The organism is Prosthecobacter sp. (assembly GCF_044226605.1).
Classification (GTDB): domain Bacteria; phylum Verrucomicrobiota; class Verrucomicrobiia; order Verrucomicrobiales; family Verrucomicrobiaceae; genus Prosthecobacter.
The window spans coordinates 57,672-106,931 of record NZ_JBGAGS010000027.1 but is presented as its reverse complement, the minus strand read 5'-3'; the positions used below and the strand labels follow the sequence as shown (position 1 = coordinate 106,931).

At 60.3% G+C, this 49,260-nt stretch carries 36 protein-coding genes, 1 tRNA gene and 1 rRNA gene (1 of these 38 cut by a window edge); 11 read left to right on the top strand and 27 right to left on the bottom strand.

Translation table 11 applies throughout. The features are described 5' to 3' along the window. Positions 1-78 (bottom strand): 16S ribosomal RNA (locus tag ACILSO_RS27975); the annotation flags it as partial. Positions 79-837: 759 nt separating this feature from the next. Here ACILSO_RS27975 and acnA point away from each other — a divergent pair. Then, positions 838-3,609: an aconitate hydratase AcnA gene (acnA, locus tag ACILSO_RS27970; protein WP_395740788.1), complete on the top strand. Its 2,772-nt coding sequence runs from the start codon at positions 838-840 to the stop codon at positions 3,607-3,609. 120 nt (positions 3,610-3,729) lie between these two features. Here acnA and ACILSO_RS27965 read toward each other — a convergent pair whose 3' ends face one another. Further along, positions 3,730-4,677, bottom strand: a complete 948-nt coding sequence (locus ACILSO_RS27965; RefSeq protein WP_395740787.1) for a LysR substrate-binding domain-containing protein — start codon at positions 4,675-4,677, stop codon at positions 3,730-3,732. 105 nt (positions 4,678-4,782) lie between these two features. Here ACILSO_RS27965 and ACILSO_RS27960 point away from each other — a divergent pair, with 105 nt between their 5' ends. Both ACILSO_RS27960 and ACILSO_RS27955 read left to right on the top strand, forming a co-directional pair. After that, positions 4,783-5,916 carry an HlyD family secretion protein gene (locus ACILSO_RS27960; protein WP_395740786.1) on the top strand — a complete coding sequence of 378 codons (1,134 nt, stop codon included), beginning with the start codon at positions 4,783-4,785 and terminating at the stop codon, positions 5,914-5,916. A gap of 25 nt (positions 5,917-5,941) precedes the next feature. After that, complete coding sequence (locus ACILSO_RS27955; RefSeq protein ID WP_395740785.1) at positions 5,942-7,540, top strand: DHA2 family efflux MFS transporter permease subunit; 1,599 nt, start codon at positions 5,942-5,944, stop codon at positions 7,538-7,540. A gap of 325 nt (positions 7,541-7,865) precedes the next feature. Here ACILSO_RS27955 and ACILSO_RS27950 read toward each other — a convergent pair whose 3' ends face one another. The 6 genes from ACILSO_RS27950 to ACILSO_RS27925 all read right to left on the bottom strand — a co-directional run bounded on the left by ACILSO_RS27950 (position 7,866) and on the right by ACILSO_RS27925 (position 16,790). Further along, a complete protein-coding gene (locus ACILSO_RS27950) occupies positions 7,866-10,394 on the bottom strand; it encodes an exopolysaccharide transport family protein (RefSeq protein ID WP_395740784.1) in 2,529 nt (842 codons plus the stop codon). Positions 10,395-10,402: 8 nt separating this feature from the next. Next, the gene (locus tag ACILSO_RS27945) at positions 10,403-11,641 is read right to left on the bottom strand and encodes a GNAT family N-acetyltransferase (RefSeq protein WP_395740783.1); all 1,239 of its coding nucleotides are present in this window, start codon (positions 11,639-11,641) and stop codon (positions 10,403-10,405) included. Continuing rightward, the gene (locus ACILSO_RS27940; RefSeq protein WP_395740782.1) at positions 11,638-13,359 is read right to left on the bottom strand and encodes a glycoside hydrolase domain-containing protein; all 1,722 of its coding nucleotides are present in this window, start codon (positions 13,357-13,359) and stop codon (positions 11,638-11,640) included. Before ACILSO_RS27940 ends, ACILSO_RS27945 begins: the two co-directional genes overlap by 4 nt. Before the next feature lie 23 nt (positions 13,360-13,382). Then, on the bottom strand, positions 13,383-14,639 hold the full coding sequence (locus ACILSO_RS27935; RefSeq protein ID WP_395740781.1) for a glycosyltransferase: 1,257 nt from the start codon (positions 14,637-14,639) through the stop codon (positions 13,383-13,385). Continuing rightward, positions 14,636-15,703 carry a polysaccharide deacetylase family protein gene (locus ACILSO_RS27930; RefSeq protein WP_395740780.1) on the bottom strand — a complete coding sequence of 356 codons (1,068 nt, stop codon included), beginning with the start codon at positions 15,701-15,703 and terminating at the stop codon, positions 14,636-14,638. Before ACILSO_RS27930 ends, ACILSO_RS27935 begins: the two co-directional genes overlap by 4 nt. 250 nt (positions 15,704-15,953) lie before the next feature. Next, complete coding sequence (locus ACILSO_RS27925; RefSeq protein WP_395740779.1) at positions 15,954-16,790, bottom strand: DUF1080 domain-containing protein; 837 nt, start codon at positions 16,788-16,790, stop codon at positions 15,954-15,956. Positions 16,791-16,904: 114 nt separating this feature from the next. Here ACILSO_RS27925 and ACILSO_RS27920 point away from each other — a divergent pair. Next, positions 16,905-16,981 (top strand) — tRNA-Met (locus tag ACILSO_RS27920). Positions 16,982-17,021: 40 nt separating this feature from the next. Here the strand turns inward: ACILSO_RS27920 and ACILSO_RS27915 are convergent. The 10 genes from ACILSO_RS27915 to ACILSO_RS27870 form a co-directional block, all read right to left on the bottom strand. After that, positions 17,022-18,887, bottom strand: a complete 1,866-nt coding sequence (locus ACILSO_RS27915) for an alpha/beta fold hydrolase (protein WP_395740778.1) — start codon at positions 18,885-18,887, stop codon at positions 17,022-17,024. A 13-nt stretch (positions 18,888-18,900) separates the two neighbouring features. Further along, a complete protein-coding gene (locus tag ACILSO_RS27910) occupies positions 18,901-21,402 on the bottom strand; it encodes a glycosyl hydrolase 2 galactose-binding domain-containing protein (protein ID WP_395740777.1) in 2,502 nt (833 codons plus the stop codon). Between the two features lie 6 nt (positions 21,403-21,408). Beyond that, entirely contained in the window at positions 21,409-22,386 is a 978-nt protein-coding gene (locus ACILSO_RS27905) for a DUF1839 family protein (RefSeq protein WP_395740776.1), read from the bottom strand. Next, entirely contained in the window at positions 22,383-23,318 is a 936-nt protein-coding gene (locus ACILSO_RS27900; protein ID WP_395740775.1) for an amino acid--[acyl-carrier-protein] ligase, read from the bottom strand. The genes ACILSO_RS27905 and ACILSO_RS27900 overlap by 4 nt, the downstream gene beginning before the upstream one ends. A gap of 3 nt (positions 23,319-23,321) precedes the next feature. After that, complete coding sequence (locus ACILSO_RS27895) at positions 23,322-24,509, bottom strand: acyl-CoA dehydrogenase family protein (RefSeq protein ID WP_395740774.1); 1,188 nt, start codon at positions 24,507-24,509, stop codon at positions 23,322-23,324. A 64-nt stretch (positions 24,510-24,573) separates the two neighbouring features. Beyond that, a complete protein-coding gene (locus ACILSO_RS27890) occupies positions 24,574-24,828 on the bottom strand; it encodes an acyl carrier protein (protein ID WP_395740773.1) in 255 nt (84 codons plus the stop codon). Positions 24,829-25,191: 363 nt separating this feature from the next. Next, positions 25,192-25,560, bottom strand: coding sequence for a hypothetical protein (locus tag ACILSO_RS27885; protein ID WP_395740772.1), 369 nt, complete (start codon positions 25,558-25,560; stop codon positions 25,192-25,194). Between the two features lie 250 nt (positions 25,561-25,810). Then, positions 25,811-25,960 (bottom strand): hypothetical protein, encoded by a 150-nt coding sequence (locus tag ACILSO_RS27880; protein ID WP_395740771.1) that lies wholly within the window; start codon positions 25,958-25,960, stop codon positions 25,811-25,813. Positions 25,961-26,013: 53 nt separating this feature from the next. Further along, the gene (locus ACILSO_RS27875; protein ID WP_395740770.1) at positions 26,014-26,403 is read right to left on the bottom strand and encodes a cupin domain-containing protein; all 390 of its coding nucleotides are present in this window, start codon (positions 26,401-26,403) and stop codon (positions 26,014-26,016) included. Positions 26,404-26,418: 15 nt separating this feature from the next. Continuing rightward, positions 26,419-26,904, bottom strand: coding sequence for a phage regulatory CII family protein (locus ACILSO_RS27870; protein ID WP_395740769.1), 486 nt, complete (start codon positions 26,902-26,904; stop codon positions 26,419-26,421). Positions 26,905-27,033: 129 nt separating this feature from the next. Between ACILSO_RS27870 and ACILSO_RS27865 the strand changes: the two genes are divergently transcribed. Beyond that, positions 27,034-27,810, top strand: a complete 777-nt coding sequence (locus ACILSO_RS27865; protein WP_395740768.1) for a hypothetical protein — start codon at positions 27,034-27,036, stop codon at positions 27,808-27,810. Between the two features lie 15 nt (positions 27,811-27,825). On the opposite strand, the gene ACILSO_RS27860 is transcribed toward ACILSO_RS27865, so the two are convergent. Continuing rightward, a complete protein-coding gene (locus ACILSO_RS27860; RefSeq protein ID WP_395740767.1) occupies positions 27,826-27,948 on the bottom strand; it encodes a hypothetical protein in 123 nt (40 codons plus the stop codon). Here ACILSO_RS27860 and ACILSO_RS27855 point away from each other — a divergent pair. Beyond that, positions 27,947-28,591 (top strand): DedA family protein, encoded by a 645-nt coding sequence (locus ACILSO_RS27855; protein ID WP_395740766.1) that lies wholly within the window; start codon positions 27,947-27,949, stop codon positions 28,589-28,591. The two genes, ACILSO_RS27860 and ACILSO_RS27855, sit on opposite strands and share 2 nt — an antisense overlap. A 39-nt stretch (positions 28,592-28,630) precedes the next feature. Here ACILSO_RS27855 and ACILSO_RS27850 read toward each other — a convergent pair whose 3' ends face one another. Next, positions 28,631-29,119 (bottom strand): hypothetical protein, encoded by a 489-nt coding sequence (locus tag ACILSO_RS27850; protein WP_395740765.1) that lies wholly within the window; start codon positions 29,117-29,119, stop codon positions 28,631-28,633. Positions 29,120-29,196: 77 nt separating this feature from the next. On the opposite strand from ACILSO_RS27850, the gene upp reads away from it, so the two are divergent. Beyond that, a complete protein-coding gene (gene upp, locus ACILSO_RS27845) occupies positions 29,197-29,817 on the top strand; it encodes a uracil phosphoribosyltransferase (protein ID WP_395740764.1) in 621 nt (206 codons plus the stop codon). Between the two features lie 56 nt (positions 29,818-29,873). After that, a complete protein-coding gene (locus tag ACILSO_RS27840) occupies positions 29,874-30,800 on the top strand; it encodes a metallophosphoesterase family protein (protein WP_395740763.1) in 927 nt (308 codons plus the stop codon). 4 nt (positions 30,801-30,804) lie between these two features. On the opposite strand, the gene ACILSO_RS27835 is transcribed toward ACILSO_RS27840, so the two are convergent. Continuing rightward, complete coding sequence (locus tag ACILSO_RS27835; RefSeq protein ID WP_395740762.1) at positions 30,805-32,130, bottom strand: hypothetical protein; 1,326 nt, start codon at positions 32,128-32,130, stop codon at positions 30,805-30,807. 104 nt (positions 32,131-32,234) lie between these two features. Continuing rightward, positions 32,235-32,477, bottom strand: a complete 243-nt coding sequence (locus ACILSO_RS27830) for a DNA-binding protein (protein ID WP_184344133.1) — start codon at positions 32,475-32,477, stop codon at positions 32,235-32,237. 284 nt (positions 32,478-32,761) lie between these two features. On the opposite strand from ACILSO_RS27830, the gene ACILSO_RS27825 reads away from it, so the two are divergent. From ACILSO_RS27825 to ACILSO_RS27815, 3 genes are all read left to right on the top strand, one after another. After that, positions 32,762-33,430 (top strand): hypothetical protein, encoded by a 669-nt coding sequence (locus ACILSO_RS27825; RefSeq protein ID WP_395740761.1) that lies wholly within the window; start codon positions 32,762-32,764, stop codon positions 33,428-33,430. A gap of 22 nt (positions 33,431-33,452) precedes the next feature. Then, positions 33,453-35,540 (top strand): flotillin family protein, encoded by a 2,088-nt coding sequence (locus ACILSO_RS27820; protein ID WP_395740760.1) that lies wholly within the window; start codon positions 33,453-33,455, stop codon positions 35,538-35,540. Positions 35,541-35,684: 144 nt separating this feature from the next. Next, on the top strand, positions 35,685-40,763 hold the full coding sequence (locus ACILSO_RS27815; protein WP_395740759.1) for a DNA repair ATPase: 5,079 nt from the start codon (positions 35,685-35,687) through the stop codon (positions 40,761-40,763). A 278-nt stretch (positions 40,764-41,041) separates the two neighbouring features. Here ACILSO_RS27815 and ACILSO_RS27810 read toward each other — a convergent pair whose 3' ends face one another. The 5 genes from ACILSO_RS27810 to ACILSO_RS27790 all read right to left on the bottom strand — a co-directional run. Continuing rightward, positions 41,042-42,808 carry a prenyltransferase/squalene oxidase repeat-containing protein gene (locus ACILSO_RS27810; RefSeq protein WP_395740758.1) on the bottom strand — a complete coding sequence of 589 codons (1,767 nt, stop codon included), beginning with the start codon at positions 42,806-42,808 and terminating at the stop codon, positions 41,042-41,044. An 11-nt stretch (positions 42,809-42,819) separates the two neighbouring features. Continuing rightward, positions 42,820-43,320: a hypothetical protein gene (locus ACILSO_RS27805; RefSeq protein WP_395740757.1), complete on the bottom strand. Its 501-nt coding sequence runs from the start codon at positions 43,318-43,320 to the stop codon at positions 42,820-42,822. Between the two features lie 64 nt (positions 43,321-43,384). Then, entirely contained in the window at positions 43,385-43,747 is a 363-nt protein-coding gene (locus ACILSO_RS27800; protein ID WP_395740756.1) for a DUF4870 domain-containing protein, read from the bottom strand. Positions 43,748-43,848: 101 nt separating this feature from the next. Further along, complete coding sequence (locus ACILSO_RS27795) at positions 43,849-45,402, bottom strand: Gfo/Idh/MocA family protein (RefSeq protein WP_395740755.1); 1,554 nt, start codon at positions 45,400-45,402, stop codon at positions 43,849-43,851. A 223-nt stretch (positions 45,403-45,625) separates the two neighbouring features. After that, a protein-coding gene (locus ACILSO_RS27790) for an autotransporter-associated beta strand repeat-containing protein (protein WP_395740754.1) crosses the window boundary here: on the bottom strand, positions 45,626-49,260 show its 3' end. Its footprint extends 33,745 nt past the window's final position; the window shows 3,635 of its 37,380 coding nt (coding positions 33,746-37,380); its start codon lies off the right edge, out of view; its stop codon occupies positions 45,626-45,628.

The window sequence follows — 49,260 nt, the reverse complement described above, 5'->3', positions numbered from 1 at the left end:
CATGGTGTCCCGTTCGACTTGCATGTCTTATCCACGCCGCCAGCGTTCGTTCTGAGCCAGAATCAAACTCTCCAAAAATTATTGGTGCTGACTTATTAAATAAGCCAGCCAAATTGACTGCGTCTGTTTAAACCACAGACGCCTGCGCTTCTTTTCGCGCAGCGCACAATTTAGCCTTCTGTTTTCAAGCAACGAAACTCGGTTTTACCCTCGCTTCACTGCTTCTGTGTTTTCTAAAAGATCGTTTCTGATTCCAGTCAATTCGAGCCGCTTTTCGCTTCTCAAACCTTCTTTTCTCAGCCCGCGTTTTTCGCTGCGGGTCAGGAGAGTAGTACAGCTCTAAGACCCTGCAACTACATTATGCATCTTTTTGCACTTTTTTCGCGTCTCCTTCGCATTTCGGTGGTTTTTGACCCTCAATTCCATTCGAAGGCTGCTGTTTCCACCTCATCACCATGATGTCTCCGAAGGCGAAAGTGCATCACGAATTTACATCCCTGTTCGAGGGTCGCTTATCTCGAATGGTATATCATGGTATCTGATCATTCCATACTCGGACTGATGATTGAGGACGCCCGCTTTTGGACAAAAGTTCTGCCGTTGCACATGTCTGACCGGCAGGCGGGCCAGACATGCGCTCTTCCCATAGCCTACCGGCTGCCTCGTGAGCCCGTTCAGCCTCTTCGCTGAAGGATGTACGATCCTCAAAACCACCCACTCCGAAGGGTTGCCCCCCGGACTTTAGGGGGAAACCTGACGAGCTGCCTCAATAGAGGGGCAAAAAAGTGGTGTCATTCGTGCTAGGCTTGCTATTTCGTTGGCTTGCTACCCATTAAAATGAACACCACCCACACCTTCACCACCGGCTCCGGAGCTCCCGGCAAGTATCATTCCCTTCCTGCACTGGAGGCAGCCGGCATCGGCAAAGTCTCGCGTCTGCCAGTTTCCATCCGCATCGTGCTGGAGTCCCTGCTGCGCAATCTGGATGGCAAGAAGGTTACGGAAGCCGATGTCAAAAACCTCGCGAACTGGAATGCGAAGGCCCCTGGTGAATATGAGATTCCCTTCACCGTCGCCCGCATCGTGCTGCAGGACTTCACGGGTGTGCCTCTTCTCGTCGATCTGGCCACCATGCGTTCGAAGGTGAAAGAACTGGGCAAGAACCCCAAGATGGTCGAGCCGCTCGTGCCGGTGGATCTCGTCGTGGACCACAGCGTGCAGGTGGACTTCGCGGGCACGCAGGCAGCGCTGGATCAAAACCTCGCGCTGGAATTTGAGCGCAACAAGGAGCGCTATCAGTTCCTCAAGTGGGGCGAGCAGGCCTTCAATACCTTCAAGGTGGTGCCTCCGGGCATCGGCATCGTGCACCAGGTGAACCTTGAGTACCTCGCCAAGGGCGTGCTGGAGAAGGACGGTGTCTATTATCCCGACTCCCTTGTCGGCACGGACTCTCACACCACCATGATCAACGGCCTTGGCGTCGTTGGCTGGGGCGTTGGCGGCATCGAAGCTGAAGCAGGCATGCTCGGCCAGCCGGTGACCTTCCTCGTTCCCGAAGTCGTCGGTGTCTATCTCACGGGCGCACTGAAAGAAGGCGTCACCGCCACGGATCTCGTGCTCGAAGTCACGCAGAAGCTGCGCAAGCTGGGCGTCGTGGGCAAGTTCGTCGAGTTCTACGGCCCGGGCGCTGTCAGCCTGCCCGTCACGGACCGCGCCACCATCGCCAACATGGCTCCTGAATACGGTGCCACCATGGGCTTCTTCGGTGTGGACGAGGAAACCATCGCCTACCTGCGCGGCACCGGCCGCAGCGAGGAGCTTTGCACCACCGTCACGAACTACTACAAGGCCCAGGGCATGTGGGGCATCCCGACTGCGAAGGGTGCGCTTGAGTTCACCACCGAAATGGAGATGGACCTTAGCACCGTCGTCCCCTGCGTCTCAGGCCCAAAACGTCCGCAGGATCGCATTGAAGTGCCGGCTTTGAAATCCAAGTTCAATGCCCTGCTGGGCGCCGATGTGAAAGCCGGCGGCTTTGGCAAGGCCGCCACCTCTCAGGTGGTCGAACATCTCGGCGCCGCCAAGGCGGACGGCATCGACGTCACCGGTGCGGCTGCCGGTGTGGATGTGGTTTCAGACAAGACCGCCTACGAAGTCACCGTCGACTCCAAAGGCGGCATCAAGGACAGCATCACTGATGGTAGCGTGCTCATCGCGGCCATCACCAGCTGCACCAACACCAGCAATCCGAGCGTGATGCTCGCCGCCGGTCTCCTCGCCAAGAAGGCGAACGCCAAGGGCCTCACCGTGAAGCCTTCGGTCAAAACCAGCCTCGGCCCAGGCAGCCGCGTGGTGACGGATTACCTCAACAAAACCGGCCTTCAGGTCGAGCTGGACAAGCTCGGCTTCCAGACCGTCGGCTACGGCTGCACCACTTGCATTGGCAACTCCGGCCCTCTTGACGCCGGGATTGAAGACGTCGTGAAAGGCCAGGATGTCGTGGCCGCCAGCGTGCTCTCCGGCAACCGCAACTTCGAAGCCCGCGTGCATCAGAGCATCAAGGCCAACTTCCTCATGAGCCCCCCGCTCGTGGTCGCTTACGCGATCGCTGGCACGGTCGATATCGACCTCAGCAAGGACGAGCTCATCGCCGGCAGCGGCGTGTATCTGAAGGACATCTGGCCCACCCTCAGCGAGGTGCGGGACGCCATGCAGTCCGCCCTTTCTCCGGACGTCTTCCGCAAGCTCTACACCGACTTCGCTTCGCAGAATCCGAAGTGGAACGAGATCCAGGGCAGCGTGGGCGACGTGTTTGAGTGGGACCCCAAGTCCACCTACATCCAGCATCCGCCGTTCTTCTCTGACTTCAGCATGACCCCCGGAGACATCACCGAGATCAAGGGCGCACGCCCGCTCGGCATCTTCGGCGATTCCGTCACCACGGACCACATCAGCCCTGCGGGTGCGATCAAGAAGGCCAGCCCCGCCGGTCGCTTCCTGCTGGAACACGGTGTGACCCAGGCCGACTTCAACAGCTACGGCAGCCGTCGTGGCAATGACCTCGTCATGACCCGCGGCACCTTTGCCAACGTGCGCATCAAGAACCTCATGCTCGGTGGCAAGGAAGGTGGCGACACCCTCCTGCAGCCTGCAGGCACGGAGATGAGCATCTACGACGCTGCGGAGGCCTACAAGGCTGCTGGTACGCCGACGATCGTCATCGGTGCGGAAGACTACGGCATGGGCTCCAGCCGCGACTGGGCCGCCAAAGGAACGCGTCTGCTCGGCGTCAAAGCCGTCATCACCAAGTCCTTTGAGCGTATCCACCGCAGCAACCTCGTCGGCATGGGCGTCCTGCCCTGCAACTTCAAGGACAAGGCTGACTACGACAAGGTGAAGGACCTCAGCGATGCCACCTTCGACCTCCTGGGCCTGAGCAACGACTTCAAGCCCATGAGCGAAGCCACCCTCCGCGTCCACAAGGCCGACGGCAGCAGCTTCGACGTCCCGGTCATCGTCCGTATCGACACCCCTGTCGAGATCGACTATTACCGTGCCGGTGGCATCCTGCCGTATGTGCTTGCGCAGATCCTGCGTGCGAATGCGTAACGTGTAGAGCGAACCCACTCCGCGCCCCAGATGACCTTTAGGTCTCTGGGGCGTTTTTTTATACCCCAGTGCAGGTAGGGAGGCTTGTCCTCAAGCCTCCGCCGAGCATCCCTTCCCGCTTCACTTCGCCCCTGTCTTTCTGGCCTCGCCCTTCCCCGCCACCAGCTCCTCCACCTTCCGCGCCTCCTCCTCCACAATGCGCAGAAACGCATCCCGCAGCGCGGAGGGGAAGTCCTCATCGTAAACCGCGCAGAGGCTGTAGTGCAGTCCTGCATCAATCACCAGCAGCGGCGCGCAGCCAGGTGTTCCCGTGCGCTCGGCGATCTTCGGGATCAGCGCCACGCCTTCGCCCGCGGCGACCATCGTCACCAGGTTTTCCGCGTTGGAGGCCGCACTGCCAAACTGGGGCAGGAACCCCACGCTGCGGCAGATTTCCCGCGACCACACGCGCTGGGCATCGCTGCCATACATCAGGATGTGCAGAAAGGTCTCGTCCTCCAGCTCCCGCAGCCGCACCGTGCCGCGCCTGGCCAGCGGATGATGCTCAGACACCAGCACAATCAGCGGGCTGCGCAGGATCTCCCGCACCGTCAGCCGTTTTGCAGCCGAAAGGCTGGCAAAGATCCCCGGCACAAATCCGATGTGCACACGTCCCGCGGCGATCTGCGCCAGCTGGTCTGAGGGACCCGTCTCCTGCACGCTGATCCGCGCCTTGGGCAGCGCCGCATGCAGGCGCGTGAGGCAGGCCGGTAGAAAGCTGATGGTCAGCGGCCCCATGGAGCCCACGCGCAGCTCTCCGGTGGCGCCTGACGCCGCCTCTTTGGCACGCGCCACCGCCTTCTCCGCCCGCGCCAGAACGGCCCGTGCTTCTTTCAAAAACACCGCTCCCGCGTCCGTCAGCGCCACGCGGTTCCGGTTTCGCTCCAGCAACTCCAGCCCCAGCTCATTTTCCAAGTCCCGAATCTGCGTGCTCAGCGAAGGCTGGGCGAGGCGCAAACGCGTGGCCGCACGGCTGAAACTCAAGGCTTCCGCCACGGCAACGAAGTAGCGCAAATGACGCAGTTCCATTCCGTCACCTTATAGCTTTTGGCTATAACGCGCAAAGGAAACAAGTCATGTTCGGCGTCCCTCAGGGAGCGGAAGATGGAGTCGAAATCAACACCTCAGAACGCCATGAGCACTCTCGCACTCGCCCCCAAAACCCGCATGCCCGAAATCGAGCTCGACGAACCGCCGCCACGTCAAAAGGCAGCCGCGAGGCCGAAACGCACGATGAGTCCCCGCACCAAAGTTCTGTTTTTTGGCATCCCGGCACTCGCGCTGGCCGCCTGTGCCTTGAGTTCCTGGCTCGCCTATGCCGCCAAGTTTGAAGAAACCGATAACGCCTTCATCGAGGCAGACGTCCATCCCGTCAGCAGCCGCATCGCCGGAGATGTGCTCGAAGTCCTTGTGGATGACAACCAGATCGTCGCCAAAGGCCAGCCGCTGGCCAAGCTCGACCCCCGCGACTACGAGATGAAGCTCGCCTTTGCCAAAACAGCCCTGGAACAGGCCGCAGCGCAGATTCCCCAGGCGGAGGCAGCCCTGGCGCGTGCCGAAGCCGCTGGTCGTGAATCCGCCGCCAAGGTGAACGTCACCGTCGCCCAGCTTGAAAAAGCCAGGCTCGACTTCGACCGCGCTGAAAAGCTCTACACCAACGAAGGCCGCGCCATTTCCCGGCAGGATCTCGACACCGCCAAAGCCGCCTTCGATTCCGCCACCGCGAATCACACCGCCGCCATTGCCTCCCAGCAAGCCGCAGTTGCGGGTGTGCGCGCCGCGGAAGCAGATCTTGCCGTCGCCAAAGCAGGGCGCGATCACGCCCAGGCAGGTGTGAACGACGCCGAACTTCAGCTTTCCTACACCGTGCTGCGCGCACCGGATGCCGGCCGCGTCGGCAAACGCACCCTGCAGACAGGGCAGCATGTGCAGCCCGGTCAGGCCCTGCTTGCGGTCGTCTCCCAGGACAACTGGGTGGTGGCCAACTTCAAAGAAAACCAGCTCTCTCACATGCGTGCAGGCCAGCCGGTGGAAATCCAGATCGACGCCATCCACGGCCAGCGCTTTACGGGCCGTGTGGACAGCTTCTCGCCTGGCACTGGCGCCAAATTCACCCTGCTTCCTCCAGACAACGCCACGGGCAACTTCACCAAGATCGTCCAGCGCCTGCCGGTGAAAATCCTGCTCGATGAATCCGAGGCCCAGGCCTTCGCCAGCCAGATCTCCCCCGGCCTGTCAGTGATCGCGACCGTGCGTGTGAAACTTTGAGCCAAAATCTCTTCTTCCTACCGCCATGACACGCAGCCACACATTCTCCGCCCCGCTGGCCGAAGCCGTTCCGGCCTCGCGTGAAAGTTTCCGCAACTGGGTCGCCGTGCTCGGCTCGCTGCTCGGCGCCTTCATGGCGGTGCTGGACATCCAGATCTCCAACTCCTCGCTGCAAAACATCACCGGCGGCATCGGTGCCACACTGGATGAAGGCTCCTGGGTGTCGCTCTCCTACCTGGTGCCAGAAATTGTTGTCATCCCGCTTTGCGGCTGGCTGGCGCAGGTCTTCGGCATGCGCCGCTATCTCATCTGGAACAGCACTCTCTTTCTCGTCTTCTCCATCTGCTGCGGCTTTGCCTGGAACCTGCCCAGCATGATCGCCTTCCGCGCGCTGCAGGGCTTCACCGGCGGCGCCCTCATCCCCATGGCTTCCACCATGGTCCTGCTCAAGCTCCCTGCGTCCAAGCAGCCCGTCGGCTTTGCCCTCTTCGGCCTCAGCGCCATGTTTGCCCCGGCGATTGGCCCCACCGTCGGCGGCTGGATCACGGAGCACTATTCATGGCCCTGGATCTTCTACATCAATCTGGTGCCCGGCATCCTGCTCGTATCCGCCATCGCCTGGGGCCTCGATGACGCGCCCATGCGCCTCTCCATGCTGAAGCAGGGCGACTGGGCGGGCATTCTCTTCATGGCCCTCGGCCTCGGCTCCCTCACCGTCTTTCTTGAGGAAGGCACGCGTGAAGACTGGTTCGGCTCCGAGTTCATCACCTGGCTCGCCATCATCGCCGTCATCACCCTGCCCGTGTTTGTGCTCATCGCGCTGCGGCGCAAAAAGATCACTCCTGTGGTGAATCTCCGTCTCTTTGCCCGCCGGAATTTTTTCTTCGGCAGTCTGGTCAATCTCGTCCTGGGCCTCTGCCTCTACGGCTTCATGTATCTGCTGCCCGTGTACCTCACGCAGATCCAGGGCTACAACGCACTGGAGATCGGTACCACGATGATGTGGGTGGGGCTGCCGCAGCTCGTGGTCATGCCCTTCATGCCCACGCTGATGAAATGGTTCGACAAGCGCGCCATAGTCGCCTTCGGCCTCGCCATGTTTGGCCTCAGCGCCGTGCTCATGAGCAGCATGACGTCCGACACCGCGCACGATCAGCTCGTGCTTCCGCAGATCATTCGCGCCATCGGTCTTACCTGCATCATTGTTCCGCTTTCACTCATCACCACAGGCGGCATTGAGGCGCAGAACGCCGCCAGCGCCTCCGGCCTCTTCAACATGCTGCGCAACCTCGGCGGCTCCGTCGGCATCGCACTGCTGTCCGCACTGCTCACCCAGCGTGAGCACTTCCACTCCCATCACCTTGGCGAAGCCGTCAGCCTCTACAATCCCCTCACCCGCGACCGCCTCGCCACTCTCACGCAGACTCTGATTTCCCAAGGCATCGACGCCGTCGGCGCGCAAGAACGCGCGCTTCATCTGCTCGATGCCACCGTGCGCAAGCAGGCCTTCATTCTCGCCTACAACGACTGCTTCCATGTCGCCGGCCTTCTCCTGTTTTCCATGATCCCGCTGATCTTCCTGTGCACGAAAACCACCGGCGCAGCAGCAGGCGGCGCGCATTAAACCACGGGCAAAGAGTCAGGCGAGCGGACCTGCTGATGTGCAACTCTGATAGGGAGTGCGGTCGCGCAGGGAGGAACGACCGGAGCTACCGCTTTCGAGCGTCTCGTGATCTCCGCAGGCCAGTCAGCAGACGCGAACCCAACGCGTTGAATGATGTTCGCCAGCTATCGGACATTCGCCTGCAATCCGGCCCACGAAAGCGGTAGCTGCGCTCACCCCTGCGGGGCAGCCTTCGGCTGTCTATCTCCGCTTCGCTACGATTCCAAATAATCTCTGCGCTTCCTCATGAGCAAACACCACGTGCAAACGGCCGCTGAGCGCTTCTCTACCCGCCGTTCACCACCATGCCACGCAGCGCGCTCGAAGACATCATCGGCTGCAGCAATGCCAGTCCCGCGCGCAGCTGCGCGGGGGTGGTTTTGGCGGGATTGTTCACGATGAGCACATCCGTGGCCAGGGGGGCAAGGGGAGCCACGTTGGCAAAACTGTTCAAGAGAGGTGATGCGTCGAGAATGATCCAGTCCACCTCTGTCTTCGCGCGCTCGATCCAGGTGCGGTAGCCATCCAGAAGTTCGTTCGTGGCGTGGGCCGGCAGGTCGCAGCCCGGCAGCAGGAAGAGATTGCTGTGGCCATAGCGCAAAGCTTCCAAGTTGTTTGCATAGGCACCGCAGCCCTGAAGGGCCCGGGGGAACCACTGGTGCAGCGTGGGAGAGGATGGATTGCACTCCATCATGAACACACGGCGGCCCTGATGGCAGAAGGCGGCGGCCAGGGCGGAGGACACCAGTGTCTTGCCTTCGCCCGTACCTGCGCTGGTGATCAAGATCACGCCCGCGGTGCTGCCGCGGTTCATCGCCTGTCTTTCAAGAGTGCTGGTGAGCTGATGCAGCGCGCTGGATGCTCCAATGGGTTCCGGCTTGAGCAGTTCCGAAAGCATCCCCTCAGGAGTGGTGCCATGCACGTAGGGCAATCGTGCCAGGATGGTCGCTTCACCACTGGCAGGCTTCATCACAGGAAGCGGGCGGGTCTGCGCGCGCGCCTGCACGTGCGCCTGTGGCACAGGCTGTGTCTGCGGCTGGGGCGGTGCCTGGAACGACTGCTGGTAGACAGGACGCGAAGGTGGCGCCAGAGGCAGAGACGCCGCCGCAGGCGCGGCAATGCTGAAGGGCGAAGCCGCCGGCGGAACGGCCTGAGGCTGCTGCACCGGAAAACCATAACCAAAAGGGGTGTGCTGGGTGAGGTCCTGCATTCCTGGTTTCTCAGCCTTGGGGCTGAAAAGCTTCCTCACATGGTCGTCAAAAATGCCCCAGGCAACCGGCAGGCCGATGAGCGAAAGGCCAAACATCAGGATAGCTGCAACGGCGGCGATGGGCTTGCTGGGCTTCACGGGTTTTTCCGGCGCCATCGCCACATCCGCCACACGCAGCATTCCGCTGTTGCGGAACTGTCCGGTGATCACGGCCTGGCTGCGCTTCGACTCCAGTTTTTCGTACAAGTCGCGTTCGATCCGCACCTTCTCCCGCAGCTCATTGTGCTGCACGTTTTTGCCGTTCACATCCATCGCGGCGCCCCGGGCTTCATCAAGCTGCCGATGGTAGTCGGTGATCTGCCGCTGCTGCGACTCGACCTCCGCCTGGATCATGGAAACGACAGAGCTCACTGCACGGTCAAGGGATGCCCGGAGCGACTGGATCTCATTCGCCAGGCCGATCATGCGCGGATGCCGGCGGCCGCAGGTGGCTTCCAGCGGCGCCCGTTCGGCGATCTTTGCATCAAGCTGCTTGCGGATGAAGCTCACGTCGGCGTTGTCGGCAAAAATCCTCAGCTCCGTCAGTTCACGACCCGCCTTCTGGGCAGCGAGCAGATCATTGAGATCGCTCTTCGCCTTGGTGAGTTTCAAATCAGCCTCGGTGATCGCCGCATTGAGCTGGCGCACCTTGTCGCTTGAAACGTCCTTTGAGTCGAGGTCTTCGGTGAGGCCCTCCTTTTTGCGGTAGTCGGTCAGTCTTTGTTCCGACTCGTGCAAACGCTTCAGCTGCTCCTGGGACTGAGCCTCGAGGAACGTGGCGGCATCCGAGCTGAGCTGGCTTTCCTGTTCTGCGACGTAGCTGGTGTATTCCTTGATGTATTGGTTTGCCAGATCGGCCGCTGTCTGCGGATCACGGTCGCGGATCTGCACGCGCAGCACGTGCGACTCTTTGACCGGCTCCACGCGCACATTGGCGATCATCAGGTTGATGAAGCGCTCGCGCGGTTCCCCCGGCTTGCCCGGCTTGTAAAGCCCGACCAGCTTGAGCAACTCATCCTTGCGTCCGAGCGAATGCAGCTCGCGCTCCAGCAGCGCGTCCCGCTGCTGAGCTGTGAAATGATCATAGAAATAGCTCAGGTACCGCCGGGAGAGCATCTCCGTCCGGTGGTTGTTCAGCAGCTGCACGGAGCTGAGCTCTCCAGGTCCGCGGGAGGACACGCCAGCGATGTCCACCATGCTGCCGTCCTGAATACGCAGCAGCATCTGCGACTCCGCCTCATAGATTTTTGCCCCCATGCCAAGGAAGTAGAACGTCAGCGCCGCCAGCATGAGGCCCAGCACTGCGCCACGCAGCCAGCGCTTGCGGATGTAGCCGATGACGTCCACCACGCTGATGAGAGACTGCACCTCAAAATCCTGCGGATTGATCGGCGGTAAGAAGGCGCGCGGATCAAACACCGGCGACATGCCCGGGTGGGCAGGCACGGTCATGGACGGTGCCACGGGAGTCAGGCCACGCGCGGAGGCCGGCGCGAGGGCAAGCATGGCCCCAAAACCGTCCGGAGGAGGGACGTTTGAAGGCTGAATGCTGTAGGAAATGGCCATGGCGATGATTATTCGGCGGGGCAATGAGCCGCCTCAGGTCCCTGCGGAGATGTACCGGACTCTTCGGTCGTCCGCCGGCTGGGGAGCAGGCGGCGCATGGCGCGCAGGGTGCGAAAGACCGTGGCGCGCCAGCTTGTCGGGCTGAAAGCTTCGAGATCGAGCAGCCACCTGGCCCCGTCAGCCCACTGGCGTTTGTATTCGTAGTCGCTGGGCAGCATGTCGTACACCCGCAGGCCGCGCTGCATGGAGCAGTCAATGGCCCAGCGCATGACGAGCTTGCCGGGAGAAATCTTGGAAAGCGACTGCTCCCAGCCGGTCTGGTATTGGAAAAACTCGTCGCGCTCCATAAAGCCGTACAAGATGGCGATCACTTTGCCATCAGCTTCGAGCACCGGCATCCATGCGCGCTGCTGCGGCACCCAAATTTCCGCCAGGCGCTGATGAAAACGCCAGGAGGCGTCTGTGGTGAAGCTGCTTATGCCCGAAGGCCACTGCATGGCATGGAGCACGCGCAGCTCCTTCATGGCTTCAGCAAGGGTGACGCGCTCTCCCGCCAGCGTGGCAGTGCCTGCATGCTCGGTCGTGAACGCCCGGCGGCGGCGGCGCAGCACGTTGCGCCATTTGGAATTGTGGCGCGCCTCGTATTCTTCCCACGAGCGCGGAAGGTTGATGAAGCGGCAGGTCTGGCGGTTCAGAATACCGGCGCGCGAGTAGGCCGCCGTGAGCGCTTCGAGAATAAGCTGCGTGTTGGGTGACTCCTCCGGGAGATGATTGAGCCGCACGTTGTCGCATTCCTTTCGCAGCATTTTGAACACACGGCAGAGCTGTGGCGTGAGCTCCTTCTCCTGCCCTGCGGGGACAATGAGATCCAGCCTTTCGCCATGCGCCTCCCCAAATCCCGCCAGCCAGGTCAGCGTCACAAGATGTTTGCGAGCCGGATCCGACTCCCGGGCAAGCATGAGCGGGGCAATGGCATGCGGCACGCCTTCGGCATCACGCAGCACCGCGATGGCGAGCCGCGCCTCCTGGCGGCACTCATCCCACCACAGGCGCATCCAGTCCCAGCGCAGGAAGGGAGATCGCGTGTGCATCTGACCGACGAGCACATCCCAGAAAGGCTGCAGTGCGTGAAACCCCGCCACATCACGAATGATTTCCAGGGTCAGGCCCCCTCTTCGCGCCGCCGGAACAGCAGCGGACGGGCTTGTGCGTGTGGTTGTTTTAGGACTGAGCAAAGTTGTGGTCATCGTAGGCCTCCTCCCAAGGGCGCGGCGGTTTGTTTGCGATTGTGCACAGATTCAATCAATGCGCCCAGCTCCTGCCGCGCATTCATAAGCGCCGCGCTGTTGTCATCCCAGTCGCCAAAGCCCCGGGCAAAGGTGACGGTGAGACGACGTGCGTCATCCTCTAGACCCAGCTGGCGGGCCAGCATGAGGTAATCATAATCCTCCACGGACTCCCGCAGCCATTTCAGACGCATGGACGCGACCGGCGCATGGCGGCCCTGGCGTTTCTCGGTGGCTGGATAGATGAACGAGCCATCGCCATTGTATACCGCGCCATCGGACGCTTTGAAGGTGCCTGCCTCCGTCCAGACATCCACACCTTCTGCGGCATAAATGGTATCCCAGTAATCGAAACCGGTGATGCCATGCCGTGGGAAAAGCCAGCCAACGATGCGATGGGTCATCGGCGGGTAATCGATCGCCCACACTGGAGGGTAGCTGCAGGTGAGCTGAGCCGGCCTGCCGTGCTGCTGCTCCCAGGCCTCCGGCATCTGGACCAGCGCCGCGTAAGTCCATACTTCTTCGCCCGCCTGCCTGCGTGCCGCAATGTCATGGCCGCCGCCGGCCCACTCCATGTCCTTCCACACTTCGCTGAAGTGAGGTCCCCAGATGTCCACCGCGCCGTGCAGCGAACCCCAGGCTTTCTTTTCTGGCGCCGGCTGCTCGGTGACGTGCAGAGGCACACGCACACCATGCTTTTTTTCCACCTCGTTGAAAAATTCGCCCCAGCGGCGCACGGTGGCGTAGGCTGCCGCATCATTGGGTTCATCGAGATCTCCCATGATGACGTAGCCACGGGACTCGCAGTGGATTTTTCCCAGCAGCTTCATCCATTGCGCGACATAGTTCATCGCGGCTTCGCGGTCGCGGCCCAGCGGATCCTGAAACGGCCACTTGGGCCAGATCGGCAGGCCAATGCTGTTGCAATGCCGGTGCAGCAGGTGCTTTCTCAGCGCGCGCTCCGCCTTGTCTTCATCAAGCCGGCCCGTGCTGGCGTCGGGATAACTGCCGTAGATTTGATCCACGCTGAGACGATGCTCTGCGAGCAGGTCATAGTACGCATTGAGCAGGCTGGCATGCGCGAGCGAGGGCCCTTTGTCGTTGTATTCAAGACCATGCACCTGGGCGACGTGCCGCATGGTGGTCATGATGGAGGTGCGGAGACTGGGAACGACAGGCAGATCGAAATCCCACACCTTGAGCGTGTAGCTGGCGGTGACAGCCGTGCCCCCGGGCATCTGAAGCCGCACCTCACCCGTGTAGGCACCCGGTGCCGCGGTGTACGGCACGAAGACATCCACCCAGAAAGGCTGGTTTACCACAGCGCTGCCGCTGAAATCCTGCCCTGCCATGTCGAGCGGAACGAGCGCGTCGGGATAATCACCCGGAGGGAGCGGTGCCCTGGGTGTGGAGGTGGAGACGCGGACGTAATGCTCACGCAACACCGTGGGTGCTGGCAGCAAGACTTCTGAATCATGCCTGGCGATCGCTGTGGCAACGACCTGGAGCGACTTGAGCAGTTCGGGGGTGGCGCTGACGATGATTTGAAACGGTTCCCATTCGCCACGCGCGGCATAAAGCGTGTGCGTCGCCGCCGAGGGTGCCGCGCCATGACGCGAAACACGCGTCATGCCGTCGCAAAACGACACCTGCACCGGAGCGGCGGCAGCGGGTGTCATCAGAGCAAGAAGCACCCAAGCCTTCACGACCCCACCTCCACAAGTTGTGCGTAGGTTTCGGCATACTGACGCGCCGCGTGGGCGATGGTAAAACGATCGAGCACCCGCTGGCGCGATTCCCTGGCGGTTTCCTCGCGCGCCGTGGCGCCCATTTGCAGCGTCTTTTCCCAAGCTTGGGCCAGTGCCGCTGGATCACGCACCGGCACGACGGTGCCCAGGCCTTCCAGCAAACGGGCGCAATCACCCACATCCGTGGTCACACACGGAACTCCGCATGACATCGCCTCGATCACCGTCATCGGGCAGGCTTCGGTGCGTGAGGAGAGAGAGAAAACACTCAGGGCCGGGTACAAGCGCCATGGGTCTGCGCGGAATGAGTCAAACCGCACCTGCTGCCGCTGTGGCAGCTGCGCCAGCAGCCCACGCTCTTCCTCCGTCATTTCGACTTCCACACCGCCGCAAAACACGAAGTGAGCCGCAGGAACGCGGGCCTGCAAAAGGGCCGCTGCGCGCAGGAAAGTCGGCAGGTCCTTCATCTCGTGAAAACGACCGACATAGCCGATGACCGGCACATTCGGCGGCAGTTTGAGTTCCGCGCGGGTGTCGAATCCAGCATCGATGTCAGGAACGAACCGCCCGGCATTGATGCCATTGGGGATCCAGCGCATCCTGGCGCGTGGATAGCCGATGCCCGCATGGTCTTCGATGGCTGTGGCAGAGCACGAGATGATGCGCTTTGGAATGAAGCGGGAGCTCAGTGAGAGCGCACGGCGGAAGAAGGCCATCTTGCGGTCGCTGTCACCGGGATTGCGGTGGATTTCACGGCAGTGGATGCTCCAGACCACGTTCCGCGTTCCGGCGAGCTTTGCCGCCCAGCCGCCCACAAGATCAGCGTGGTGAGTCCAGGTTTGCACGATGGCGGGGCGTTCTGCACGGATCACCGCACGCAGTCTGGCGAGCGTGCGCGGATTGAGATAGGCGGTGCTTTCGAGATCGTGCACATCCACCCCGGCCTCATGCAGCCGCTTGAGCTGAGGGATCCACGGTTTGGCGTTGATGGCCACGACGACGCTGCGGAACTGCGCTGGATCAAGCGATTCAGCCAGGTTCATGAGCATGGCTTCTGCTCCACCACCCCCGATGCTGTAGGAGAAATGCAGCACCACCGGCCGCTTGTCGAGCGCAGGTGCCGGCAGGGACCTGGCCGTCTCAAAGGCACGCGCGGGCTGCCGGATGGGCAGCTGCAAGGTGTCACTCGTGTTCAGCGTGATCGTCCTCATATCATCGACATCGCTTTCAGGCAGCTCTGCCGCCAGTCTTTGAGGGTTTCAAACGCACCGGAAACGGTGGCCTCCGCCTCCCACACAGATGCAGGACTCCCGTAGCGGGGCAGCTGGTACATGGAGACGTTGTCATGAATGCGACCACTGATCGTGGTGCAGGCGGCTTTAAAACCCGCCTCGCGCACCAGCATGAGGGTCTCGCGGGTGAAATCGTCACTGCCGCCATTAGGGTAGGCAAACGCCGTGGGCAGCTCGCCGATTTCCGCGTGAATCCGCTCACGGCAGGTGGCAATCTCGGCCCGCATGGAGAGCGAGTCGCAGCGTGCCAGAATGGGATGTGTATGGGTGTGCCCGCCGATGTCCACATGGCCGCTCAGGGACATCTCGCATGCCATCTCCCACGACATCGGGCGCATGGATTTGGGCAATGTTTGAAAATCGGACGGATCCACCTCCAGCGCTTCCTCCAACCGGTCCACCTCGCTCAGCAGATCAATATCTGGCAGCTCCTTGAGTTCTGGGAGCAGCCGCATCAGCGACTGCTGGCGCAGTTCATAGGTGCCCAGATAGAGGCGCAGGTTCTTTCCATTGATCCTCCAGTCGAGAAGTTCCTTTTTCGTGCGACCCAGCGCGAGATCGACGCGCTGAAACCAAAACATTTCCACGCCATCAAGGAAGCCTGTGGTCACAAAGATGGTCGCGTGCAGGTCAAACTCCCGCAGGATCGGGTAGGCGAGTTCATAATTGGACGCGTAGCCATCATCAAAGGTGAGAACCACGGCGTTGTCCGGCAGACGGGTGCCCTGGGTGCGTGCCTCGATCAGCGATGCGAGCGAGACCACATGGTATTCCTTGGCGAGCATGGAGCAGATGCTGCGAAACACCTCCACGGGCAGGTGCAGTGAATAGTCGAGGATGCCGCTGTCCCCTGCCCCATCGCTCAGGCCATGAAACGTCAGAATGGAAGCCTCAGCACTACGACGCGTCCGTGCGTAAGACACCAGCCCGCTACCCACGAGGGCGGCGGCTTTGATGGAGCGCGGGTGGAATGCGAGCGGCATAATCAAAGGGTTAAAGGAAGACTTAGGGCGCAGGCCGATAACGGTCGGAACTGATGGATGTTATGATTATTCTGGCATTACGGCAGATCACCACACTTTAGGTGCCGATTTATTAACTTCAATGGAATAATCATAAATACTGTAACATTCTTACCTTTTCCTTACCTTTGACCTTTGCGGCTTAAAAACAGCAAGGCCGGAGGGCATCCCCTCCGGCCTTGATGACAGTGAAATGGGTGAAGGACGAGGCTTACAGCGGCCTGATCCAGATGTTGCGGATGCGCACGGGAGGATCGTTTTTGTGGTCTTGGATGCGGATGGGGGCCTTCTCCGGAAACTCTCCGCTGTAATCGGTGATCTGCTTGTGCTTCGTCGGCCCCATGATTTTTGTGTGGTTCTGCACGCAGACGCCATTCACAAAGGTCGTGATGTAGGCTGGCTCCACCACCTTTCCACCCTCCAGCTTGGGGGCGGTGAAGACGATGTCGTAAACCTGCCACTGCCCGGCGGGACGCACTGCATTCACCAGCGGCGGGGTCTGGCCGTAAACGCCGCCAGTCATGCCGTCGGCGTAGGTCGGGTTGTTGTCGCAGTCCAGCATCTGGGATTCATAGCGGTCCATGAAAAACACGCCGGCATTGCCCTTTTTCTGCGAGTTGCCCTTGGTGTTTGGCTCGCTCATCCATTCCAAATGAAGCTGGCAGCTCGCAAATTCCTGCTTCGTCCAGCAGTCGCCACCGGCGATCTTCATGACTCCGTCTTCGATCTGCCAGGGGCATGGGACCAGCTTTCCCGTTTCTTTGCCCTTGGCGTCTTTCTCCTTCGCCTGGAGGGCATCGGAACTGGTGCCGTTGAAGATCACGACTGCATCCGCCGGCGGCGCACCAGGCTTGTCTCCGGGAGCCACGGCGGCTGGGCGCGGACGTTCAATGTCATGCACTTTCCACTTTGTACCCGGGATGACAGGGGTGTCTGAATAGCCGATCGGCGAAGGTTTGTCTGCCGCAGGGGCGGCGGCTTTGGGATCGGCAGCCGTGGCGGAAAGGCTCGCCAGTGCGAGCAGGAGTGTGGTGGCGGTGTATTTCATGCGGGAAGCAGCAAACGAGAAGGCGCAGGCGATGTTGCAGGTCAAGATGTGAAGTATTCGAAATAACGGTTGCCAATCTCCCGGGACAGCCGATTCTAATCGCCCATCAAAAATCGCGGGATGGAGCAGCCCGGTAGCTCGTCAGGCTCATAACCTGAAGGTCGTAGGTTCAAATCCTACTCCCGCAACCAATTTCAAAAGCCCTGCAATTCAACGAGTTGCGGGGCTTTTTTATGGGGTGAGCGCCGGAGACAGCGTGGCACGCTTTCCTTCCAAATTCCGTTCCTGGGATGGGGCTGTTTCAAAGCGACCTTGCAGATACTCCAGGAGGCTGCGGCTGAAGGTCTGGCGCGCTTGAGCCGTCGAAAAAGTATGGTCTGCCTCTGGAACAAAGAAGCACTGGAGGCTCCCCTGCTTCATCAACTGGGTGGCTTTGCGGCGCGCCTGATACATGAGCAGGAAGTGCCCGGGATCATTGTCCGAAACAAACATGACCAGTCTCCGGGCGGCTGCGGCGACCCGCTGCAGATCACCCGGCAGATCTTTGCGGGGCGGATGCCCATAGTCGCACTGCGGCGCGGCCTCGGCACTCGGCGCATCCAGCCTTCCAGGCTTTGGCAAACGTGGCAGGAGGTGGCTGGCGAAGCGTTTCACTGAGCCCGCAAACCCAGTGCGTGTCTTGCCTGTGAGGAGCATTTTCCACTGGCTCCACTTGAAGATGGAACGCCAGTACTCCCGCCAGGCCACGAGCTGTTCAGTGTTCGTGTCATTGATGATCATTCCCTCCCTCCAAAAGAAAACGAGAGGATTGATGAGCACGCTTTCAATGATCGCAGGATGCCGCAGTTGCACGGCAGACTGGAAAGCCACGTAGGCTCCGGAACAAAGACCCATCAAAACAATGGGCCGCCCTGGCTCCCGCGCATGCAGGAAGTCACACACCGCGGCCACATCGCGAAAAGCCGTGGCGGCGTACGCGTCATTCTCCTTGCCTTGCTCCGCCAGCACACTGTCGCCAAGTCCATTGAGGTCGAACCGCAGGCAGGGATAACCAAGCGCCGCGAGCTGCCGCGCCAGCTGCACATGCAGCCTCCCGGGACCAATCCGATAGGCCGCCCCGGCATTGAGCATGACGATCCACGGCAGCGAATCCGAGAACTCCACAGGTTCCGTCATGATGCCAAACAAATCGGGCGCACGGCTGATGCGCAGCGGGAATTCACGCAGTGCTGCCGGACTGGAGACCTGCATTGAAATCATGCCCGGGGAAGGAGCCGCACGTCGGCCTGGAGCGGACGGGGGCGCCTTGGACACCATCCATTCCTCAATGTCTTGCAGAGCCTCCTGCGGCACCACGGTGTCATGGGGCTCAGCCATCATGCCCTCGTAGCCAGGCAGCACCTTCTGCTCTGCTACCATGCCTTGCTGGCACAGATGCTCCAGCAGCGCCGAGTCACCACCCGCGCTGGTGTGTGAGGCGATCAAAACGTTTCTGCAATGCACACCGCCAGACAGAAGATCGATCTTGGCGAGCGCGTCCAGGGTCTCCCGCGTGTAGACAAAACCCATGGCCTCCACGCAGTTTGAGGAACTGCCCGCTGCGAGCTGCGCCGTCTGGCTCAGGGCGGTGAGTTCACGCACATACCGCCGCCCTTTCACAATCGGAGACCACAGCACCAGATTCTCCACTTCGTGATGCTGCGCATGAAGCACCGCAAGCGCCGCGCCCATGCGCAGCCCCACAAGGCTGATTTTCTGACAACCTGCGGTGTTGCGCAGCCATTCCGCGGCATCGTTCACATTGACCAGCCATGTGGCCAGCCGATGCGGATCTTCCTCGGTGCCATCGGAATCTCCCGTGCCGAGGTAATCCGGGCGCAGCACTGCAAATCCTCGCGCTGCCAGACGGTCCGCCAGATGCCTCAGCGTACGATGGGAATGCACCTGCTCATGCCCCAGCGGAGGGCAGATCACCACGCCATGTGCACCCACCGTGCCCGCTGCTGCGTGCAGCCAGGCAAACAACGCGTGCCCGCCACTGTCCAGGTAGAACGCTGTGCGCTCCACCTGACCCGCCTGCAGAGAGTGCTCTGGCACGCGCGGTTGTGGCTCATCGGGGGGCATGACTGGGTTCGTGGGGTGCGCTGCTCAAATCAACCGAGACTTCACCCATCACATTCAGGGCTTCCACATACGCTCGGAAGACCGCACTGTCACCGTCCTGGGGAGAAAATGACACTTCTTTCAGCCGGCCTGGCGCCAGATGGAAATAGTTGTCGGCCGGCAGAAACCCCCGGGCGGACAACCGCACGCAGTGGAGCAGGCGTTCGCTTTTCAAAGTGACAAGATAATGCCCGCCCCCCGTGGCCACCGCTTTCGCCTGCAGCATCTCGGCACACTGCGGCTGAGGCTCCGGATCGCGCATCCGCGTGAGATGGACGGACTCACTGATGATCTCCCGCCCGGCCGTGAGCCACGAGGCGATCACCACATGGTGGGACTGCGGGCCGAACCGATACGCGTAGTTCACATCATAAAACACACCCAGAATTTCATCCACACTGAGTGTTTCAAGAGAACGGGCGCCCACTTCCACCGCGATCTCATGGCGGGCGACGCTGACATTCGGCTCGCGCAGCAGCTGCACCTCCACAAAGCCCTCCACGGACTCGGCGGTTTCATTGACGAGATGGACATGCAGACCATCCAGCCCCTCATCCGTGAGTGTCAGCTGGCGCGTCTGCCACATCCGCTTGAGCTGATAATAGGCCGCCTTTGGCGTGCCAGAACTGTCCACAACGCCCCATCCCGCAGCGGGCCAAAGATCCTTGTAGAACCAAACCAGCGCGCCCGCATTGCGGCTGTGGCCGCTGCGCCACTCCGCAAACGTCCGAGCCATCATCTCTCCGGATGTTACGCGGCTCAGTTCCAGATAGCGCGGCATGTCGAATGAGCGCAGGGCCACCGGGTCGGCTTGGAACAGCTCGCGCAGGTAATGGTCGCGCACATCTTCAAAATCCCATCCTGCGCCGGTGTCTCGCGGCACGCGCTGCTTCCAGCGTGGGTGGTGCATCGCCGGCACCAGCCCGCCCATGATCTCCTCGATTGTCTCAGGCTCCGGGATGTTTGCGAAGCCCAGGCACTCGCTGGTAAACTTCACATCGGCCTGACGGAGCTCACGCAGAGAGCGCAGATAGGCGCCGATGCCATAATAATGGGTGACACCCGTGCGCGTGTGAAAAGGCAGCACCCCGCCGCTCGGGGAGGATGGCACGTAGATGGTGCCCGGATGAAGCTGGCTGCACATCTCGGGCAGCTGCTCACCAAACCAGCGGTTGCGCCACAGCTCGCGCGCCATCCCCAGCATGGCGGCCTGTTGTTCGATCTCGCTGCTTCCGCAATAGACTGCCACGCAGGGATGCTGTGCCAGGCGGCGGATCTGTTGAGTCGCTTCCACGGAGATGTTTTCCGCGAATGCGGCGTCATCAACCGGGTAGTCCATGTTGGCAAACATGAAGTCCTGCCAGACGAGGATGCCCAGTTCATCGCAGAGACGGTAAAACAAATCGCTTTCATACGTCATCGTGCCGCCAATGCGCAGCATGTTCATGCCCGCATCACGCGCGAGCGTGAGATCATGCCGCAGATACTCCTCCGTGCCGTGAAGCGTGAAAATGTCGCTCGTGGTCCAGCATGCTCCGCGGCAGTACACACGGTCCCCATTCACGTGAATCGCGAACCCAGGATCGTTGCGGACTTCGATCTGGCGGAAGCCCACTTTCTCCAGCGGAAATTCGTGCTGCTCAACATCGGTTTCGATGATCACCTTTGCAGCGTGCAACGTCGGCGCGCCATGCGTGTGCGGCCACCACAGCTCGGGATGCTGAATGCGCAGCTCACCGCTCAAAGTTCCGTTCTGCCATTCCAGTGCGGCATGATGCCCGCCCACATGCAGCCGCGCCGAAGTGATCTCCAGAGCCGCCCCCACTTGAGCGCTGAAACGGACGACACCTTCCGTGCCGCTCAGAACAGCCGTTCTTTGCACCTCCGAGAGCATTACCGCCGAACGCTCCAGCCTCACCTCGCCCCATGGCCCCACCGCAGGCACCGGCGGTGACCATCCCGGAATGCGCCCGAGCAGGCTCGTGCGCAGCCAGCGCAGTTGCTGATTGTTGACGAGGTTGGTTTTCCAGCGCGGCCGCGGACGACGTTTTTTCAGATCTGCGCTGACCGAGCGAAAGCAGATCACCAGTTCGTTTTCGTCCTTCAAAGACCGGTCAACATCCACACGATAGGTGCGGAACATGTTGTTCGTGCTCAGCACAAGCTCACCGTTGAGCCAGACTTCCGCCAGTGAAGCAAGACCGTCAAAACAAAGCTCGAACAACTCATTGTCCGTGCGCGATTCAGCCGCAAAGGTGGTGCGGTACCACCAGTCCTGCGCATCGATGTCAGGTGGATTTTGCATGTCCCACCGACCGCGTGCGCGCAAAGCGGAGGCCACCGTGCCCGGCACAGACGCTGCAAACCAGTCTCCCTGCTGCGCCGGCGGGCTGGCCCCAGGAGCCTGAGCACAGCATGTCCACGGGGCAAAGTGAACGTGGTCTCTCATAAGCGTTTATGCGAGGAACACAGCCTTCAGCTGCTCCATGCCCCTGGACCAGTGCTCCGCCATTTGATCGACGGGCGTGAAATCAATCGGCTTTTTACGCGCCATCGCGCGTGCGAGCTGGAACTGCAGCGTCTTCGCACTGGTGGACAGCCAGCTGATGGATTCAATGGCGCCATCCAGCCCTGCGACATTCTGGCCTTGCAGCCATTTCAGATAGGTCGCCGCCAGTTCATAACAGGCACCAAACTGCCGCAGAGTGGCAAACGAGTACTGGTGAAAGGTGGTGATCGGCTCATTGATCAGCCACCGCATGTCCGCTTCGAAGCGCGCGCGGAATTTCACGAACGGATTCTCATCCGGGAGGCGCTGCAGCTGGCGTTTCAGCAGTCCGAGGGAAGCTCCCAGCAGCGCATCCCCTTGCAGCGGCGGCTGATGAGTGGTTTTAACGATCTCACAGTAAGGCGGCAGGATGTGGGGATTTTTTTCGCCGTTCAGATGGAATACATTCGCGAAATCATCACCGTGCAGGTGGTAGTAGCCCTGCGCATGGAAGTAGCCCAGGCGCCGCTGCTCCACATCGATCTCGACGACTGCCACCGTGGTTTTGACATGTTCCAGCTGATAAGCGCTCCCGGCGGTGTCTGGCAGGTAATACGAATCCAGCTCCACCAGCAGCGGCCTGCCGAGGGACAGCTGCTCTTCAATGTGGGCGGTCAGCGGGCGATAGAGGGCGAGTTCTTGAACATCCAGGGAGTACAGTTCAAACAAGTCCGCCACCTGGTATTTGAAGAAGGTCCATTGATCTCCTTCAAAGTCGATGCCGAGGGTGAATGGCAGGCCTGCAATGGGCTCCAGGCCGCGTGCATGCAGAAGTTCAATCCACACGTCCACATAGCAGTTCGTTTCCGCCCACTCGCGTTCCTGCGTGTGCAGGAGATGGCGCGTATAGGTCTGCGGATCGAGCGCTAAAAGCTGCTGGCTCATAGCTCCAACGCGTTTTTCACCTCGTAAGGCCAGAGGTCGGGATCAAAACCGTGGTGCTTGAACAAGGCGAGCGTGATGCGTTCGAGGCCAAATCCTATGCAGGCCGAATGCGCAGGCTCCCCGTTCGGCAGCTTGATGTCGAAGGCTTTGCCAAAATAATCCACGTGGCAGTTGGTCGAGGCAATCGCCGTCGGCTTCTGATCCGACGCCACGGCGAAGGTGAACTCGTGCTTCAGATCCTGATCTTTTTGCGAGGCCGCCATCACCCGGCCGCCCCGTCCAAAGAACGGATCGTTTGCCAGGACGACATCCACTTCGAGTCCGACCTCTGCCAGTGTGTCACGTCCAAGTTCCAGACACTGCCTGCGATGCTCCAGCGCCTGATCGGCAGTTCCCACACGCACGAACTCGCGCTGGCGGAAAATCTGCATGCGGCAGGGATCGATCGAAGGTTCATGCCGGAACACCTGGGACAGCAGGTCGACCGTTGCACCCTCGTCAGGCAGCGTTCCAGTCAGCGTCGGATAGAGCGGATAGCAGCAGGCGGGCGACAGCATCAAGCCGCTCGGCGCAAGATCCTGCGTCCATTCCTCTCCGTTCTGCCGCTTGGTCAGCATGGCGATGTGTTCACGATCACGCCCCATGAAACTGTGGACGGAACCCATCAGGTCGGGAAAATTTTCGATGTGGCTCGTCTTCAAATAGTGCTCCCGGCTGAGCACTCCGGGCAGGCGCATGATGTCTGCCTGAAAATGGGCGGCACGCCGTGTGACGAGCCGGTCAAAGCTTTGCAGCACGCTGTCAAAAACGCCGTTGTAGCCATACACGCCGCGCACGCCGAGGGGCACCAGCAGCCCTGCTTGCGTGACTTCGTCGAGAAAGGCCTGGTAGGCTTCGGTCAGGGGAAGAGTCGTTGTTGATGTACAGATCATAAATCAGGCCTCCTTGTGCACCATCAGCATCGTGGCATTGAGTTTCAAGATGCGGTCGTTGTTCACCATCAGCGCGGCGCCGTAGGCATCTCGCAGATGACGGGCAATGCTGAACTTGGAATCGTTGCGATAGCCCGAGATGCCGCAGATCAGCATCGCCCGGCCCACGATGTCCACGAACTGCTGCGATGAAGCCAGCTTCAAATTGTTCGTGCGGATGGAGAAACCAAATTCTTCAAAGACGCCCGGGCAGTTGCGGCTGCGCAGTTCGTCGTACTCCTGGGCAAGCGCCGCCACATTGTGCCGCATCAGCTGCAGCAGCTGGTCGACTTCCCCGAGACGGATCGCCGCAATGGGTGTCTCGCCTGGTGTCTTGCGCGCTTCGGCACGCACAAAGGCACGCGCCTGGTTCACCGCGTCCATGGCAATGCCAGACCACAGGGCACCCCACACAATGTGTGAATAAGGGTGCATCGTCTGGCCCAGAATCTCATTGAACGGCTGGGGAAGAATCTGCTCAGTGTTTCCAGCGGCCGTCAGTTCAAAACCCGAGCTGCAGGTGCCGCGGAAGCCCATGGTATCCCAATTGGAAATCGGAACGGCGGTGTAGGCGCCTTTGTGCACCATCACGTGCACCTGTTCATTCGCCGGTGCGTTGGGCGCGCTGCGGCAGGTCACTAAAATCTCATCTGCGGCTTCACCATAGGAAATGACCGGGGCCTTCTTGGTCAGTTTGAACTGATCTCCCGTGATTTCCACGGAGCAGATGCTCGAACGCAGATCGCCCCCGGTGCCGATCTCCGTCGTCGCCGATGCCATGAGGCGCTGCTCTTTGACCAGCTTTCGCAGGTATTCGCAGAAATAGGCGGATTGCTGGGCGTGGTGCACGACGCAGGCGACCTGGATCTTGTGCATCGCGTACACCATGGCCGATGAACCGCAGTACTGGCCCAGCGCCTCGCAGATCTTCGCGACCTGCACCATGCTGAGTCCCATGCCGCCAAATTCCTCCGGCACATACGCGCTCAGCAGTTTCGCTTCGCGCATGGCATTGATGGACTCGGTGGGGAACCGGGCGTTTTTGTCCACGTCCCCCGCGTGGGCGCGGAGCACTGATTTGCCAATCTGATGCACTCCCTTCAGGAGTTCGTCAAAATTGACCTTGTTACGTAGAAGAGTGCGTGCGCTCACGAGAGTAACGGTTTGTGGGTGAATAAAGGCAGGGCCAGACAATGCGGGATCGCTCCCGGACGGCCTAGGCAGCGAGTTTGGTGATCGCCTCCGCGATGGAATCGATGCTCTTGAAGGTCCGCCGCCCGATCAGGCTGTCGGGAAACTCCACGTTGAATTTGTCCTCCAGGGCCAGCATCACTGCCACCGTCGCTAACGACGTCAGTCCGGCGTTATAAAGGTCATCTGCCTCCGATACGTTTTCGACGGGGAATCGTCCATGCTGGGCGAGGACCTCCCGAATTTCGGGAACAAGCAGGCTGGTTTCAGTGGCGCTCATAATTATAAATGCACTGGATTGTGCATTTATAATAAACATAACAATCTTTACCCGGTCCAGTTAATTTTAATAAATCCTGAGGCTTTTTATACTGCCACCCTCTCGGTCTTTTTCACCACCCGCAAATGCAATAACTCTTTGGTTATCAATAAGCTGGCACCTTCCCTTCTGCGCTTTTGCCTCGCCTTCCCCGGTCTGAGGCTCGAGTTCAACGCCTCCATTTTAAAGATTTTACTCGGATTCCAATAAAGGAAAAAGCGCACAGGACTCCCTTTTTTGAAAAACTGAGAGAGATACGAAGTGTAATCTCTCTGCGGGCGGGAGGCCCATGCGCTTGATATGGCTCGTGCCGGAAGTCTCTTCTTAGCGAATCAGAGATCTCGACTCCTTGTAGATCCAGTACTCAACCCGGCCGTTGCGCACGCAGGCATAGGCATCGGTGGAAAGCCGGGTGTAACTGTGCCGGGCCCTCGTTTGCTCGTAAATGCTGGTCCGTCCTGGCGCAAAGGTCACAGGGACCATCCAGTACACCTGATGATTGAATTTGCCCAAGGTAGGAGTGCCATAGCTGATCACATTGCCAGGATTGACGCTCTGCACGTATCCTTCCCGCATGCTTCGGGTGAGCACGGGATAGCGCCCGCGAAAATCTTTGCCCGGCTTCTCTCCGGCAAGAGGATGGTTAAGTCCAGGATCAGACGCATAATCCGAGGCACCTGCTTGGGGAAGCATGCCCAGTGTGAAAACGCCCAAAAGAATCAACAGTACGGAGTGAGCCTTGGTATTCATGGCAGTGAATTTCTAGTTTAAGTTCTCGGATTGCGCAATGAATTTGTCTTTACCAAATCTAAACAAATTTGCCCATAATCTCTTTTCGCCCCTTTTGAGGCGCAAAATCTTCGTCAACGCCCGGCGGGCGGCACCCTGAAAGGGCCCGGTTTCCACCCTTCTCCATTCTGAATCGCCCCTGCCGCTACCACCATCAGCGCCTCGTGATCATGTGCACGTGGTGACTGATCGCCAGGGAGAGGCTTATGAAGGCCACGGCAGCCACAGACGTCCACTCATCCACGACAAACTGCTCCAGCTGCAGGAAGCAGAGCCGTGCGGCCATAAGAAATAGCAGAGTCATGGCAAAAAAGGGGCAGTTTCATTTCATTCGCGCCAAGGCGGCGGCTGGATGTATCAATCTGTGGCGGCCCCCCCTTTCGGTGCCCCGTTCACTTCGTAATAATCATCCTCCGCGATGTCAGGAATTCCTACCACAAGGACACGCATTTTTCCACGGGCACCATGTACCACCCCAGGCGGGATGTGGACCATGGACCCTTTGCTGACCGGCTGCTCCACGCCGTCGAGCACCACGCAGCCTCCACCTTCCAAGACGTAATACAGCTCGGTGGAGCGTTTGTGGTAATGCAACTTTGCGCCATCAATGTCCACCGCATGCGCCCACGCAGCGGGGGACAGCCCTGCATCCTCCCGGCTGATCAGCCGGTCCCGCCATCCGCAGGTGCTGCGCTCACGTGCGGTGTGTCCTTCATGACGGACGAGAAGCGGGCCTGAGGCGGACATGGTGATGCAGGGTTCCTATTTAAATCGATTGTGGGTTTTGATCTCATCCGCGAGGTGGGCGAAATCTCCCTTCTCGCAGAGGCGCACAAAACCTTCCGTGAAGCGTTTCAGTTCATCCCACACGCCGCGGATGTGCTCGGCTTCGTCCTTGTTGATGCGGCTGTCGGCGGCGGCCTTGCTGATGGCCGTCAGCAGGTCAGCAAACTGCTGCACGATCTCCTGCGTTGCGGGCATGAGCTCCATGCCACGCGGTCCGCCGCTGGTGGGGTTCTGCACAAAGAATCCATTCGCCTTGTGGCACAGCCACTGGATGAGCTGGTCGTCCTTGGTGATCTCGTAGAGCTGGCGCACGCGGTCCAGCGGATTGGAGGTGCCGCTGCCCTGCTGCTCGTCGGGCTGGGACCACTTGTAGGCGAGCGAGAGGGATACGCCCATCTGAGCCGCCACTTCTTTGAAGCTGGTTTGCTCGACGGCCTTGCTGATCACTTCATGGGAGTCCATGCCTGATTTGTTTCAGCATGCAGGCCGTTTGGCAAGCAGCATCCTCGCCCATCTGTGCCCGCAAATCTAAGAAATCCCCGCTCTTTGCCCTTGTGGGCGAAAGATCCGCACGCCTAGTCTGCCGCCCACATGAAACTCCCTTTCGCCCTTCTCCTTGCGGTCGCTCTGATGCTGACCTCCTGCATTGAAATCAAGTCCACGGTCATCGTCAGCAAGGACGGCACGGCCACCATCGAAGAAACCGTCATCCTGGGCCCCCACCTGACAGAGATGATGCAGGGCGGCCAGGCAGAACAGCTCAAAGGCCTCATCATGGACAGGAAGACGGCCGGCGAACGCGCCAAGGCCTTGGGCGAAGGTGTGACGGTCAAATCCTTTGAAGAGCTGAAACCGGCCGAAGGCAGGAGCGGTGTGAAGGTGGTCTTCGCCGTGGCCGATCTGTCCAAGCTGAAATACGAGCCGTTTGTGCCGGAGCAGGACGAAAAATCCGACCCCGCTCCCGAACCCATGACCTTTGCGCTGAAGGGCACTTCCCTCACCATCACCAGTCTTGAACCGGCAGACAAAAAAAGCGGCGAGGCGAAAGGCCAGGAAAGCCCGGACGAAATCGCAATGATGAAGTCGCAGATCGCGATCATGAAGCCCATGCTGCCCGGCATGCACTTTGCCGTGGAGGTGAAGGCCGCAAATGGCTTTGCCAGCTCGGACGCCACGCACTTTAGCAATGACACGATCAGCTTCCTGGACGTCCAGTTCGACAAGTTTTTGAACAACATGGACGCCCTTTACAGCCTGATCGACGCGGCGCAGAACGACATCAGCATGGCTGACGCAGCCGCCAAGTTTAACAAAACCGATGGCATCAAAATCGAGGGCAAAAACGTCGTCAAAGCGGAGCTGAAATAAGCCCGCCGCTCAGTTTCAGGTTTTAACGACAAGGAAGCCGGAGGGCATCATTCCTCCGGCTTTTTTGTGCTCACCTGTCGAGATCGCCATGAGTTTTCGTTTGCCGCACCGCTCCGATGCCGGAGAATCGGCGGCCATGATTGATTTCGTTCTGCACATCGACAAACATTTGGAAATCTTTGCGAGGGACCACGGCCCGCTGATTTACGCCCTGCTCTTCGCCATCATTTTCTGTGAGACCGGTCTCGTGGTCATGCCGTTTCTGCCGGGCGATTCCCTGCTGTTTGCTGTCGGTGCCCTCGCTGCCCAGAATCTCATCCGCATTGAGTACATCATCCCGCTGCTCATGTGCGCCGCCATCATCGGCGACAACCTGAACTACTGGATCGGTCGCAAAGCCGGAGGCTGGATCGTCAACCAGCGCTGGTTCAAGCGAGACTATCTCGCCAAAACGGAGGCCTTCTTTGTCAAGCACGGTGGCAAGGCCATCATCCTCGCCCGCTTCGTGCCCATCGTCCGCACCTTTGCTCCTTTCACCGCCGGCTTTGGCCGCATGGACTACCGCCGCTTCCTGGCCTACAGCCTCGGCGGCGGCCTGGTGTGGGTGCTCAGCTTCACCATCGCCGGCTACTTCCTCGGCAGCATCCCGGTCATCAAAAACAATCTGAAGCTTGTCTTCGTTTTGATCATCGTCGTCTCCCTTCTGCCCATCGTGTTTGAAGTGCTCAAGCACAAGGCGGAGGCCAGGCGGGCGCAGGCGAAAAAGGATGGCGCAGCCTAGCCTTTCATGATCTCTTCCTTCCGGGAACCATAGGGAGCTTCACGGTCCCTGCACTCGCGCGCCCGTGCTTGGATTCATGTAATAGCCAGGCGCACCACCCACCCCGGGTACATACACGGGCTGCGAAGGGAGCCTGCCATAGTTGGCAGGATACCCGCCATAAACCGGCATTCCGGGATACACCGGCATGCCGCCAATGGTCTGATAGCTCTGCACTCCGCCGAAGGAATTGATAACGCCGGTCGAGCTCCTGCTGCCAAAGGGGCCGGAGACGTTTTGCTGGTACATGAACTGATTTCCCCCTGGCATCGCGGTGGGTCCTGAACCTGGGGCGTATCCGCCCCGTGGCGGTGTCCCGCGGCTGCCCGCCATCTCAGCGATGCTGGGAGACCTCGGGCCGGTGCTGGTGGATCCCAGCGGCTGACTGGCAGACGGGTAGTAATAACTCGAGCCATCCCTGCTCGGCGGCATCGCGCAGGCGCTCAGGAAAAGTGCCAGAAGCACAGGCGCACAGAGTCGTGTTTTCATGCACCCATGTTACCACGGAGAACAACCCGGTGGTGGAAAACTTTGCCAGGGCATTCAAACGCGACACATTGCACTCCATGCAGACCTTCGTCGTTCAGCATCCTCTGGCGCAGTGCTACCTTTCCGTGATTCGTGCCGCCGGCACCCCCTCCCATGACTTCCGGCGGCATCTGAACCATCTGGCGCGTCTGCTGTTTCTGGAAGCCACCCGTGAACTTCCCGTGCAGGAAATCCCTGTGCAGACACCCCTTCAGCAGACCTCGGGCGCACAGCTCGCGCGTCCGCTCGTTTTCGTACCCATCCTGCGTGCCGGCCTGGGCCTGCTGGATGGCATTCTCCCGCTCGTTCCTGAGGCTGTGGTGGCTCATGTGGGCATCAAAAGGAATGAGGAGACCGCCCTTCCCCACGCCTACTACGCCAACCTGCCGGCCTGCATCTCTGGCGCTGACGTTTTCCTTCTGGATCCCATGCTCGCGACTGGCGGCAGCGCCTGTGAGGCCGCCCGCCAGCTGAAAGAGGCGGGTGCCATGCGCATCACCATGCTCTGCGTGGTCAGCTGCCCGGAAGGTCTCGCCGCCATGAAGCGTGCGCATCCGGACGTGCCCGTCTTCACCACGGCCATCGACGACGGCCTCAATGAAAAATGCTACATCGTGCCAGGCCTTGGCGATGCGGGAGACCGCTATTTTGGCACCTGATTTTTGCCTGCCTGCGCCGCACGATTCTGCCTCCCATCACCGTAGTCTTTCCTCCCATGCCCATCACCCTGCCCCCTCTCTCCCGCCGCAGCTTCCTGCAACACGGCACTGCCGCCGCCCTGGGAACGTTTGCCTCGCAGCTGCCTGCTCTTGAAATTCCGGAACAGATCTGGGTTTTGTTCTCCGACCCCCACATCGCCGAGGATGAGGCGCTGGTCGTGCGCGGTGCCTGCATGGCGGAGAATCTGCGCCGCTGCTCCAATCAGGTGCTCAAGATCGGCCAGAAACCTTTCGGCCTCATCGTCAATGGCGACTGCGCTTACCTCGATGGCAAGGCGGAGGACTACGTCACCTTCACCCACTGCATCCAGGCCCTGCGTGAGCAGTCCATTCAGATCCATTGCACCCTCGGCAATCACGATCACCGCAACAATTTCCTCAACGTCATCATCGGCCCTCCGCCCCCCAATGCCGAGCGCCCCATGAACGTGCCGGACAAGCACGTGGCCACGGTCACCAGCGCCCTGGTGAACTGGGTGCTGCTAGACTCCCTGGAACTCGTCAACAAAACCCCGGGCCGCCTCGGCGAACAGCAGCTGGTATGGATCGAGCGCGAACTGCGCAATTCGCCCAACAAGCCTACTTTCATTGTCGCTCATCACAACCCCATGCAGCCCAGCATGAACAATGAAATCAAAGGCACCTGCCTGCAGGACAGCGATGCCCTCTTCGACATGCTGGCCTCCTACCCCAAGGTGCAGGGCTACATCTACGGCCACACCCACACCTGGCTGAAATCCAAACACGAGAAGACCGGACTCCCGCTCATCAATCTCCCCCCGGTCGCCTACCCCTTCAATCCCAAGCGCCCGAACGGCTGGGTCATCGCCCGCATCAGCGCGGAGCGTGCCGAATTCGAACTCCGCGCCCTCAATCCCGCGCACGAAGAGCATGGGCAGAAGCACGTGATCAAGTTCACCTGATTCGTCACCTCCCGGCGTCCAACCAGCCAAGGTCGTAGCACCAGCCGTCGATGAGCTTGCGCCGGCTTCGCTTCTCTCCATCCAAAACGACCACGCAGTCCAGATCAGGTGAGGCAAGTGCCGCCCAGGACGAATCCGGGCTGAATTCGAGGCATGAGGACACCCAGTCCCCTTTGGCATCGAGAACGCTCGCAGCGAGCTCGGTGTCTTTTCCGAACCACACCTTGCCGAAGGTGGTTTCAAACTTGCCAACCACCTCGCGCTTATCACGTGGTTCTTGTGGATACAGCGCCTTCAGATCCGATTTTGTAACGGCCAGTGTCTCCACATCGAGAACCTCCCCCTCAAAGCCAAGCATCAATCGGAACTGGAGATGGCTGCGGTCCAGCCAGGCCAGTTGAAGACTCTGTGTCGCCGAGCCGAACATCAGGGACGAACTCCGCATGTCGATGTCGCTCACTGTTTTGATGATCGTCTTTTTTTCGCGGCTCATCACGACGAGGTCTCGGCAGCTGTGAAAGTCCTGGTCAGTGCGCAGGATTGAAAACGCGATGTGTCTGGCATCCGGAGACATCAGGAACTTGGCCTCGCAGACGGCCCAGTCAGCATGCCATGGCAGTTCATCGGTGATTTTCCCCTGAGGGGAAAGGTGCAGAAGACGCGGCTTCGTTTCCGCAGTCACCACCCAGAACCCCGCAGCGTCATGGTGCAGGATCGCCTCGATCAATGGCTCGGCGAGTTCGACAGTCTTCGGGACTTCTCCCGCAAAATACGCGAGGAGGCGGTCCTTGGGGCGGTGCCACCCATCCAGCACCGTCTTCCCATCCCGAGTCTCCAATCGATAGCCATACGACTCCTGCGGAACCGTGTGCTGCAGCAGGAAAAGGGTGTTTCCATCGGCACGGACGAGATCGCTCTGATCCTTTGTCTTCAGCAGTTGCGTCATCTTTCCAGCCTTCAGGTCCAAAAGCTGCAGCCGGTAATCATAGCGGATCAACACCTCATGGCGGCTGAGGCGATGAAGAAAGTGTGGCAGAGGGACATTGCAGTGTATCACCCGGTGGGGAGGCTCCGGATCACCAGCGCTCCAAACATACACATTTTCACTCCGGTCGTCACGGCTGCCCACCAGCGGCCGGCCATCGGAGTTCTCGGGCCGAACGAAAACCAGCATCGGTCCTTCGCCTGGCTCACACGCAAAGATCTTCAGCCCCTGGCCGGCATGCAGCGCGGAACACGTGAACCCGAGGAGCATGCACATGCCCGCGATCTGCTTCCAGGAATACCCGGACGAACGAGGCGGACTGGGCCGGCGAGGATGAATCTTCATGGCTGATTCCATTCTGATCAGAAATCAGATCCCAAAGCAAGCCTTCAGCCTTGCAGGCAACAGCTCAGCGCAGCAAGCCGGCGACGAAGCCGTCCACCGGAAGCTCACTCATCCACACCTGCGGCGTCCAGGGTGCGCATCATCGCATCCATGAACTCCTGCGCGGCGTCGATCGGCAGAATGATCGTGTCACGGCGGCCGCGCACGTCCTCGGTGATCTTGATGAACTTGCCGCGGTCATTCTCCTTGAGATCCAGGAAGAAAATCTTCCGATCTGTGACGATCTTTTCGGAGTGCAGCGGCGGGTTTGGGGGACGCCGTTCGTCTTCAAATTCTGTGTTCCTCATGCCGGTAACCTCCACTGACTGACGATTCGCTTTGCTGTTGTTTCGGGGTGATTTCGAGGCCGATTCTAGGAGCGTCGCCGTGCTTGTCAATGCTTCTCGCAGCCCATGTCAGGGGAGGGGCGCCACCGGGGTGGAGGCATGCCTGCCAGAAATTTCTTTATGCCGCCCGGTCATGGTGCCCAGTCTTGGGTAAAAGCCTTGAAGACGTTCTTCAAAATTGTAATCGCCTCGTTTCGGGTCAGTTGCTTATATCCTCGCACATTAATCCAGCACCCTCTCCCCACGTGTCCGAACTCTTCCAAGCCGCCATCCAGCCTCACCAGCTGCTGCTTACCTTCCTCCTGGCGCTGGTGGTTTTCTACTGGCTCCTCGTGCTGCTCGGTGCCCTGGATTTTGAATCTGACCTGCCCGATGACATCGGTGGCGATGGCGAGGCCCACGGCGGCGGCGATGCCTCCCACGGCCATGGCCACGGTGTGAATACCGGCGGTGCCTTTCTCTCCGCCGGTCGCTTCCTCGGCTTCTCCCAGGTGCCGCTCGTCGTCTGGCTCAGCTTCATGGTCGTTTTCCTCTGGCTCGGCTCCCTGGCGCTGAATGAATGGTACAACCAGCCCCACAGCCTTGGACAGGCCGCCCTGCTCCTCCTGCCCAACCTCGTCGGCAGCCTCATCATGACCAAGCTTGTCACCCTCCCCGTCGCCAAGCTCTTCAAAGCCATGAGCGATGCCGACTCTGAGGCTGAGGAGGTCATTGGTCGGACCGGAATCGTCACCTCAACCGAGGCAGACGCCTCCTATGGCCAGCTCGAAATCTCCACTGCCAATGTCCCGCTGCTCATCAATGTCCGCACCCAGCCCGGTGCCGCCGCGCTAAAACGTGGCGACTCCGCCAAAGTCACCGCCGCAGGCCCCGACCACCTTTTTTACCTGATCGAACCCTCACCTCACTCCTAACCTCATTTTTCACTCCCTACCCATGACCTCACACCTCCCCCTCGCTATCCTGCTCGAAGGCAGCCTCCTCGTCGGAGTCATCATCATTGGCATCTTCCTTGGCATCCTGATTCTCTTTTCGCGCTTCTTTCGCAAAGTGCAGCAGGGGCAGGCCATCGTACGCAACGGCATCGGCGGCACCAAGGTCACCTTCAACGGCATGATCGTCATACCCGTGGCCCATCAGTCCGAGCACATGGACATCTCCGTGAAGCGCATCGAGATCGAGCGCAAAGCGCAGGAAGGCCTCATCTGCAAAGACAACCTCCGTGCGGACATCAAAGTCGCCTTCTTCGTCCGTGTGAACAAAACTCCCGAAGACGTTTTGCGTGTGGCCCAGAGCATCGGCTGCGCTCGGGCCAGCACCGTGGACACCATCCGCGTGCTCTTCGATGCCAAATTCTCCGAAGCCCTCAAAACCGTGGGCAAGCGATTCGACTTCGTGCAGCTCTACAATGAGCGCGATCACTTCAAGAGCGAGATCCTCAAGGTCATCGGCACTGACCTCAACGGTTTCACGCTTGATGACTGCGCCATCGACTTCCTCGAACAAACGCGCCTGGAAAATCTCGACCCCGATAACATCCTCGACGCTGAAGGCATCAAGAAAATCACCGAACTCACCGCCGCGCAGGCCAAGCTCTCCAACAACATCCAGCGCGACAAGGAGAAGGTCATCAAGCAGCAGGACGTGCAGACCCGCGAAGCCATCCTCGAGCTGGAGCGCCAGCTCGCCGAGACCGAAGCCAAACAGAAGCGCGATGTGGAAAGCGTGCGCGCCCGCGAAAACGCCGAGACTCTGAAAGTGCAGGAAGAGGAACGCCTCAAATCCGAGCGCGCCAAAATCAGCGTGGACGAAGAAATCGCCGTCGCCACACAGAACAAGGACCGCCAGATCCTCGTCGCCCAGCGCAACAAGGAGCGCACCGACGCCGTCGAAATCGAGCGCGTCACCCGCGATCGCAACCTCGAGATCATCGACCGCGAGCGCATCACCACGCTCAAATCCATCGAGAAGGAAAAGGCCGTCGAAGTGGAGAAGAAGAACATCCAGGAAGTCATCAAGGAGCGCGTGTCTTTGGAGAAGACCGTTGTCGTCGAGCAGCAGAAGATGAAGGACACCGAGGCCTTCGCCACCGCCGACCGCGAGAAGCAGGTCGCGCTCACCAACGCCGAGAAGCTTGCCCAGGAACAGCTCATCCAGAAGATCAAGGAAGCCGAGGCCGCCAAGCAGGCCGCCCAGCTCGCCGCCGAGCAGGCCGCCTTCACTGCCATCAAGGCTGCTGAAGCCGCCAAGCAGGCCGCCGAACTGCACGCTCAGGAATTGCTCACCCTCGCCGAGGCCCGCCAGGAATCTGCCGCCAAGGAAGCCGCCGCCGAAAAAGCCCTCGCCGAAGGCCGCACCGCCACCTCCGCCGCCATCGGCCTTGGCGAAGCCCAGGTGTTGCTCGCCAAGGCCGAAGCCTCGCAGAAACAGGGCAGCGTGGACGCCGAAATCACCCAGCTCAAACTGGCTGCGGAAGCCGACGGCATCACCAAAAAAGCGCAGGCCATGAAGCTCCTCGAAAACGCTGGTCGCGAGCACGAGGAATTCAAGCTCACGCTCGACAAGGAGAAGTCCGTCGAACTCGCGCAGATCAACATCCAGAAGGACATCGCCGCCGCCCAGGCCGGCGTGCTTGGAGAGGCCATGAAGTCCGCCAAGATCGAAATCGTCGGCGGCGAAAGCCAGTTCTTCGACAAGATCACCAGCGCCATCGGCAACGCCCGCGCCATCGACCGCATGGTCGAAGGCAGCCGCACCCTCACGGACGTGAAGGAAACCTTCTTCAATGGCGACCCCGACTACTTCAAAGCCCAGCTCAAGACCATCATCGACCAGTTTGGCCTCACCTCCGAAGACACCAAGAACCTCACCCTCAGCGCCCTCTTCGCCAAGCTCATTGCCCTCAATCCTGACAGCACCACCTTGAACAAACTCACTGGCATGCTCGGCGCCGCCTCCCGCTTCGGCCTCACGGAGCAGACCGTCAGTGGTCTGCTCACGGCCAAGGCGTCGAAGAAGGCATGATCCGCAGCCTAGCGCCAGCGTCCTGGAGTGCGCCAGTCCTCTGGCGCTTTCGACAGCCCCAAAGCCAGCGAAAAGCTCCAGATGACAGGCTCATCTCCGGTCGTTCACACGAATAGGATTCAGTGCTTCTGCTGCTAACATCCAATGGCTGACACGCCTCCATCTCCCACTCCCTCCCCGCAGCTCGAAGCCGGCGCTTACGAGGTCATTCGCCAGCGGCTGACCAAGCACGGCGCGGAACTACAGCGCCGGCTCGATCTGCTCAACACGGACCGCAAGGCCGAGTTCGGCGGCATCGAGACCGCCCTTCTCGCCACCACGCGCCTCACCACGGAAAACAACTGCGTGCCGCGGGATCTCGCCGCCATCGGCCCGCACCGCTTTATTTTTGGCTACAACGTTCACCTTGGCCTGCGCAGCACCATGCGCATCGAGGACGTCTTCGCGGTGTATGATTATCACGCCTCGGACAACAGCTTCCATCCCAACAAGGACGGCCTGCTCAGCGATCCTCAGTTTGTGGAGGACTTCGCCTACCTCTACAACTACTACAAGCAGGCCTACTTCCTGAAGTTTCACCGCATCGGCCCGCATCTTTACTTCGGCTTTCAGGTCGGCCAGCGCGCCACAGAAGTAAAAACCTTCAAGTGGCTCGTCGATGACGACAAAGGCACGATCAAATACCTTGGCAACCGCAGCGACCACGAGTTTGTCTTCCCACCGCCGCAGGAGTTTGAATGGAAGCGCGCCACGCGCGACATGTACATCCAGGGCGACCACCCTCACATCAGCATCGAGGATCGCGTCTTCGTCGAGACCATCGGCGGTGATCTCACCGTGAAGGTGGAAAACAACACTGCCACTGGTCGCGGCATCTACAGCGAGCCCGTCGAAAACAAAGACCAGACACTCGATGACGCGGAGGTGTACTATGCCATCGTCGGCAGCCTCATCCTGCTCAAGCTCCTGCCCTACCAGGAAAAAACATGGCGCCATCTCGTCTTCAATGAGCGCACGCGTCAGGCGCACCGCATCGACAGCATCGCCGAAAGCTGCGTCATCCTGCCAGACGATCACGGCATCCTCTTCCCCCACGGCTACGTGCTGCAGACAGGCGAAGTCCGCCGTTTTGAAACCGGTCTGCCCCCCATGCGTTTTGAAAAACGCGTCGCCGCCGCCAATGGCGAAGACACGCTCTTCATCTTCAGCCATCTCGAAAGCGGCACCTACCTGCTGCTCAGCTACAACCTCATCACGCAGACTGTTGCCACACCGCAGCCCTGCCACGGCTTCAGCCTCTTCCCCAGCGGTGAGATCGTGCTCTTCCTCGCCGATGACGAACCGCGCAAACACCACGTCATCCAGGTCTGGCGCACACCGTTTCTCTCCGCTGATGTCAGCGAAGCCAAAGCCTCGCAGACCTTTCTCAGCAAGATCGGCAATGCGGAAATCGTCCGCGCCATGGCCGAGTGCAATGGCGTGCTCACCTTGCTCTCGAAGGACGATTCCTTCTCCGGCCTCTACGTCGAGCTCGCCCGTTCCTGTGGCGACGTTGCAGACAGCTATTTCTGGATCGGCAATGCTGAGGCGCACGATCTCAAGAGCATCCTCGTCGAGATCAAGAGCACCGCTGAAGGCGCCTTGGGTGAATTTGAAAAAGTCCGCCGAATGCGCAAAACCGCGGCAGACCAAACCGCCACGCTCCAGGAGAAATCGCAGAAGGCGCTCAATGCCGCCGCCAACACGGATCCCACCGACATCCTCGGCTTCGTCCAGCTTCTCACTTCCCTGCGCGAGCTGCGCGGCCAGATCATCGCCCTACGCGATGTGCGCTACACGGACGCCGCCGAGATCGACCGCATGGACAAGGCGGTGGCGGAAGGCGCAGACAAGCTTTCCGCCAAATGCGTCACCTTCCTGCTCAAGCCGGAGTCGCTGGATCCCTACCGCAAGCAGATCACCGAACAGCAGGCCCGCATTCCCGCGCTGTCCAAGGTCACCGAGGCCCAGGAAGTCGAGACCGCACTCGCCAAATCCAGTGCCGAGCTGGAAATGCTCACCGCGATTGTCAGCGGCCTCAAGATCGAAGATGCCACCGAGACCACGCGCATCATCGAAGGTATTTCCACCCTCTTCGCGCAGCTCAATCAGGTGCGCAGTGTCTTGCGCAACAAGCGCAACGATCTCGCCAAGACCGAAGGTGCGGCACAGTTTCAGGCCCAGCTCAGCCTGCTCAGCCAGAGCGTGCTGAACTACCTCGAAGTCGCCACCACACCGGAGAAGTGCGATGAATCGCTCACACGCGTGCTGGTGCAGATCGAGGAAATGGAGACCCGTTTCTCCGACTTCGAAGAGTATGCCGCCGAGTTGATCAAAAAGCGCGAAGACGTACAGACCGCCTTCGAGTCCCGCCGCCAGAGTCTCAGCGATGCCCTGAACCGCCGCTGCAGCAGCCTCGGCCAGTCCGCCGAACGCATCCTCTCCAGCGTGCGCAATCGCCTCTCCAACTTCGCCAAGCCAGAAGAAGTCCATGCCTGGCTGGCGGCCGATGCCATGGTCGCCAAGCTGCGCGACCTCATCGAAGAACTCCGCAAACTCGGTGACAGCGTCCGCGCAGACGAACTGCAGACCCGCCTCAAGACCGTCCAGCAGGACTCTCTGAAGCAGATCCGCGACAAGTCAGAAATCTTTGTCGGCGGCGGCGATCTCATCCAGCTCGGCCAGCACCAGTTCAGCGTCAATAAACAGCCGCTGGAGCTCACCATCCTCCCGCGCGACAACACCCTTGCCTTCCACCTCACCGGCACCCGTTTCTTCGAAGCCATCGACACTCCTGAACTCTCCGCCCAGCGCAGCGTGTGGGATCAGGCCGTGGTCTCCGAAAACGCGGACGTCTATCGTGCCGAATATCTCGCCTGGCAGATGTTGAAAGCCAATGCTGGCGATGACGTGGCTGCATTCATGGCCCAGCGCTACAACGAAGGCTACACCAAAGGCGTCCACGACCACGACGCCTCTTCGCTCCTCAAACCCCTGCGCGAAATGCAGCTGGCTCTTGGCCTCCTGCGCCACTCCCCCGCCGCTCGTGGCTATGCACGCCTCTTCTGGCACGCCTGGCCCGAAGACGACGCCAAAAAAACACTCGCCGCACGCATGCAGTCCAAAGGCCGCATGCGCGATTTGCTAGGCATCTCGAACGCAGCCACCGACGACAATCTGGTGAAGCGAGTGGAGAGCTTCTTGGGCATTCAAGAACGCGCCAGCGTCCTGGAGTGCTCCAGCCCTCTGGAGCTTTCCGCAGGCCACAGGACGCCCGAAAGCGCCGGAGGACCGGCGCACTCCAAGACGCTGCCGCGAGCCTCCGCCCCCCAGATCACCGCATGCCTCCTCGACGAGCTCCAATCGAAGCACCCCTTCACCCGCTCCGCCGCCGCGTGCGAACTCCTGCGAGCCTTCCATCGCGAGCTCACCGTCAAACACGCTGCGAAAGAATTCGAAGAAACCCTCACCACCCTTGCGGCTCAGCCCCTGCTCGCCTTCGAGATCGCACACGAATGGCTCACCGCCCTCAATCCCGCCGCCGATCCCGGCGTGCTCATTGAAACCGCCGCCATGATCGTCACCCACGATCAGCCGCCAGCGACCATTCCCGCCGAGCCAGCCGCACGCGCCACCATCACCGGCCTGATCGGCACGCACTCACGCATCGCCGACGCCAAGCTCGAGCTCGACTATCATGAATTCACCGCGCGCCTGCAACGCTACGAAACCGAAGTCGTCCCCGCCTTCGAATCCTTCCAGCAGCTCAAGCACCACCTCGCCGAAACCCGCCGCCGCGAACTGCGGCTCGATCAATTCAAAGCCGGTGTGCTCAGTTCCTTCGTGCGCAACCGCCTCATCGATCAAGTCTATCTCCCGCTCATCGGCGCGAATCTCGCCAAGCAGCTCGGTGCCGCAGGCAAGGATACGCGCACGGATCGCATGGGCCTGCTCCTGCTCATCTCACCACCCGGTTATGGCAAGACGACGCTCATGGAATACGTCGCCAGCCGCCTCGGCATCACACTGGTGAAAATCAACGGCCCCGCTCTCGGCCATAAAGTCACCTCTCTCGATCCCGCCGAAGCCGCCAACGCCAGCGCACGCGAAGAAGTCGAGAAGCTCAATCTCGCCTTCGAGATGGGCGACAATGTCATGATTTACGTCGATGACATTCAGCACACGAACCCCGAGTTCCTGCAAAAATTCATCTCTCTCTGCGATGGCACCCGCAAGATCGAAGGCGTCTTCAAAGGCGAGGCCAAGACCTACGACCTGCGCGGCCGCAAAGTCGCCATCGTCATGGCCGGCAATCCTTACACCGAAGTCGGCGGCAAATTCCAGGTGCCCGACATGCTCGCCAATCGCGCCGACACCTACAATCTCGGCGACATCCTCGGCGGCCACCAGGAAGTCTTCAAGGACAGCTACATCGAAAACTGCCTCACCAGCAACGCCACGCTCGCCCGCATCGCCGCACGCAGCCATGCCGATGCCCTTGCCGTTTTAAAAGTCGCCCAGACCGGCACCCGCGAAGGCGTCGAATTTGAAGGCAGCTACAGCGCCGAAGAAATCAACGAAGCCGTCGCCGTCATGGAGAAGCTGCTGCACGTGCGCGAGATCATCCTGCGCGTGAATCAGGAATACGTGCGCAGCGCCGCCATGGAGGACGCCTACCGCACCGAGCCCCCCTTCAAGCTCCAGGGCAGCTACCGCAACATGAACAAGATTGCGGAGAAAATCCTTCCTCTCATGACCGATGCCGAAGTCGCCAGCCTCATCGCCGATCACTATCGCGGCGAAGCACAAACCCTCAGCCAGGCCGCCGAATCCAATCTGCTCAAATGGCGCGAGATCAACTCCCTTTCTACGGAGGCCGATGTCATCCGCTGGACGGAAATCAAGAGCACCTTCAAGCGCAACCTCCTCACCGGAGGTGCAGGCGAAAACGATCCCATCAACCGCATCACCGGCCACATGAACGCCTTCACCCTCGGCCTGGAAAAGATCGAGCAGGCCGTGAGCAAACCCACCCTCTCCGACACCACCATCGAGCGCCTCCAGCGCATCATCGAAGGCCTCCGCGCCGTGCCGGTGAATGTGGAGATCAAGGTGCAGCCCGTGGAGAAGGAAAACGCAGGCGAGCCACCGGTGGACGTGACCAGCAGTGTTGATCAGGAATGACGGTAGCGACTTGCCAAGCCGGCTCCCTTTTTGGGATAATCAAGTGCCGCCATGAAAACAAAACTCCTCCTGTTGTTTGGTCCAGTCGTCGCAGCTTGCATGCTCTGTTCATGTGACGAGACCGCGAGTTCCCGACGCAGCACCTACAACTCAGACCCGATGTATGGCTATGGCCGCGGGTACTACAGTCCTTCTCACGGCTCTTTTTCCACCTACGGCGGCAGAGGCGCTTCCGGAGGCTTCGATGGCTCTCCTGGATATGGAAGCGGCCGCAGACGCTAGGATGTCTGTGACTGCGGCAACGCCGATTTAAGAGAGTGCAGCGCGGCCAGCGTCCACACAACGGGATATAGCTGCTCGTGATACCACAGCCGCGCGAAGTAGAGACCGATGGGTGAGCACGGAAAGCGCGTGCCGTTCTCCGTGGCCGTGATGAGCCAACTCATGCCGGATGGCAGGTTCTCGCGGGCAGGTCCGTCCCCACTACTTAAGGCGTGCAGCGCCACGGCCGTTTCTTCGATGCTCGCAGGTGCATGGGCATCTCCACCAAAAGATCCGTCGGCCTTCTGCGCATGACGCAGATACTGGCGTCCGCTTTCCATCAGTTCCACCGTCCCCGGCACCTTCACACCGCCCAGGTGATTCACCACCTGCGCTGTGCCATAGACCGGATTGTTTTCATCAGGCGTATGCTCATTGCCGAACCACAAAGGAATCCATGCGCCGTCAGCCAATTGCACGCGCTTCAGATAGGCCAGCGCCTTTTGCGTTCCTTGGTCGATGCGCCGTTGCATTTCCGGCGGCAGTTCTTCACGCCAGCTCCACCATGCCCCCAGCGCATGCGCCGTGATCTCCGGTGTGCTGCGGTCAAACGGCAGTGTCCCCCAGCCACGGCAAAACGTCGGAATGCCTCCATCGCGGTTTTGCAGATCGAGCAACCACGTCACTCCCTGCTCAATCACCTTGTCACAGCCATGGCCCATCTTTTTCAGCGCAATCAACGCACTCGAAGAATCATCCGCATCCGGCACTCCGCCCGGCAGATCCGTCCACGCCCATCCGCCCGGTGGCGCATTGGTAAACGGATGCACATCCCGGTACTGCTGTGCCAGCAGCCATGCACGTAGTTCGGGCTTTGGCCCGTTCTGGTCAGACGGGCTGAAGCCCGAACTACGGACGGAAAGCGTCGTGCCCCACGTCGCGAGATTTGTATCAATCGGCCAGCTCCCGTCCTCGCGCTTCGACTTCACCAGAAAGTCCACCGCCAGCGAAAGGCACGGATGATCAAGCTGCCCGCCACCCGCCAGGGCCATCGTCACAAAACTGGTCAGCGGCGTGGCTTCCAGGTATCCGCCGCTGCTTGGCTGCAGCGCCTTCAGCATCGGCCGGATGCGCGGCCACGTCAGCGCCCGCAGCCACCGCAGCGGATTCCACCACGCCGGCGGCGCATTTTTAAAACGCGTGTAGCCAATGGCGATGAGCGCCGGAAGTGCATAGCTGACCACCGGCAGCCCGATCGCGCCAAACCACGTGCGCGGCAGCGCCGCCAGTTCAAACGGCAGCGCAATGACATGCTTCCACGGCCTTTCTCCCAAAGTCCCGCACAGCGCGCAGAGCATGAGGATGGGCACCGAAAAGGTCTTGTCCTTCCCATAGCGCGCCGTCACCGCCCTGCCGATGGTCGCAGGTTCAAGAGAGCCCACCTGCTTGATGATGCAGGCATCGGCCTTCTTCACCGCCAGGGAATCTTTGCGCCCCACCAGATGCAGCGCGCTCCAGCACAGCAGAGTGGTGGAAAGATTGCTCTTGCTCAGCGTCGTGTCACCCCAGCCACCATCGGCATTCTGGTTGTCACTCAACCACCGGGCACCATCGGCTATGTGGGCCGCATGCTGCTCAGGTTCCACCAGCGTCAGCGCCACGATGGCCGTGGCCGTTGAAAGCGCGCTGCTGGACAGCCGCCCTTCCCAGTGCCCACGCTCATTCCGCAGCGCATTCAGATGCGACTGCGTATTGGCGATGGCGCGGTCCAGGGCGTCCATCATGGCAGAAAATCTCAGGCTTCCAGCTTCAGCTCAGGGCGGGCATCGATCGCCTTGGTCAGCGAGATCCATCCGCCTTCGCGCTGCTGCTGGAACATGTTCAGATACAGCGCCACCTGCTTGGCAGGATAAGCGGCCAGCAGCGCGGCCACAGCGGCCTCTGCCTTGTCGTCTTCGATCACTTCCGGCAGTTCCGTCACTTCGCCCTTGCCATCATGCGCGATCTGCGCGGCGTCCAGGAAGGTGATCAGCATCTGCGGCTGGCCTTTGAGCAGCCAGATCTGAAAAATCTGCGCGGTCACTTCTTCATTCGTCTTCGTGTTCAGCTGCTCCAGCAGCCACTCGGCCTGCTTCGCACGGGATTTCTCCAGGATAAAGGAGGGGCGCAGACGCCTGGCAGGAGCAAGAGAATCAATGACGGCCTTGTACGCAGCGCGCTGGTCGGTCTGCAGGTAGGTCATGATCTGCATGCGCAGTTCGGGACCGATGGCTTGAAGAAGTTGGTTGGGTCGCATCTGAGTTGGGGGAAAACGGGAGGCTCTGCTACCACCTCGGCATGGAAGTCGCAACCGTTTTGCCTCACAGGAAACGAATCGTCAGCGGGAAACGGTAAACCTTTCCTTCAGCCGCATTCACAATGCCGATGACGGTCAGCACGACGGTGGCCACCCCCACCGCAAAAAGAAGCGGAATGCCAATGAGAACAAAACACAGCAAACCGGACGCAAAGGCGTAGAGCAGGTAGCTGATCTGAAAATTCAGCAGTTCCCGCCCCTGCCGGTCCAGGTAGCTGCTCTGGTCTTTTTTAATCAGCCAGACGACGAGAGGGCCCAGAATAGCGAAGCCCACCAGGCAAAGCACATGCATGACGATGCCCAGTGTTTTTTCATCCTGGCTGACGGCTGGACTCAGCAGTGCGGGAGGCAGTTGGGGAGATTCCATGGCAGCACCAAGCTACTCCAAAGCGCCTCATCGCCAAATACAAACGCGGAGCCAGTTTCCTGGCTCCGCGCGGATTTGCAGACTCTGAAGTCCCTTTCGGTTTAGACTTCCGGCAGCTTGAACTCGTCCACGTAGTTCTCTGTTGCCAGCTTGTTGGCCTCGTCGGCAAACTCGCCGGTGAACTTCTCGGAGACTGGGTCAAACTCCAGCCATGGGCCGGCGCTGATCTTTTCCACGTTGAGGTCGATCTTGTTGTCCTCGAGGTTCTTCACGAAGTGCTCGAAGGTCTCCAGACCGGCGGCGTTGTTCTTGAGGCGCTCCTTCACTTCCTCGACGTTCGCGGCCTTGCCCAGGCGGTAGGAAATGTTCGCCAGATGGGCCAGGGAGGCGGCGTGGAAGCCATGGGAGACGTGGAGGTTTGAGTTCACCAGCTTGCCGGCGCGTACCGAGTTGATGAAGTTCAGCATGTGGTCGGCGCCGTCATTGAAGTTGTCGAACTTCATCACGGTGTTGCCTTCGTTGTCGTAGGCCTTGGCTTCGATGACGTAGCCGCCTTCGCAGTGGATGACGTTGCCCACGCGCGCAGCGGCCGTCTTGCCGTTCACGCGGTACACGGGCTCCAGCTTCCAGTCCATGTCCTTCAAAGGCAGGCCGCGGTTGTCAAACAGCAGCGGCGCTGGCTCGTAGGCCCAGAAGGCCATCTGATTGTTGGCGGTCTGGCCGTCGTCCTTGTAGCCCCAGCGTCCGCCAAAGCTCATCACGCGCTTTGGCAGCAGCTCGGGATCTCCCAAGGCCCAGCGACCCACGTCCGTCTGGTGCGGCCCCTGGTTGCCAATGTCGCCGTTGCCAAACGCCCACTGCCAGTGCCAGTCATAGTGGAACTGCGTGCGGTGCACCGGCAGCTCGCCGCGCGGGCCGGACCAGAGCTTGTAGTCCACGTCCACATCCTGCGGAGCGCCGGCGGGGTCGGTCTTCACATTGCGCAAATCGTGGAAGGTACCCTTGATGATGTCGTTCTTGGGCAGGATATCTCCGGCGGCCTGGCCGGTGGAAATGCGTGACTTGTAATTCAGGCCGCGGGAAAGCGTGACCTTGCCGATGTGTCCTTCCTTCACCCATGCCATGGCCTGCGCCCAGCCGGGGCTGGAGCGGCGCTGCATGCCGTGCTGCACCACGAGACCCTTCTTCGCCACTTTTTCAGCGGCATTCAGAAGCTGGCGTCCTTCCCAGATGTTGTGGCACACAGGCTTCTCCACATACACATGCTTGCCATGCTGCATGGCTGTCATGGCGATGAGCGTGTGCGTGTGATTCGGCGTGGCGATGGTCACCGCGTCCACCTCGGGGTCCAGCATGAGCTTGCGATAATCCGAGTAAGCCGTGACGGTGTTGTTTTTCTTCGCCTGATTGGCCACGCCTTTCGCGAGCACATTGGCATCCACGTCGCAGAGGGCCACAATGCGTACGCCCTTGATTTCCTCCAGGCTCTTGATGTGACCCGCGCCACGTCCGTTGAAGCCGATGACCGCCACACGGACGTCACCGTTGGCACCGATCGGTGCGGAGAAAGCTCGGGAAGCGGCAAGGCCGGCAGCGCCGGCCACAGTGCCGCGGAGGAAGGTGCGGCGGGTGGTTTGGTTCTGGTTTGTTTGCATGAGATGGAGAGTTGGGGGCAACGATCAAAATCGTGCCGTGTCCTTGGTTAGACGCGGCACGGAATGGATGAGCCTACCCAAAACGCCAGCGAAAAGGCAACCTTTCCTTTCATTCCCCCTCTGTTTGTGCCCACTTTCCCTCCGTTTGTGACTTGCGGCACGCTGCCCTCCCTGGAAATCAGGGAGAACACGTGCCGTCAAATCCTGCCATCCATCGGCCATCTTAGATTGTCCGGCGGCGGCGGCGGATCATCAGACCCATCAAGCCCAGCAGAAGAAGCAGCGCACGGGAGGCTTCAGGCACCACGACGAGGACACCGTAGGTGGTGAAGGCGCTGGTGTCCCAGGCCAGACCAGGGTTCGAGATGGTGAGATCTGGCAGGTAGAAGTCTCCCACCGCTCCGCCCGTGGTGAAGCCGGCTGGGTTGTTGAAGCCGTTGTTAACGATGGTTGCCCAGTCAACCAGGTTGAACACCTGGCCAACCGCATAGCTAGGCGTTCCATTGGCGAACACATGAACCGCACTGCCGCTGTTCAAAGTCAGCGTTCCAGCCACATTGAGGAAATCGTGGTTTCCTGAAGCAGGAGCGACATTGATCTCTGTCGCCACGGCCAGGTTGTCAGCCGTCGGAGTGCCGTTGTTGTTGGTGATGAGGTTCTGAACGTTGCTGTATCCATTCGAGAGGCTGGAGTCGCTGCTGAGGTAGTATTGGCCACCTGAGAACACAAAGGACGTAGGTGCCGCCACCGTCGGTGTCGTGATGCCCATTTCAAGCATGGACCCGGTGTTGACGACGAGGTTATGACCGACCGTAAGCGAACCGTTGTCTGCGCCGAGGCTTCCGCCAGGGGAAAGAACACCGGCTGCTCCAGCGCCACCGAGGATGACCGTGCTGGTGGCACTGCCGAGGGTGGAATTGTTGTCTGCAGAGAGCACCGCAGCACTGGTGCCTGTGAAGCTGTTGGTGGTGCCACTGTAGGTGCCCAGGGTGCCGGAAGCCTTGCTCACTGCGATGGAGGTGGTGTTCGTCTGGCTGCCTGCGAAGTGCAGCTGACCACTGCTCACCGTGGTGCTGCCCGTGTAGGTGCTGGCACCCGTGAGGATCCATGTGCCTGTACCATTCTTGGCAAGCGAAGTGGCACCGGAACCGTTGTCACCAACTGCGGCGGCCAGAGTATTGCCATCGGTGTTTGTGCCAGTCAGAGCAAGCGTGCGGGCAGTGTTGGTGCCGGCGAGGGCTGGTGCGGAGGTGCTGGTGAGCTTCAGCGCGCTGCCGGAGCCGCCGGAAGCGTCAATCGTGCCACCAGCGGTGCCAATGGTGAAGGAACGATCCGTGGTACCGTCGGTCGCGCCGGTGCCGGTGTATTTCAGCGTCGTGCCGAGGATTTGCAGGTTGTCGGCGGCATTGGTGGAAGCACCGATGCTGCTGTTGCTGCCACCGTCGGCGAGTTTCTTCACTTCGAGCGTACCGTTCGAGATCACGGTGCGGCCGGTGTAGCTGTTGGTGGTGTCACTCAGCGTGGTGGTGCCGGCTCCTGACTGAACGAGGTCACCGGTGCCACTGACGTTGTTGGTGATGTTGTAGGCGTTGCTGCGGGAGATGACGAGCTGAGTGCCATTGTTGATGACAGCGCCGCTGCCGAGCGTGCCGGTGGTGGTTCCATTGCCAATCTGCAGCGTACCCGTGCTGATCGTGGTCGCGCCATAGCTGTTGGTGCCGGTCAAGGTCAGATTGCCGGTGCCGCTCTTGGTCAGATCAAAGGCGCCACTGACATTTCCACTGACAAGGAGGCTGCCGGACGAGTTGTTCGTCCAGGTCTGGCTGGCACCAAGGGCGACATTGGCGCTGATGGTGTGGGCAGCGGAGGTGGAATTGACGGTGATGCCGCCACTGCCGACAGTCAGCGTGTTGGTGCCAGTGCCATTGGCAATCGTCACATTGGTGGTGTCAGCCGCAGTGCCGCTGCCCGTAAAGGTCAGGCTGGCGATGCTGAAGCTGCCATCCAGCGTGGTGTTGAAATTAGCAGAAGCACCGGTGTTGGCCGTCATGAAGACATTGGTCGTGCCTCCACCAGGAATCTGGCGGGCGTCGGTCGTGCCTGCAGCATCCGTGGACCAGTTGGTGTTGTTGGCAGCCCCGTTGATGGTGCTCCAGCTGCCCGTTCCACCGGAGCCCTGGGAACCCGTCCAGTAAGCATTCAGCGCAAACGGATTGGAGATGACGCTCAGCTGCAACTTGGTCGTGGTGGCGAGGAAATTGGCCGCCGTTGAGGCATTGCCAGTGTCCCACACGAGAAGGTAGCTGCGGCCACCACCGATCTGCACCAGGTTGCCACCAGCACCAAAGACAAGGCCACCGGTCGCAGCACCAAAGGTGAAGTCACCCGCAGCCGTCGAATTGGCAGCGAAGGTGACCAGGTCATACGTGCCATTGGCCAGTGTTGTTCCGGCAATTGTGTTCAGGTTCACAGCCGTTCCACCTGCATTCAGAAGCAACTTCTGATTCACCGCAATGAGGTCCTGGGTGTTTGCGGTGGCATTGATGTCCATGAGCAGGGATGTCGGCGTAGAAGCCCCGCCCAAGGTCAGGATGGTGGCCCCCGCTGTGGCGCTGTTCAGGGTCAGCGTATTAATCGTGCCATCCTGCAGGCTCAGGATGCCGCCTGTGGTGGTGCTGCTCACGGTGACGCTGGCGGAACCAGAAGTGCCGATGGTCCGGCTGCCAGTGATCTTCAGGGTGGCTGCGTCGGCCACGGTAACGGCCGTGCCACCCAAGGAACCGCCGGCCCCGAGCTCAAGAGTGCCAGAAGTGACGGTCGTCGTCCCGGTATAGTTGCTAGCTCCAGTCAGAGTGGTCACGCTGGAAGCACCGCCAGCCTGCTGGAGGGAGCCCGTGCCGGTGATGACGTTGGAGATGGTCAGAGCATTGCTGCGATTCACCACAAAGGCACCGTTGTTGGTGATCGTTCCCGTGCCGGTGCCGAGATCCCCTGTAGTGCCGCCAGTGCCGATCTGCAGCGTTCCAGCGCTGATCGTTGTTGTGCCCGAGTAGGTGTTGGCTGCGGTGAACACCAGTTTGCCTGCGCCGGTCTTGGTGATGCCGTCGCCCGTGCTGCCAGAGCCGTTGGAAATCGTGGCATTGACTGTCAGGTCGTCGGTTGCAGTGGTGCTGTCTGCCACGGCGAAGGTGCGATTGACCGGGCCAGAGAGCCCGGTTCCCACGGCGGTGCCGCCCAGAGAAACAAAACCAGAACCCAGGATCGTGGAGCCATTTGGATTGTTCGTGGCATCGTAGGTGACGTTGCCCAGCAAGGTCAGCGTGCCTGTGGTTCCGGTCTGAACGTTGTTGGTGCTCGTGCTCGTCGCACCCGCGCCACCAAAGGTGAGAGAGGCAACGCTGTTGGTGAAGTTATTCAGATTAAGCAATCCGGTTTCACCAGCAGTCGTGTTGTTGATGGTCACAGCTGTGGAAGCCGGCAGAGAATTGCTCGCCGCGAGGGTGATGGTGCCGCGATTGATCGTCGTGGAGCCGCTATAGCTGTTCGGGCCGCCCAGAGTCAATGTGCCGCTGCCAACCTTTACCAAGTTCAATGTGGATCCCACGTTGTTGGTGATCGCGCCACCAAAGCCAGTGCTGCTGGAGTCTCCAACGGTGAGGCTTACCGTGCCTGTGGCAGCGGAGTTGGTGATCAGCCCACCGGAGGTGTTGCTGTCGCCAGTGAGTGAGGCAACCGTGGTGTTGTTGCTGTTGAGGTCCAGCGTGCCGCCGGAGAGGACGGAAAGCGCCGTGGTGGTCGGAAGGGCACCCAAATTGCCCAGCTTGAGAAGACCACCGCTGACTGTGGTGGAGCCGGCAT

Bases quoted from the DNA above. Each gene is read 5' to 3' on its own strand.
- acnA (WP_395740788.1), top strand. From the start codon at position 838: ATGAACACCACCCACACCTTCACCACCGGCTCCGGAGCTCCCGGCAAG.
- ACILSO_RS27965 (WP_395740787.1), bottom strand. From the start codon at position 4,677: ATGGAACTGCGTCATTTGCGCTACTTCGTTGCCGTGGCGGAAGCCTTG.
- ACILSO_RS27960 (WP_395740786.1), top strand. From the start codon at position 4,783: ATGAGCACTCTCGCACTCGCCCCCAAAACCCGCATGCCCGAAATCGAG.
- ACILSO_RS27955 (WP_395740785.1), top strand. From the start codon at position 5,942: ATGACACGCAGCCACACATTCTCCGCCCCGCTGGCCGAAGCCGTTCCG.
- ACILSO_RS27950 (WP_395740784.1), bottom strand. From the start codon at position 10,394: ATGGCCATTTCCTACAGCATTCAGCCTTCAAACGTCCCTCCTCCGGAC.
- ACILSO_RS27945 (WP_395740783.1), bottom strand. From the start codon at position 11,641: ATGACCACAACTTTGCTCAGTCCTAAAACAACCACACGCACAAGCCCG.
- ACILSO_RS27940 (WP_395740782.1), bottom strand. From the start codon at position 13,359: ATGACACCCGCTGCCGCCGCTCCGGTGCAGGTGTCGTTTTGCGACGGC.
- ACILSO_RS27935 (WP_395740781.1), bottom strand. From the start codon at position 14,639: ATGAGGACGATCACGCTGAACACGAGTGACACCTTGCAGCTGCCCATC.
- ACILSO_RS27930 (WP_395740780.1), bottom strand. From the start codon at position 15,703: ATGCCGCTCGCATTCCACCCGCGCTCCATCAAAGCCGCCGCCCTCGTG.
- ACILSO_RS27925 (WP_395740779.1), bottom strand. From the start codon at position 16,790: ATGAAATACACCGCCACCACACTCCTGCTCGCACTGGCGAGCCTTTCC.
- ACILSO_RS27910 (WP_395740777.1), bottom strand. From the start codon at position 21,402: ATGAGAGACCACGTTCACTTTGCCCCGTGGACATGCTGTGCTCAGGCT.
- ACILSO_RS27905 (WP_395740776.1), bottom strand. From the start codon at position 22,386: ATGAGCCAGCAGCTTTTAGCGCTCGATCCGCAGACCTATACGCGCCAT.
- ACILSO_RS27900 (WP_395740775.1), bottom strand. From the start codon at position 23,318: ATGATCTGTACATCAACAACGACTCTTCCCCTGACCGAAGCCTACCAG.
- ACILSO_RS27890 (WP_395740773.1), bottom strand. From the start codon at position 24,828: ATGAGCGCCACTGAAACCAGCCTGCTTGTTCCCGAAATTCGGGAGGTC.
- ACILSO_RS27885 (WP_395740772.1), bottom strand. From the start codon at position 25,560: ATGCTTCCCCAAGCAGGTGCCTCGGATTATGCGTCTGATCCTGGACTT.
- ACILSO_RS27880 (WP_395740771.1), bottom strand. From the start codon at position 25,960: ATGACTCTGCTATTTCTTATGGCCGCACGGCTCTGCTTCCTGCAGCTG.
- ACILSO_RS27875 (WP_395740770.1), bottom strand. From the start codon at position 26,403: ATGTCCGCCTCAGGCCCGCTTCTCGTCCGTCATGAAGGACACACCGCA.
- ACILSO_RS27870 (WP_395740769.1), bottom strand. From the start codon at position 26,904: ATGGACTCCCATGAAGTGATCAGCAAGGCCGTCGAGCAAACCAGCTTC.
- ACILSO_RS27865 (WP_395740768.1), top strand. From the start codon at position 27,034: ATGAAACTCCCTTTCGCCCTTCTCCTTGCGGTCGCTCTGATGCTGACC.
- ACILSO_RS27855 (WP_395740766.1), top strand. From the start codon at position 27,947: ATGATTGATTTCGTTCTGCACATCGACAAACATTTGGAAATCTTTGCG.
- ACILSO_RS27860 (WP_395740767.1), bottom strand. From the start codon at position 27,948: ATGGCCGCCGATTCTCCGGCATCGGAGCGGTGCGGCAAACGAAAACTC.
- ACILSO_RS27850 (WP_395740765.1), bottom strand. From the start codon at position 29,119: ATGAAAACACGACTCTGTGCGCCTGTGCTTCTGGCACTTTTCCTGAGC.
- upp (WP_395740764.1), top strand. From the start codon at position 29,197: ATGCAGACCTTCGTCGTTCAGCATCCTCTGGCGCAGTGCTACCTTTCC.
- ACILSO_RS27840 (WP_395740763.1), top strand. From the start codon at position 29,874: ATGCCCATCACCCTGCCCCCTCTCTCCCGCCGCAGCTTCCTGCAACAC.
- ACILSO_RS27835 (WP_395740762.1), bottom strand. From the start codon at position 32,130: ATGAAGATTCATCCTCGCCGGCCCAGTCCGCCTCGTTCGTCCGGGTAT.
- ACILSO_RS27830 (WP_184344133.1), bottom strand. From the start codon at position 32,477: ATGAGGAACACAGAATTTGAAGACGAACGGCGTCCCCCAAACCCGCCG.
- ACILSO_RS27820 (WP_395740760.1), top strand. From the start codon at position 33,453: ATGACCTCACACCTCCCCCTCGCTATCCTGCTCGAAGGCAGCCTCCTC.
- ACILSO_RS27815 (WP_395740759.1), top strand. From the start codon at position 35,685: ATGGCTGACACGCCTCCATCTCCCACTCCCTCCCCGCAGCTCGAAGCC.
- ACILSO_RS27810 (WP_395740758.1), bottom strand. From the start codon at position 42,808: ATGATGGACGCCCTGGACCGCGCCATCGCCAATACGCAGTCGCATCTG.
- ACILSO_RS27805 (WP_395740757.1), bottom strand. From the start codon at position 43,320: ATGCGACCCAACCAACTTCTTCAAGCCATCGGTCCCGAACTGCGCATG.
- ACILSO_RS27800 (WP_395740756.1), bottom strand. From the start codon at position 43,747: ATGGAATCTCCCCAACTGCCTCCCGCACTGCTGAGTCCAGCCGTCAGC.
- ACILSO_RS27795 (WP_395740755.1), bottom strand. From the start codon at position 45,402: ATGCAAACAAACCAGAACCAAACCACCCGCCGCACCTTCCTCCGCGGC.